This is a genomic window from Enterobacter cloacae complex sp. 370H10 (genome assembly GCF_050031535.1).
Classification (GTDB): domain Bacteria; phylum Pseudomonadota; class Gammaproteobacteria; order Enterobacterales; family Enterobacteriaceae; genus Enterobacter; species Enterobacter intestinihominis.
The window spans coordinates 1,484,730-1,538,987 of sequence record NZ_JBLGWG010000001.1; the positions used below are offsets into that span (position 1 = coordinate 1,484,730).

At 54.0% G+C, this 54,258-nt stretch carries 63 protein-coding genes (2 of these 63 running past the window's edge); 37 read left to right on the forward strand and 26 right to left on the reverse strand.

The window, feature by feature from the left end; all coding sequences use genetic code 11:
• The 5 genes in view from ACQG2Q_RS07215 to cecR are tightly spaced (at most 57 nt apart) and all read right to left on the reverse strand, a layout consistent with a single transcriptional unit that may run on beyond the window.
• Positions 1-474 carry the 5' end (the start) of an ABC transporter permease gene (locus ACQG2Q_RS07215; protein WP_022647506.1) on the reverse strand. The gene continues 633 nt to the left of window position 1, outside the view, so the window shows 474 of its 1,107 coding nt (coding positions 1-474); its start codon is at positions 472-474; its stop codon lies off the left edge, out of view.
• A gap of 57 nt (positions 475-531) precedes the next feature.
• Positions 532-1,665: an ABC transporter permease gene (locus ACQG2Q_RS07220; RefSeq protein WP_022647507.1), complete on the reverse strand. Its 1,134-nt coding sequence runs from the start codon at positions 1,663-1,665 to the stop codon at positions 532-534.
• Positions 1,655-3,394: an ATP-binding cassette domain-containing protein gene (locus ACQG2Q_RS07225; protein ID WP_022647508.1), complete on the reverse strand. Its 1,740-nt coding sequence runs from the start codon at positions 3,392-3,394 to the stop codon at positions 1,655-1,657. Before ACQG2Q_RS07225 ends, ACQG2Q_RS07220 begins: the two co-directional genes overlap by 11 nt.
• A complete protein-coding gene (hlyD, locus tag ACQG2Q_RS07230; protein ID WP_096216931.1) occupies positions 3,387-4,382 on the reverse strand; it encodes a secretion protein HlyD in 996 nt (331 codons plus the stop codon). The genes ACQG2Q_RS07225 and hlyD overlap by 8 nt, the downstream gene beginning before the upstream one ends.
• A complete protein-coding gene (cecR, locus tag ACQG2Q_RS07235) occupies positions 4,379-5,056 on the reverse strand; it encodes a transcriptional regulator CecR (protein WP_023299641.1) in 678 nt (225 codons plus the stop codon). Before cecR ends, hlyD begins: the two co-directional genes overlap by 4 nt.
• Positions 5,057-5,260: 204 nt before the next feature.
• On the opposite strand from cecR, the gene rhlE reads away from it, so the two are divergent.
• Together rhlE and dinG are read left to right on the forward strand one after the other, a co-directional pair.
• Positions 5,261-6,643 (forward strand): ATP-dependent RNA helicase RhlE, encoded by a 1,383-nt coding sequence (gene rhlE, locus ACQG2Q_RS07240; protein ID WP_017693771.1) that lies wholly within the window; start codon positions 5,261-5,263, stop codon positions 6,641-6,643.
• 96 nt (positions 6,644-6,739) lie between these two features.
• Positions 6,740-8,917, forward strand: coding sequence for an ATP-dependent DNA helicase DinG (dinG, locus tag ACQG2Q_RS07245; protein ID WP_063850231.1), 2,178 nt, complete (start codon positions 6,740-6,742; stop codon positions 8,915-8,917).
• Here dinG and ACQG2Q_RS07250 read toward each other — a convergent pair.
• From ACQG2Q_RS07250 to ACQG2Q_RS07270, 5 genes are all read right to left on the reverse strand, one after another.
• Entirely contained in the window at positions 8,904-9,407 is a 504-nt protein-coding gene (locus ACQG2Q_RS07250) for a fimbrial protein (protein ID WP_023299643.1), read from the reverse strand. The two genes, dinG and ACQG2Q_RS07250, sit on opposite strands and share 14 nt — an antisense overlap.
• A 5-nt stretch (positions 9,408-9,412) precedes the next feature.
• A complete protein-coding gene (locus ACQG2Q_RS07255; protein WP_022647513.1) occupies positions 9,413-10,402 on the reverse strand; it encodes a fimbrial protein in 990 nt (329 codons plus the stop codon).
• Positions 10,403-10,424: 22 nt separating this feature from the next.
• Positions 10,425-12,968 (reverse strand): fimbria/pilus outer membrane usher protein, encoded by a 2,544-nt coding sequence (locus ACQG2Q_RS07260; RefSeq protein WP_142977134.1) that lies wholly within the window; start codon positions 12,966-12,968, stop codon positions 10,425-10,427.
• A 22-nt stretch (positions 12,969-12,990) separates the two neighbouring features.
• Entirely contained in the window at positions 12,991-13,665 is a 675-nt protein-coding gene (locus ACQG2Q_RS07265) for a fimbrial biogenesis chaperone (protein WP_022647515.1), read from the reverse strand.
• A 69-nt stretch (positions 13,666-13,734) separates the two neighbouring features.
• Positions 13,735-14,271: a fimbrial protein gene (locus ACQG2Q_RS07270; RefSeq protein ID WP_022647516.1), complete on the reverse strand. Its 537-nt coding sequence runs from the start codon at positions 14,269-14,271 to the stop codon at positions 13,735-13,737.
• Between the two features lie 256 nt (positions 14,272-14,527).
• On the opposite strand from ACQG2Q_RS07270, the gene ybiB reads away from it, so the two are divergent.
• Positions 14,528-15,490, forward strand: a complete 963-nt coding sequence (ybiB, locus tag ACQG2Q_RS07275; RefSeq protein WP_022647517.1) for a DNA-binding protein YbiB — start codon at positions 14,528-14,530, stop codon at positions 15,488-15,490.
• A gap of 116 nt (positions 15,491-15,606) precedes the next feature.
• Here the strand turns inward: ybiB and ybiJ are convergent, their stop codons facing one another.
• The 3 genes from ybiJ to mcbA form a co-directional block, all read right to left on the reverse strand.
• Positions 15,607-15,867: a DUF1471 family protein YbiJ gene (ybiJ, locus tag ACQG2Q_RS07280; RefSeq protein WP_003858474.1), complete on the reverse strand. Its 261-nt coding sequence runs from the start codon at positions 15,865-15,867 to the stop codon at positions 15,607-15,609.
• A gap of 285 nt (positions 15,868-16,152) precedes the next feature.
• Positions 16,153-16,419 (reverse strand): DksA/TraR family C4-type zinc finger protein, encoded by a 267-nt coding sequence (locus tag ACQG2Q_RS07285; RefSeq protein WP_022647518.1) that lies wholly within the window; start codon positions 16,417-16,419, stop codon positions 16,153-16,155.
• A 118-nt stretch (positions 16,420-16,537) separates the two neighbouring features.
• Entirely contained in the window at positions 16,538-16,801 is a 264-nt protein-coding gene (mcbA, locus tag ACQG2Q_RS07290) for a DUF1471 family periplasmic protein McbA (RefSeq protein ID WP_022647519.1), read from the reverse strand.
• Between the two features lie 242 nt (positions 16,802-17,043).
• On the opposite strand from mcbA, the gene rlmF reads away from it, so the two are divergent.
• Complete coding sequence (rlmF, locus tag ACQG2Q_RS07295; protein WP_045308538.1) at positions 17,044-17,955, forward strand: 23S rRNA (adenine(1618)-N(6))-methyltransferase RlmF; 912 nt, start codon at positions 17,044-17,046, stop codon at positions 17,953-17,955.
• Between the two features lie 45 nt (positions 17,956-18,000).
• Here the strand turns inward: rlmF and ybiO are convergent, their stop codons facing one another.
• The 6 genes from ybiO to rhtA form a co-directional block, all read right to left on the reverse strand.
• Positions 18,001-20,211, reverse strand: coding sequence for a mechanosensitive channel protein (ybiO, locus tag ACQG2Q_RS07300; protein WP_063850233.1), 2,211 nt, complete (start codon positions 20,209-20,211; stop codon positions 18,001-18,003).
• A gap of 120 nt (positions 20,212-20,331) precedes the next feature.
• The gene (gene glnQ, locus ACQG2Q_RS07305; protein WP_022647522.1) at positions 20,332-21,054 is read right to left on the reverse strand and encodes a glutamine ABC transporter ATP-binding protein GlnQ; all 723 of its coding nucleotides are present in this window, start codon (positions 21,052-21,054) and stop codon (positions 20,332-20,334) included.
• Positions 21,051-21,710, reverse strand: a complete 660-nt coding sequence (gene glnP, locus ACQG2Q_RS07310; RefSeq protein WP_010428919.1) for a glutamine ABC transporter permease GlnP — start codon at positions 21,708-21,710, stop codon at positions 21,051-21,053. Before glnP ends, glnQ begins: the two co-directional genes overlap by 4 nt.
• 93 nt (positions 21,711-21,803) lie before the next feature.
• Entirely contained in the window at positions 21,804-22,547 is a 744-nt protein-coding gene (glnH, locus tag ACQG2Q_RS07315; protein WP_426759093.1) for a glutamine ABC transporter substrate-binding protein GlnH, read from the reverse strand.
• 361 nt (positions 22,548-22,908) lie between these two features.
• Positions 22,909-23,412, reverse strand: a complete 504-nt coding sequence (gene dps, locus ACQG2Q_RS07320) for a DNA starvation/stationary phase protection protein Dps (RefSeq protein WP_000100801.1) — start codon at positions 23,410-23,412, stop codon at positions 22,909-22,911.
• A gap of 298 nt (positions 23,413-23,710) precedes the next feature.
• On the reverse strand, positions 23,711-24,598 hold the full coding sequence (rhtA, locus tag ACQG2Q_RS07325) for a threonine/homoserine exporter RhtA (protein WP_023305742.1): 888 nt from the start codon (positions 24,596-24,598) through the stop codon (positions 23,711-23,713).
• A 354-nt stretch (positions 24,599-24,952) separates the two neighbouring features.
• Here rhtA and ompX point away from each other — a divergent pair, with 354 nt between their 5' ends.
• On the forward strand, positions 24,953-25,471 hold the full coding sequence (gene ompX / locus ACQG2Q_RS07330) for an outer membrane protein OmpX (RefSeq protein WP_003858450.1): 519 nt from the start codon (positions 24,953-24,955) through the stop codon (positions 25,469-25,471).
• A 116-nt stretch (positions 25,472-25,587) separates the two neighbouring features.
• On the opposite strand, the gene ACQG2Q_RS07335 is transcribed toward ompX, so the two are convergent.
• The 4 genes from ACQG2Q_RS07335 to ACQG2Q_RS07350 all read right to left on the reverse strand — a co-directional run bounded on the left by ACQG2Q_RS07335 (position 25,588) and on the right by ACQG2Q_RS07350 (position 29,354).
• On the reverse strand, positions 25,588-27,171 hold the full coding sequence (locus ACQG2Q_RS07335) for a phosphoethanolamine transferase (RefSeq protein ID WP_426759094.1): 1,584 nt from the start codon (positions 27,169-27,171) through the stop codon (positions 25,588-25,590).
• A gap of 268 nt (positions 27,172-27,439) precedes the next feature.
• Positions 27,440-27,568: a manganase accumulation protein MntS gene (mntS, locus tag ACQG2Q_RS07340; protein WP_022647525.1), complete on the reverse strand. Its 129-nt coding sequence runs from the start codon at positions 27,566-27,568 to the stop codon at positions 27,440-27,442.
• 166 nt (positions 27,569-27,734) lie between these two features.
• Complete coding sequence (locus ACQG2Q_RS07345; protein ID WP_096216627.1) at positions 27,735-28,775, reverse strand: phage integrase; 1,041 nt, start codon at positions 28,773-28,775, stop codon at positions 27,735-27,737.
• Positions 28,776-29,354: a phage repressor protein CI gene (locus tag ACQG2Q_RS07350; protein ID WP_096216626.1), complete on the reverse strand. Its 579-nt coding sequence runs from the start codon at positions 29,352-29,354 to the stop codon at positions 28,776-28,778.
• A 119-nt stretch (positions 29,355-29,473) separates the two neighbouring features.
• On the opposite strand from ACQG2Q_RS07350, the gene ACQG2Q_RS07355 reads away from it, so the two are divergent.
• The 11 genes from ACQG2Q_RS07355 (at position 29,474) to ACQG2Q_RS07405 (ending at position 35,255) form a co-directional block, all read left to right on the forward strand.
• Entirely contained in the window at positions 29,474-29,695 is a 222-nt protein-coding gene (locus tag ACQG2Q_RS07355) for a hypothetical protein (protein WP_001247709.1), read from the forward strand.
• Positions 29,696-29,725: 30 nt separating this feature from the next.
• Positions 29,726-30,229, forward strand: a complete 504-nt coding sequence (locus ACQG2Q_RS07360; protein ID WP_198091824.1) for a phage regulatory CII family protein — start codon at positions 29,726-29,728, stop codon at positions 30,227-30,229.
• A 9-nt stretch (positions 30,230-30,238) separates the two neighbouring features.
• A complete protein-coding gene (locus ACQG2Q_RS07365) occupies positions 30,239-30,433 on the forward strand; it encodes a phage filamentation protein Fil family protein (RefSeq protein ID WP_198091823.1) in 195 nt (64 codons plus the stop codon).
• Positions 30,423-30,851: a hypothetical protein gene (locus ACQG2Q_RS07370; RefSeq protein WP_198091822.1), complete on the forward strand. Its 429-nt coding sequence runs from the start codon at positions 30,423-30,425 to the stop codon at positions 30,849-30,851. Before ACQG2Q_RS07365 ends, ACQG2Q_RS07370 begins: the two co-directional genes overlap by 11 nt.
• Positions 30,851-31,252, forward strand: a complete 402-nt coding sequence (locus tag ACQG2Q_RS07375; protein ID WP_096216624.1) for a hypothetical protein — start codon at positions 30,851-30,853, stop codon at positions 31,250-31,252. The genes ACQG2Q_RS07370 and ACQG2Q_RS07375 overlap by 1 nt, the downstream gene beginning before the upstream one ends.
• Positions 31,253-31,318: 66 nt before the next feature.
• Positions 31,319-31,552, forward strand: coding sequence for a DUF2732 family protein (locus ACQG2Q_RS07380; RefSeq protein WP_096216623.1), 234 nt, complete (start codon positions 31,319-31,321; stop codon positions 31,550-31,552).
• Entirely contained in the window at positions 31,543-31,842 is a 300-nt protein-coding gene (locus ACQG2Q_RS07385) for a DUF3850 domain-containing protein (RefSeq protein ID WP_096216622.1), read from the forward strand. Before ACQG2Q_RS07380 ends, ACQG2Q_RS07385 begins: the two co-directional genes overlap by 10 nt.
• A complete protein-coding gene (locus ACQG2Q_RS07390) occupies positions 31,836-32,702 on the forward strand; it encodes a DNA adenine methylase (RefSeq protein WP_058700457.1) in 867 nt (288 codons plus the stop codon). The genes ACQG2Q_RS07385 and ACQG2Q_RS07390 overlap by 7 nt, the downstream gene beginning before the upstream one ends.
• Positions 32,699-32,911 carry a hypothetical protein gene (locus ACQG2Q_RS07395; RefSeq protein ID WP_063860661.1) on the forward strand — a complete coding sequence of 71 codons (213 nt, stop codon included), beginning with the start codon at positions 32,699-32,701 and terminating at the stop codon, positions 32,909-32,911. Before ACQG2Q_RS07390 ends, ACQG2Q_RS07395 begins: the two co-directional genes overlap by 4 nt.
• On the forward strand, positions 32,880-34,928 hold the full coding sequence (locus ACQG2Q_RS07400) for a replication endonuclease (protein ID WP_198091821.1): 2,049 nt from the start codon (positions 32,880-32,882) through the stop codon (positions 34,926-34,928). Before ACQG2Q_RS07395 ends, ACQG2Q_RS07400 begins: the two co-directional genes overlap by 32 nt.
• A gap of 24 nt (positions 34,929-34,952) precedes the next feature.
• Positions 34,953-35,255 carry a hypothetical protein gene (locus ACQG2Q_RS07405; protein ID WP_232350969.1) on the forward strand — a complete coding sequence of 101 codons (303 nt, stop codon included), beginning with the start codon at positions 34,953-34,955 and terminating at the stop codon, positions 35,253-35,255.
• On the opposite strand, the gene ACQG2Q_RS07410 is transcribed toward ACQG2Q_RS07405, so the two are convergent.
• From ACQG2Q_RS07410 to ACQG2Q_RS07420, 3 genes are read right to left on the reverse strand one after another with little or no spacing between them, the layout of a single operon-like run.
• Positions 35,229-35,552 carry an ogr/Delta-like zinc finger family protein gene (locus tag ACQG2Q_RS07410; RefSeq protein WP_096216900.1) on the reverse strand — a complete coding sequence of 108 codons (324 nt, stop codon included), beginning with the start codon at positions 35,550-35,552 and terminating at the stop codon, positions 35,229-35,231. The genes ACQG2Q_RS07405 and ACQG2Q_RS07410 overlap by 27 nt on opposite strands.
• The gene (locus ACQG2Q_RS07415; RefSeq protein WP_096216899.1) at positions 35,549-36,601 is read right to left on the reverse strand and encodes a phage portal protein; all 1,053 of its coding nucleotides are present in this window, start codon (positions 36,599-36,601) and stop codon (positions 35,549-35,551) included. The genes ACQG2Q_RS07410 and ACQG2Q_RS07415 overlap by 4 nt, the downstream gene beginning before the upstream one ends.
• Positions 36,598-38,373, reverse strand: coding sequence for a terminase large subunit domain-containing protein (locus tag ACQG2Q_RS07420; RefSeq protein WP_096216898.1), 1,776 nt, complete (start codon positions 38,371-38,373; stop codon positions 36,598-36,600). Before ACQG2Q_RS07420 ends, ACQG2Q_RS07415 begins: the two co-directional genes overlap by 4 nt.
• Positions 38,374-38,545: 172 nt before the next feature.
• Here ACQG2Q_RS07420 and ACQG2Q_RS07425 point away from each other — a divergent pair, with 172 nt between their 5' ends.
• The 21 genes from ACQG2Q_RS07425 to ACQG2Q_RS07525 all read left to right on the forward strand — a co-directional run.
• Positions 38,546-39,340, forward strand: coding sequence for a GPO family capsid scaffolding protein (locus tag ACQG2Q_RS07425; protein ID WP_198091820.1), 795 nt, complete (start codon positions 38,546-38,548; stop codon positions 39,338-39,340).
• Between the two features lie 58 nt (positions 39,341-39,398).
• The gene (locus tag ACQG2Q_RS07430; RefSeq protein WP_039268761.1) at positions 39,399-40,421 is read left to right on the forward strand and encodes a phage major capsid protein, P2 family; all 1,023 of its coding nucleotides are present in this window, start codon (positions 39,399-39,401) and stop codon (positions 40,419-40,421) included.
• A gap of 3 nt (positions 40,422-40,424) precedes the next feature.
• Positions 40,425-41,126 (forward strand): phage terminase small subunit, encoded by a 702-nt coding sequence (gene gpM, locus ACQG2Q_RS07435; RefSeq protein WP_096216978.1) that lies wholly within the window; start codon positions 40,425-40,427, stop codon positions 41,124-41,126.
• A 98-nt stretch (positions 41,127-41,224) separates the two neighbouring features.
• Complete coding sequence (locus tag ACQG2Q_RS07440; protein WP_070135118.1) at positions 41,225-41,677, forward strand: head completion/stabilization protein; 453 nt, start codon at positions 41,225-41,227, stop codon at positions 41,675-41,677.
• Positions 41,674-42,180, forward strand: coding sequence for a phage tail protein (locus ACQG2Q_RS07445; RefSeq protein ID WP_096216979.1), 507 nt, complete (start codon positions 41,674-41,676; stop codon positions 42,178-42,180). The genes ACQG2Q_RS07440 and ACQG2Q_RS07445 overlap by 4 nt, the downstream gene beginning before the upstream one ends.
• A complete protein-coding gene (locus tag ACQG2Q_RS07450; RefSeq protein ID WP_096216980.1) occupies positions 42,177-42,884 on the forward strand; it encodes a hypothetical protein in 708 nt (235 codons plus the stop codon). Before ACQG2Q_RS07445 ends, ACQG2Q_RS07450 begins: the two co-directional genes overlap by 4 nt.
• A complete protein-coding gene (locus ACQG2Q_RS07455) occupies positions 42,881-44,008 on the forward strand; it encodes a DUF2586 domain-containing protein (RefSeq protein WP_096216981.1) in 1,128 nt (375 codons plus the stop codon). The genes ACQG2Q_RS07450 and ACQG2Q_RS07455 overlap by 4 nt, the downstream gene beginning before the upstream one ends.
• Complete coding sequence (locus tag ACQG2Q_RS07460; RefSeq protein WP_032657750.1) at positions 44,005-44,460, forward strand: phage protein; 456 nt, start codon at positions 44,005-44,007, stop codon at positions 44,458-44,460. The genes ACQG2Q_RS07455 and ACQG2Q_RS07460 overlap by 4 nt, the downstream gene beginning before the upstream one ends.
• A 9-nt stretch (positions 44,461-44,469) precedes the next feature.
• Positions 44,470-44,757, forward strand: a complete 288-nt coding sequence (locus ACQG2Q_RS07465) for a phage holin family protein (protein WP_032657752.1) — start codon at positions 44,470-44,472, stop codon at positions 44,755-44,757.
• Positions 44,754-45,095: a M15 family metallopeptidase gene (locus ACQG2Q_RS07470; protein WP_039268768.1), complete on the forward strand. Its 342-nt coding sequence runs from the start codon at positions 44,754-44,756 to the stop codon at positions 45,093-45,095. Before ACQG2Q_RS07465 ends, ACQG2Q_RS07470 begins: the two co-directional genes overlap by 4 nt.
• Positions 45,095-45,463, forward strand: coding sequence for a hypothetical protein (locus tag ACQG2Q_RS07475; RefSeq protein WP_096216982.1), 369 nt, complete (start codon positions 45,095-45,097; stop codon positions 45,461-45,463). The genes ACQG2Q_RS07470 and ACQG2Q_RS07475 overlap by 1 nt, the downstream gene beginning before the upstream one ends.
• A gap of 119 nt (positions 45,464-45,582) precedes the next feature.
• A complete protein-coding gene (locus ACQG2Q_RS07480; protein WP_062939448.1) occupies positions 45,583-45,843 on the forward strand; it encodes a putative phage tail assembly chaperone in 261 nt (86 codons plus the stop codon).
• Positions 45,844-45,890: 47 nt separating this feature from the next.
• Positions 45,891-46,034, forward strand: coding sequence for a DUF6890 family protein (locus tag ACQG2Q_RS07485; protein WP_400165484.1), 144 nt, complete (start codon positions 45,891-45,893; stop codon positions 46,032-46,034).
• Positions 46,031-48,343, forward strand: coding sequence for a phage tail tape measure protein (locus tag ACQG2Q_RS07490; RefSeq protein WP_198091819.1), 2,313 nt, complete (start codon positions 46,031-46,033; stop codon positions 48,341-48,343). The genes ACQG2Q_RS07485 and ACQG2Q_RS07490 overlap by 4 nt, the downstream gene beginning before the upstream one ends.
• Positions 48,340-48,669 (forward strand): DUF2590 family protein, encoded by a 330-nt coding sequence (locus tag ACQG2Q_RS07495; protein ID WP_039268773.1) that lies wholly within the window; start codon positions 48,340-48,342, stop codon positions 48,667-48,669. Before ACQG2Q_RS07490 ends, ACQG2Q_RS07495 begins: the two co-directional genes overlap by 4 nt.
• On the forward strand, positions 48,666-49,850 hold the full coding sequence (locus ACQG2Q_RS07500; protein WP_198091818.1) for a baseplate J/gp47 family protein: 1,185 nt from the start codon (positions 48,666-48,668) through the stop codon (positions 49,848-49,850). Before ACQG2Q_RS07495 ends, ACQG2Q_RS07500 begins: the two co-directional genes overlap by 4 nt.
• Entirely contained in the window at positions 49,843-50,430 is a 588-nt protein-coding gene (locus tag ACQG2Q_RS07505) for a hypothetical protein (RefSeq protein ID WP_096216986.1), read from the forward strand. The genes ACQG2Q_RS07500 and ACQG2Q_RS07505 overlap by 8 nt, the downstream gene beginning before the upstream one ends.
• A 9-nt stretch (positions 50,431-50,439) precedes the next feature.
• Positions 50,440-52,731 carry a tail fiber protein gene (locus tag ACQG2Q_RS07510; RefSeq protein ID WP_096216987.1) on the forward strand — a complete coding sequence of 764 codons (2,292 nt, stop codon included), beginning with the start codon at positions 50,440-50,442 and terminating at the stop codon, positions 52,729-52,731.
• A complete protein-coding gene (locus ACQG2Q_RS07515) occupies positions 52,731-53,339 on the forward strand; it encodes a tail fiber assembly protein (RefSeq protein ID WP_096216988.1) in 609 nt (202 codons plus the stop codon). The genes ACQG2Q_RS07510 and ACQG2Q_RS07515 overlap by 1 nt, the downstream gene beginning before the upstream one ends.
• Positions 53,329-54,054 carry a hypothetical protein gene (locus ACQG2Q_RS07520; protein ID WP_096216989.1) on the forward strand — a complete coding sequence of 242 codons (726 nt, stop codon included), beginning with the start codon at positions 53,329-53,331 and terminating at the stop codon, positions 54,052-54,054. The genes ACQG2Q_RS07515 and ACQG2Q_RS07520 overlap by 11 nt, the downstream gene beginning before the upstream one ends.
• Positions 54,026-54,258, forward strand: partial view of a hypothetical protein gene (locus tag ACQG2Q_RS07525; protein WP_063412003.1) — the start only. 316 nt of this gene lie beyond the right edge of the window; the window shows 233 of its 549 coding nt (coding positions 1-233); it begins with the start codon at positions 54,026-54,028; its stop codon lies off the right edge, out of view. Before ACQG2Q_RS07520 ends, ACQG2Q_RS07525 begins: the two co-directional genes overlap by 29 nt.

The following is a 54,258-nucleotide window of genomic DNA, read 5'->3' on the forward strand; positions in this document are numbered from 1 at the left end:
CTCGCTGTTGTTGGGTTTGGGTTTGCCCGCCATCAGCTCCTGCTGGTAGTCCTTCACTACCTGCTGCAAATAGTTCGCCGCTATCTGGGCGCTGTTGGAGTTACGTCCGTCGAGGATCAGCTGCATCGGCGCGGTCTGGAAGGTGTCCAGATTGCGGGAGAAATCCGCCGGGAAGCGCACCAGCAATAATGCTTTCTGCGTGTCGATGGTGGGCTGGATCGCCTGCGGGCTTTGCAGCAGCAGGACATGGGTAAAGGCTTTGGCGCGGGCGAAACGCTGCGTCAGCTCGACGGAATGCTTGCCATTGTCTTCATTGTAAATGGCGATGGTAGCGTTGGTGACCTCCAGCGTGGCGGCAAACGGAAACAGTACAACCTGAAGCAGCACCGGCAGCACCAGAATGGCGCGGGTCTGCGGCTCGCGCAGCAAGGATTGCAGCTCTTTGCGGATCAATGTCCATAAACGGTGAAACATCGCGTCGTCCTCCTGTCGGGTGGCGCTTGCGCTTATCCGACCTACAAAATCCGATGGCTAATCTAATCTTCTTTTCGTTTTCATCCACGTCAGCCCGATAAACATCACCGCCGACGCCAGCAAAAACAGGGTGTTGATAATCAGCACTACCGGGATGTTCCCCGCCAGAAACAGGCTTTGCAGGGTGCTCACAAAGTAGCGTGCCGGAATGATGTAGGTCACGGCACGGATCACCGCTGGCATACTGTCAATCTGGAAGATAAAGCCGGAGAGCATGATCGACGGCAGGAAGGCGGCATTAAGCGCCACCTGCGCGGCGTTAAACTGGTTGCGGGTGATGGTGGAGATCAGCAGCCCCATTCCCAGCGTGCTGAGTAAAAACAGGCTGGTAATAAAGAACAGCACCACCAGCGAACCGCGGTACGGCACGCCAAGAATAAATACCGAGACCAGCATACAGAGCAGCATCGCCAGCATGCCGAGGAAGTAGTAGGGGATCAGCTTGCAGAGCAAAAGCTCGACGCGCGTCACTTCGGTGGAGAGCAGCGCCTCCATGGTGCCGCGCTCCCATTCGCGGGCGATCACCAGCGAGGTGAGGATCGCGCCAATCACCGTCATGATGATAGTGACTGCACCCGGGATAATAAAATGCTGGCTGATGGCGGCGGGGTTAAACCAGTAGCGCGTCTGCACGTCAATCAGCGGTTCAAACTTCTCCCCCCGGTCTTCGGCGCGCTGCATCTGCCAGAGCTGCCAGATCCCCTCCGCATAGCCCTGCACGAAGTTGGCGGTGTTCGGTTCGCTGCCGTCGGTGATCACCTGAATTGGCGCATCGGCGCCCGGGCGTGCCATGTTGGCGGCGAAATCGACCGGGATGACGATCAGACCGCGAATTTTACCGGCCTGCATTTTCTGGATCAGTTCCTGCCGGTTGTCGCTGATGGTGGCATCGATGTAGGGCGAGCCGGTCATGGCGTGGGTGAAGTCCAGCGCCTCTTCGCTCTGCTGCTCCAGCAGGATCCCAACCCGCAGCTTGCTGGAATCGAGGTTAATTCCGTAGCCAAAAATAAACAGCAGCAGCAGGGGGATCACCACCGCAATCAGCCAGCTGCTGGGGTCACGCACAATCTGCCGCGTCTCTTTGACGCACAGGGCGCGCACCCGGCGCCAGGAGAGGGCGTTACTGCGCATGAGGATTCTCCTTATCCCAGTCGTGGATGAGGGTGATAAACGCCTGCTCCATGGTTGGGTCCGGCTGTGCGTCGTCGGCGGCCTGCGCTTTCAGGTCGTCCGGCGTGCCGTGGGCAATCAGCTTGCCGCGATAGACCAGCCCGATGCGGTCGCAGTACTCTGCCTCGTCCATAAAGTGGGTGGTGACCATCACGGTCACGCCTTTTTCCACCATGCTATTGATATGCAACCAGAATTCACGGCGGGTGAGGGGGTCCACGCCTGACGTGGGTTCATCAAGAAAGAGGATATCGGGCTCGTGCATCAACGAACAGGCCAGCGCCAGCCGCTGTTTGAAGCCAAGCGGCAGCGCGTCGGTAGCGTGTGAGGCGATATCGGTCAGGCCAAAGGCGTCGCACATGCGGCCGATTTTCTCGTTCTGCGCCCGTCCCCGCAGGCCGTAGACGCCGGAGAAAAATCGCAGATTTTGCTCCACCGTCAGGTTGCCGTAGAGCGAAAACTTCTGCGCCATATAGCCCAGATGCTGGCGCGCCTTGCCGGAGCTGACTTTGAGATCCATGTTCAGCACCAGCGCTTTGCCGGAGGTCGGTACCAGCAGGCCGCACATCATTTTAAAGGTGGTGGATTTCCCTGCACCGTTCGGCCCGAGCAGACCAAATATCTCGCCGCGCTTCACGGCAAAATTGACGTTATCGGTGGCAGCGAAATCGCCGAATTTTTTGGTGAGCGATTTCGCTTCAATGACCGTTTCGCCCGGCGTGCCTTCCACCGTGTGCAGAATGGCGCCAAGCGGTGATTCTGAGGTTCCCGCCCCGCCCAGCAGATCGATAAACGCATCTTCAAAGCGCGGCGCGGTCTCTGTCATGTCGATTTCAGGCATCCCCTGCGCACGCCGGATATCGTCGGCGGTGGCCTCTTTTTTGAGGATCACGCGCACCGAACGGCCCTGAATCATCCCGTCGCTCACCTGGGGCAGCTTCAGCACCCGTTGCAGCAGCTTGCGGTTGGATTCCTGCGCGCTGTGTAGCAGAAAACTGCGCCCGGCCATGGTTTGCGTCAGCTCGGTGGGCTCGCCCTGATAGAGCAGTTCGCCTTCGTTCATCAGCAGCACGTCACGGCACTGCTCTGCTTCATCAAGGTAAGAGGTACTCCAGAGGATCAGCATGCCGTCACCCGCCAGCTCGTGCACCATCTGCCACAGCTCGCGGCGGGAAATCGGGTCCACGCCGACGCCGGGTTCATCCAGCAACAGCACCTTCGGTTCGCCCACCAGCGTGCAGGCCAGCCCCAGCTTCTGCTTCATCCCGCCGGAAAGTTTGCCCGCCAGCCGATCGGTGAACGGGCCGAGGGAGGTAAACGCCAGCAGACGCTCGAAGGTTTTCTGCCGGGTTTCGCCGGTAACGCTGCGCAGATCGGCATACAGGTTGAGGTTTTCCATTACCGTCAGATCTTCATACAGACCAAACTTCTGCGGCATATAGCCGAGTATGCCGTGGAGCGCCGCGTCGTCTTTGATGGGATCAAGGCCAAGCACGCTGGCGCTGCCTTCATCCGGCTTCAGCAATCCCGCCAGCATCCGCATCAGCGTGGTTTTACCCGCGCCGTCCGGCCCCACCAGCCCGGTCACATAGCCTTTCTGAATCGTACAGTTCAGCGGCGCGACCGCCGGTTTAGCCATTCCCGGGAAGCGTTTGACCAGATTATTGAGCTGGATAACCGCATCATTCATGTTGTTCCCCGTCGTTTAAGGTGACGGTAACAGGCATGCCCTGACGCAGCGCGTTGTCCGCATCGGTGACGATGATGCGCAGGCGATACACCAGGTCGGTACGCAGATCCGGGGTTTCAACGGTTTTTGGCGTGAACTCGGCCGTTGGGGAGATGAAGCCCACTTTGCCGTGATACGGCTTGTCCGGGCGACCATCGGTGTAGAGCAGCAGTTCGCGGCCCGGCTGCATCTGGCCAAGATTCGCCTCATCAATGTAAGCGCGCACCCACACCGGACGGGTTAAGGAGAGCGTTAACACGGTGCTGCCCGCGCTGAGCATGCTGCCCGGCTCCACGGCGCGGGTCATCAGCGTACCGTCAGACGGGGCGATTAACGTGGTGTCGTGCAGATCCAGCTCCGCCTGGGCTAACTGCGCCTGCGCCTGCTCAAGGCTGGCCTTCGCCTGGGCAATGTCCTGCGCGCGGTTACCGGTGCGGTACTGGCTTAACTTATCCTGGGCAGATTTCAGCGTCGCCTGCGCCTGGTCGCGGGATGAGCGCGCATTTTCCAGGTCGTTGGCGGAAATGGTGCGGCTTTTCCATAAGCCTTGCTGACGGTTATAGAAATTCTGCGCATAGTCATAGGCGGCTTTTGCCTGCTTAACGGCAGCGGCCGCCTGGGCGATCTCTTCATCACGATAGCCCGCCAGCATCAGGTCGTACTGCGCCTGTGCGACGGCGACGCCCGCTTTTGCCTGCATCAACGCGTTTTCAAACGGGGCTTTGTCCAGCATCCCCAGCGTCTGCCCGGTTTTGATGGCATCGCCTTCGTCAACGCTCAGCGAGGCCAGCCGTCCGCCGACGCGGAAGCTCATGTTCACGGTGCGGATATCCACGTTGCCGTACAGCGTCAGGCCACGATCCTGCTGGCTCTGATACCACAGCCAGCCGACTGTTCCCGCAGCAAGCAAGACAACAACCACCAGAATGATGGCGACAGGTTTTTTCATGACTTCTGGCTCCTTTGCGTTAAGCCTTGCAGGATCAGATCAACGTGACAGGTAATGACCTGGCTAATTTGCGCGGCTTTATCCTCATCGAATTGTGTCCAGCCCGTACGTAACAGGATGGTCTCACGCCCCAGACGGAAGGCGAGCACTTCGCCCAGCAGGGCGTGGGTATGCAAAATGGTGTCCGTATCGCTGGCGTCCCGTCCGGTATAGGCGGCGATCAGCCGGGTCAGATGGCTATGCATCGGGGCGATCACCTGATCGTGTACCAGCTGGTACGCGGCAGTGGGGGAGAGCTGCTCGCGGGAGATAAATTTGCTCAGGTTCAGCGTATCGTCGTGCGTCAGCAGGCGAATCATGTTGTGACAGGCGTTAAGGATCAGCTGGCGGATGGCAACCCGGTCCGGCTCTGGCTGGCTGAACAGCGCGGTGGCTTCTTCCACGTGTGGGCGAAAGCTGGTGCCGATAAAATCCGCGATCCACTGGGCGCAGGCGAGGTATAAATCCTCTTTTGAGCCAAAATAGTAGGTAATGGCCGCAATATTCTGCCCGGCCTGCGCGGCGATATCCCGCGTGGTGGCATGCAGACCATACTCGCCAAACTGCGCCAGCGCGGCGGCGATAAGCTGACTTTTCGCCTGTTCGCCTTTGGTTGTCGTTGGGGTTGTATTCATAGCAGCATTAAAAATTAATCAATCGATTGATTAAGATTATGCCTGATTTGCGCAAACGTCGAGTCATCGCCGGGGATATTTTATGCGCCACGTCACAAAAGCTGCTACACTCCGCTCCTTCGCGACATTGTGGTTTTTGTCCTTCTATTCGTTATATCTCCCTGAAAACTACACCTGTGATGGTCGGGGCGGTTCGGAGTTTTTATGTCTTTTGATTCCCTTGGTCTGAACCCGGAAATTCTGCGCGCCATCGCAGAGCAGGGCTACGTTGAGCCAACCCCTATTCAGCAGCAGGCTATCCCGGCCGTTTTGCAGGGCCGTGACCTGATGGCAAGCGCGCAGACCGGTACCGGTAAGACCGCGGGCTTTACCCTTCCGCTGCTTGAGCTGCTGGTAAAAAACCAGCCACACGCCAAAGGCCGTCGTCCGGTGCGTGCGCTGATCCTCACCCCAACCCGCGAGCTGGCGGCCCAGATTGGTGAGAACGTGCGTGAATACAGCCGCTATCTCAACATTCGTTCGCTGGTAGTTTTCGGCGGGGTAAGCATTAACCCGCAGATGATGAAGCTACGCGGCGGTGTGGACGTGCTGGTGGCAACCCCGGGGCGTCTGCTGGATCTCGAACACCAGAACGCGGTGAAGCTCGATAACATCGAAATTCTGGTGCTGGACGAAGCCGACCGTATGCTCGACATGGGCTTCATCCACGACATTCGTCGCGTGCTGGCGAAGCTGCCGACGCGTCGTCAGAACCTGCTCTTCTCCGCGACCTTCTCCGACGAGATCAAGGCGCTGGCGGAAAAGCTGCTGCATAACCCGCTGGAAGTGGAAGTCGCGCGCCGCAACACCGCCTCCGAGCAGGTGACGCAGCACGTGCACTTTGTAGATAAGAAGCGCAAGCGGGAACTGCTCTCCCAGATGATCGGCCAGGGCAACTGGCAGCAGGTGCTGGTCTTTACCCGCACCAAGCACGGCGCCAATCACCTGGCGGAACAGCTGAATAAAGATGGCATCCGCAGCGCGGCCATTCACGGCAACAAGAGCCAGGGCGCGCGTACCCGCGCGCTGGCAGACTTCAAGTCCGGCGACATACGCGTGCTGGTGGCAACCGACATCGCCGCACGCGGTCTGGATATCGAAGAGCTGCCGCACGTGGTGAACTACGAGCTGCCAAACGTGCCGGAAGATTACGTTCACCGTATCGGCCGTACCGGACGCGCGGCGGCAACCGGGGAAGCGCTCTCTCTGGTTTGCGTGGATGAGCACAAGCTGCTGCGCGACATCGAACGCCTGCTGAAGAAAGAGATCCCGCGCATTGAAACCCCGGGCTATGAAGTTGACCCGTCAATCAAAGCCGAGCCAATTCAGAACGGTCGTCAGGGTGGCGGGCGCGGTCAGGGCGGCGGTGGTCGCGGTCAGCAGCCGCGTCGTGCCGAAGGCGGCGCGCCGAAATCTTCGGGCAAACCGCCGCGTCGTAATAACGACAGCAAACCGGCCGGTGAAAACCCATGGCGTAGCGGCGAAGGGAAACCGGCAGGCGAGGGGCAGCGCCGACGCCGCCCGCGTAAGCCTGCTAACCCGCAGTAATCTGGAAGCCCGGTCGTAAAGCCGGGCTTTTCTTTTTGCGGCAGCGGAGAGAAAGTGCCACAATAGTGGCTGTTTATACAGTATTTCAGGTTTCCGATGGCTTTAACCGCTGCGCTCAAGGCGCAAATTGGCGCATGGTATAAGGCGCTACAACAGCAGATCCCCGATTTTATTCCCCGAGCCCCGCAGCGGCAGATGATTGCCGACGTGGCAAAAACGCTCGCCGGGGACGACGGGCGACATCTGGCGATTGAAGCCCCGACCGGCGTCGGGAAAACCCTGTCGTATCTTATTCCCGGCATTGCCATCGCGCGGGAAGAAGATAAAACGCTGGTGGTCAGTACCGCTAACGTGGCCTTGCAGGATCAGATCTTCAGCAAAGATTTGCCGCTGCTGCGCAAAATTATCCCCGATTTACGGTTTACCGCCGCCTTTGGTCGCGGGCGCTACGTCTGTCCGCGCAATCTGGCGGCACTGGCCAGCAGTGAACCCTCCCAACAGGATCTGCTCGCGTTTCTTGATGACGAGCTGACGCCAAACAACAAGGCGGAGCAGGAGCAGTGCGCAAAGCTGAAGGCCGATCTCGACGGTTACAAGTGGGACGGCCTGCGGGATCACACCAACCAGGCGATCGGCGACGACCTGTGGCGCAGGCTCAGCACCGATAAAGCAAGCTGCCTGAACCGTAACTGTCACTACTATCGCGAGTGCCCGTTCTTTGTCGCCCGGCGTGAGATTCAGGAAGCGGAGGTGGTTGTCGCCAACCACGCGCTGGTCATGGCTGCACTGGAGAGTGAAGCGGTCCTGCCGGAGCCAAAAAACCTGCTGCTGGTGCTCGATGAAGGTCATCATCTGCCCGACGTGGCGCGAGATGCGCTGGAGATGAGCGCGGAAATTACCGCCCCGTGGTTTCGCCTGCAACTGGATCTGTTCTGCAAACTGGTGGCAACCTGCATGGAGCAGTTCCGTCCGAAAACCACGCCGCCGCTGGCGGTTCCGGAGCGGTTGAGCGAGCACTGTGAAGAGGTGTACAGCCTCATCTCCTCGCTGAATAACATCCTTAACCTGTATCTCCCCGCCACCCAGGAGGCGGAACACCGCTTTGCGATGGGTGAGTTGCCGCAGGAAGTGATGGAGATTTGCCAGCAGCTGGCGAAGCACCTGGAAAAGCTGCGCGGGCTGGCGGAGATGTTCTTAAACGATCTCAGCGAGAAAACCGGTACCCACGACGTGGTGCGTTTGCACCGCATTCTGCTGCAAATGAATCGCGCGCTGGGGATGTTTGAAGCGCAGAGCAAACTCTGGCGGCTGGCTTCGATGGCGCAGGCGTCCGGCGCGCCGGTGACTAAGTGGGCCACCCGCGAAGTACGAGACGGGCAGGGACATCTCTTCTTCCACTGCGTGGGCATCCGCGTGGCCGATCAGCTGGAAAAGCTGATCTGGCGCAGCGTGCCGCACGTGGTAGTGACGTCAGCGACTCTGCGTTCCCTGAACAGCTTCTCAAGGTTGCAGGAGATGAGCGGCCTGAAAGAGAAAGCGGGCGACCGCTTTGTGGCCCTGGACTCGCCGTTCAACCACTGTGAGCAGGGAAAGCTGGTCATTCCGCGCATGAATTATGAGCCGCTTATCGATAACGAAGAGCAGCATATTGCGGAAATGGCGGCCTACTTCCGCGAGCAGGTTGAGAGTAAAAAATACCCCGGTATGCTGGTGCTGTTTGCCAGCGGTCGGGCGATGCAACGCTTCCTGGAGCACGTCACCGATCTGCGCTTACTCCTGCTGGTGCAGGGCGATCAGCCGCGCTATCGGCTGGTGGAAACCCACCGTAAACGCATTGATAACGGCGAGCGCAGCGTGCTGGTGGGGTTACAGTCCTTTGCGGAAGGGCTTGATTTGAAAGGCGACTACCTGACGCAGGTGCATATCCATAAAATTGCCTTCCCGCCCATCGACAGCCCGGTGGTGATCACCGAAGGCGAATGGCTGAAAAGCCTTAACCGTTATCCGTTTGAAGTGCAAAGCCTGCCTGCAGCGTCGTTTAACCTGATTCAGCAGGTCGGGCGCTTGATCCGTAGCCACGGCTGCTGGGGCGAGGTGGTGATTTATGACAAACGACTGCTCACCAAAAACTACGGCCAGCGGCTGCTGAATGCGCTGCCGATCTTCCCGATTGAGCAGCCGGACGTGCCGGAAGTAAAAAAACGCCCGACAAAACTGGCTGCCGGGCGTCGAAAAAGCTTCCGTGCTAAGGGGCGCGGTCCTACTGGTAAGTGAAGGTCACCTGGATCACGCTGCTGAACGTGCCGGCAGAGATGGGCATCGAGGTGGCGTAATAGCGTGCGGCCAGCGGGAACGTGGCCGTGTGGTCTGACGGGTTTATGGCAGCGTTAAAGGCGGCCTGCGGGGCAATCAGTATCTTGTCCTGACGATCTGCCAGCTCCAGTGCCAGCCCCTTTGCGCTACCGAGATTGGCAAATTTGGTGGGATGGGTGCTGTCGGCCTGACCGTAGAAAAAGGCGGTGGCAAGCGCCAGCGTGGCCGGGCAGTGCGACACCGAAAGGGAAAAGTCCTTCCACTCGCCGGTATCGCCCACGTCTTTAAAACTACCCGATGCCGCCTGGCCTAAGTCCACCGTCAGGTTGCGGCTGGCACTGTCAATGACGCACGTGTTGGCGTAAATGTTACCCGTCATCTGGATCTGTATATCATCGGCGTGGGCCTGGGCGATCAGCCCCAGCGCGAGTATCAATGCGGTTTTTTTCATGACGTTCACTTATAAGCGAGGGTGATGGTTGCCACAGTATTGGCTGGCCCGGGGGTGACTACATTGCTGACCTGCTCGTAGCGAACCTCAAACGGGATCACCAGCGTTTCGTTGGCTACGGCCTGATTTTGGGTACTTACATAGGTACCGAAGGTGGCGAGATGGTCATCAAATAGCATTCTTACTCCGACGCCTGTAGCCATGCCGGTCTGCTGCGTGAGTTTGATCACCCCCTCAAATGCTGTGTCATATCCATTCGCGCTGGTGATTTTTAGCTCAGGCTGTACGGTTGTGTCACAGTTGACGGTGATATTAAATTTTTGAGCAGGGCTGGATAAAAAACCTACGCTGATGAAATCACTGACGGGAAAATCGCCCAAATTAACGGTGAGATTTTTCGGTAAAACGGAGCAGGTGACCTGATGAAGAATAACATTACCTGCATAGGCGATGTGGTTAGGGTTGCCGATCCCTTCATGGCCGAAAACGCCAATGCCAAATTCGGTTTGAGACTGCACCAGCGTACCGGATGTCACGGTGTCACTCGTTTTAACCAGCTCAAGCGTTATTTCAAAGCTAAAAGTCTGTGTTCCATCGGTAGAGACGTAGCCAACAGGCGTTCCACGTGAATCGCACTGCACGCCGCCAGCGCCGCTAATTCGCTGCCCGTGATCATTCATCAATGCTACGCCAATCCCCGGCACACCGGATTCGTATACCCCCCTGAGCCCTGGCATTTCCGCTCCGGTGCCGTAGTAGCAGGAGACAATCTCCAGGCCGCTGTCGGTACTCTGATCGCAATGCCCGGCAACATGAACGCTCTGCTCTGTACCCGGGATAGTTGCGCCAACTGCCAGCGTCGTCGGGACAGAAATGGATGCCACGTTGATCATTTTGGGGAGATCCGGCGTGGTGCAGGTCGCCTTCGCATGCGGCATGAATAACGCAGCGGTTCCCAGAATCAGTAAGAAAAAGCACTGTTTAATCATTTGCATAATGTTTTGCCTTTAGGGGAGATCAGTGACACTGCGCGGCAGCGTTAATGATGCTGGTTTTCGCTTTCTCATCCGTGAGCACATAGTCAGCGACGCAATGCTCGTTTGCCTCCTGTCCCCAGGAAACGCGGAGATGCCCTTGCTGTGGCAGACCCGAGAGATAGGTCTGGCCGTCATTCCCGACGATAAATTCGCTGTCCTTGTCCTCGGTGGTAACCGTTGCGCCGAACGGCAGCGGTTTACCGTTTTGCGTGAGCGTCATCAGGACGCGATTGCCCACGCGCGTCGTGAAGCTGGCGCGCGCAATGGCTCCGCGGGTTGGCGTCACAATTTGTGCCGCATGGGTGACGTCGGCGTCCTCCGGCAGCGTTTCCGTATCCAGCGCAATAGTGTTGTGGCGATACGCGGTGACGAACGGTACGACGGTGTAGCCGCGGAAGTCGGTTTCAACGCCGGTCTGGTTAGTGATATGCGTGCCGTGCGTACCCGGGGCTTTCACGAGCGCAATGGTCTCACCGAGCGGCTGGCTCAGCGTGATGCCGTTTGCATGGGCAATCACGCCTCCCTGCAAGCCGACGTTCAGTGTTTGCTGATATTTATCCTGACTGACGCCACCGCTCACTTCACCGTATGTCGCTTTGTAGTCGGCGTTAACGCTGGTGGAGTTACCGCTGCCGGTGCTGCTCAGCCCCTCCTGGAGATTCCAGTTCAGGTTGTCTTCTTTCAGGGCCGTACCGTTCAGGCCGATGTTCTGCGTGGTGCCATCTTTCGTGTTGTTCAGGTTGTACGTGGCCCAGATGTTATGCATCCAGCGATCCAGCGGAACCGAAACGCTCAGCGAGAACTGGTTGTCGTTCGTCACCGCATTACCGTCCAGATCGCTGTCGTGAGTGTTTTTATTCATGCTGTAGCTAAGGCTGTAGCTAACGCCGTGCCAGCTGTTGTTGTAGCTGACGCTCATGGAGGTCATGTCCTGATTCTGGCTCCAGTAGGTTTCCTTCACCATGCTCAGCGTGACCGATCCCCAGCCTTCTGGTAGCGTCTGGTCGATGGTGGCTTCGGTACGGGCGCGGCGCTGCTGTGGCGCAGACCAGTTGTCGGCGCGGGTATACGACTCCATGGTGTCGTCCAGGGTGTAAAACCCCTTGCTGTTGTAGCGATAGCCCGCAAGCGAAAAGTTGGTGCCTGAACCGGCGAAATCTTTGCTGTAGCGTACGCGCCACGATTTGCCTGTGCTGGACTGCTGTTTTTTCAGCAGGGCTCTGGCGCGAGTCACGTCAATGGAGAACGCCCCTAAATCACCCATGTTTTTCCCGGCGCCTATCGCCTGCGACTGATAATGACTGCTCTGCTGTACGCCGCCGTAGGCCGTGAAGCCGTGGGGTAAACCATAGATGGCGCTCCCCTGAGCAAACGGGGTCTTTTCAACATCTTTGTCATAAGAACGATAACGCCCGGCAGTTACGCTGTAGCGCAGGTTTTTTTCACGCTGCAATACCGGAACGGAGGCAAACGGCACCACGAAATGGCTTTCGCTGCCGTCAGTTTCTTTCACCGTGACCTGGAGGTCGCCGCTGCTGCCGGTGGGGTAGAGATCGTTAATTTCGAAGGCCCCCGGCGCGACCGTGTTCTGATAAATCACGTACCCGTTCTGGCGCACCATCACCAGCGCGTTGCTGTGGGCGGTGCCACGAATAATAGGCGCATAGCCTTTTTCGCTGTCGGGAAGCATGTCGTTATCGGATTTCAGCTCCACGCCGGTGTAAGGGATACTGTCAAAAACATCAGCAGGTGATGAGCTCTGGCCAACGGTGATATCGCTTTTCATCGCCACAATATCGCGTTGCGCATAGGTATAAACGGAGGTGAATTTCTGTTCCTCCTCATTGCCTGTGGTGCTGCGATTCCAGGTGGAATAGTTGCGAAGGCGCCATGCGCCAACGTTTAAACCCGGACGCAGGTTCACGTACTGGCTACTGCTATCCTCTTCACCCTGCTGGCGCGCATGGCTCTGGCTGGCGTTGACGCTGTAATTAAGCAGGCCCGCGTTGATCCCTTCGTCAAACTCTTTCGGGTCGATGTAACCGCGTGGCACCTGTCCGAGCGCCTTTTGCGGTATGCTCAGCAGCAGCTGCTGGTTGCGAACGTGAAAGATTGCGGATGAAGCAGGGATGACACCTAGATCGGCACACTGGCCTTTGGCCATTAGCTGAGGAAACTTTTGGGTCTTGATACCGAGGCTTTTTAACTCACCCATGCTAAAGCAAGGTTGTAACGTGTCGTTGCCCTGCGAATCTTTCTCAAGCGTAAAGGTCACGTTGCGGGTATCAATTTTATTATTATTGATAAACACCGCGACCTCATATTTCCCCGGTGCCTGGCCGGGACCTTTTTCATAGACGGACAGATCGGTTTTACCCTGCTGGGGATTATCAATATCCAGCAAGGCGGGGTTAAAATAATCATCAGCCATAACCTGCTGCGCAAAGATGGCTATTGCCAGGCCACAGAGAATGACCAGCAATGAAGACATTCGGCAGGTGAACGGCTTTTTGTGGCTGTACATGATTATTTTATTACCGGAACAATTAATGAACGGATTTCGACCAGGAATGGCTGATGCTGCCGTAATCATTAATAATGGAATACGTCACGTTTGAGCCCCCGACATTACCCGGTATGGCAAAATGTGTTTCTGATTTCGGAACAGCCCAGGTCGCTTTTGTGACTTTCTGACCGTTAAGCGTGACGGTCTGGAAATTCATATAGAAAGGCGTAGGGTTATTCACCACCAGGTCGTTACCTTCGCGATGCCATTCAAGCTTATCCGCCACATCTTCTGGTCGGCCTTTTACCGCGGACGGGCGATACAGCAATTTAATGCGGGTATTAATGGCAATTTGCAGCGTATTTACTCCCTCAACGTGTTTTGAGGAAGGGATCGCTTTGATATTCAACCAGTACAGAGATTCCCTGTCTTCCGGTAAATTTCCGCCCGTGCGTACCACGCGCAGAACGTTATCTTCTTTTGCATCCAGACGGAAAAGCGGCGGGGTGATCAGGAATGGGGCTTTGGCCGGGTTTTTACCGCCAGAATCGACCCAGGACTGTACCAGATAATCCGTCGTATCTGGGTTTGACAGGCCAAGAGATGATTCCTTTTTATCTCCTTGATAGACCAGCCGGGTACCATTAATCACGACGCCCGCATGTGCAGAGGCTGCTATCAGTAAAAGAGTGCTCAGTAAATAACCGTGGCGCATAAAGATTTCTCAATAAATAGAAGAGATATTAATGCCCGCAAAAGCATTAATATCTCAGGATTGATAAGATCAGTTATAAATAACGGTGAAAGTCGATACAGAGTTGGCAGGGCCTGCGGTAATGGCGGCCTGAGTTTGAATATAACGCGCACCGAATTCCAGGTCGTTAACTGCCGTGCCGGAGGCTAAAGGATATTGCTGCGAAGGCGTATACAGAGTGACAGGCTGCCCGGAAGCATCCATCAACTGAATGGCTACACCGGTTGCCGCATCGGTATCTGGCGTTAATGCCAGCGCGGCATTATTATCCGCATCCGGCGTACCGCCGAAGTTAATCGCAGCCGAGGTCACTGTTTCCGGACAATTGGTTAACTTAATATCAAACTTCGTTGATGTGCTGGTAGAGCCTGCGCCGGTAAATACCGTTTTAGACACCTTACCCAACTGAACGTTTAATGGATTACTTAATCCATTCACGACCTGGCAAGCAGAATCGATAATTTCACCGGTGAAATTAATCTGACCTTCACCGTTAGTTGCCGCAAATGCGGATGCAGAACATCCCACCGTTGCGGCGATAAAAAAACCTAATGCAACCTTGTTCATAGTTAATCCTGATGTGATTCTGGTAAAAGCGTTGCCTGGACGTTTTTACCGTTGACCCTTAATGATTTTTCGATGTTTATTTAATCAAAAAAAGGGTCGCTGCGGATCTTTTGTCCCAATCACAAATAATGTAAATAGTACTTGAGTTTAATTTTTTTATATGAAAACAGCAGGTTGATAATGATCACAAAACACTATCGGGTCTGTGTTCATCGGGCTATATTGTTAACAAGATAATGCAGTCAGGAGAAATGTCGTGGATTACCGCAAAATTATCAAAGAGGTAGGGCGTGGGAAAAACCACGCTCGCGATCTGGACCAGGAAACAGCCCGCGCGTTGTACACGCATATGCTGAATGGCGACGTGCCGGAACTGGAAATGGGCGGCATTTTGATTGCGCTGCGTATTAAAGGGGAAGGTGAGGCGGAGATGCGCGGCTTTTATGAGGCCATGCAGTCGCAGACCATGCGCTTAACCCCGCCCGTCACTAAGCCGATGCCAATTGTGATCCCGACCTACAACGGCGCGCGTAAGCAGGCAAACCTCACGCCGCTGCTGGCTATTCTGTTGCAGAAACTCGGTTTCCCGGTAGTAGTGCATGGCGTGAGCGAAGATCCGACGCGCGTGCTGACAGAAACCATCCTGGCGTTGTTAGGTATTGAACCGACCCTCCATGCCGGTCAGGCACAGGCAAAGCTGGAGGGGAATCAGCCGGTCTATATCCCCGTTAGCGCGCTCTGCCCACCGCTGGAAAAGCAGCTGGACATGCGCTGGCGCATGGGCGTACGTAACAGCGCTCACACCCTGGCGAAGCTGGCGACGCCGTTTGCCGAAGACGCCGCGCTGCGTCTTTCCAGCGTCTCCCATCCGGAATACGTGACGCGAGTCGGGCAATTCTTTGCCGAAATCGGTGGACGCGCGCTGCTGATGCACGGGACAGAAGGCGAGGTTTACGCCAACCCGCAGCGTTGTCCACAGCTGATGCTGATTGAGCCCGCCGGGACGCGGGTCGTTGTCGAACGTGGGGAAGAGAACAGAGATGCGATCCTGCCTGAGTCGAAAGATCCGCAGGTCACCGCGCGCTGGATTGTGCAGTGTCTGGCCGGGAAGGTGCCGGTTCCGCAGTCAATCAAGCTGCAAATGGCCTGCTGCCTGCTGGCTGCAGGGGAAGTCGAGTCCGTGGAAGCCGGGTTGCAGCGCGTGGCGCAGTCATTTTAAGCAAAAAAAAGCCCGTCCAGTGGCGGACGGGCAAACAAGGGTAACAACAACAGGGTCAATGAGGGTTGGAGCATCTCACCAGAGGGTATGGCGAGGGTGGAGCATAATTTGTTCGATTACTTGTAGATAACCGCAGTACCGCTCAGTTTGTTATTACCGTTAGTGGAAGTGATGGTGTATCCACTTGCGCCCGCGGCGGCAGCTTTTTCAGCCAGTTTTGCTTCCAGACCGTCCAGCGTGGTCGCGCCTTCAGCACTCACCACACCGATTTTGTTCAGATCCTGTGCCTGAGTAGAGGAGACTGGCTCTACAGCGAAAGCGCCGAAAGACAGAGCGGACAGGGCAACAGCGGCAACAGCATATTTGATGGTTTTCATAGGTCAATTCTCGCAGGTTATTCTGTTAAGGGGACGATGTTCCGTCGATGTGATAAGTATCACGCTTTTTAGCGGAAGATAAAATCGAAGAGAATTGACGTGGTTTGTCAAAAAAATTGAATGACAAATAACTTATTGATTATTAATAAAATCAGAAGCGCAATTGACACTTCTTGCGGATACGCTTTACAGACACAATCAGAAGGGCACGTTTTGCTACGCGCTTCGCTGAAAGTCGTGAGCGTAAAGTAAAATGTTGGTGCGGTTAACTACGGTAAAGGAAAGTCAACGTAACTGGCTGTCTTTCGATCCTCTACGATTATATCCTGAATGTGAAGCATTTTTTGAATCTTTCTCCTGCTGACAGGTGATGCAAAGCCGTACTCCGGGAATGGCTTTACGTCGTGCCTCAGGAATGGGATCCCCGCACTCTTCGCATTCCGTCAAACTTTCGCCGCGCGGAATTTCACCGCGAGCACGCGCAACCGCATCTTCAATGGTACTGTTGATCTGTTCGTTAACGGCGTCGTCATTCGCCCAGCCGGAAGCCATGATGTTCTCCTGAAAGGATCAAGTCATGCATTTTAATATGGGGTGAAAAAACGCACAGTCAAGGCGCAGACAGAGAGAACTGCATCTGCCGTACAGATGCAGTTTGGAAGGCGGTAAGTTATTTATAGATAGTCGCTGTACCGTACATATGGTTATCGCCACCGGCGGCGTTCACCACGAAGCCTTTAGCGCCTTCCTGACGAGCTTTTTCGGCCAGCTTGTCCTGAAGGTCATCAAGGTTGCTTGCCCGGCTGACAGAGACCGTCCCAGCCGCGCGTAGCTGGCTGGTGTCGGTACTGTCGGTCAGAGGTTGAACGGACAAGGCAGAAAATGATGCGCCTGCCAGCGCACCCGCAATAATAAAGGTCAGATACTTTTTCATAATCACATCCTCAGGGGAAACAACAGGTGATTCCTGTTAAGTTTAGAAGCCTGATGCGTGTGATTTAGCGCAAAAATTTGATGATGATCTGCTTATTTTTTGAACGATAAATTCTGACAATTTGTTGACAGATCATAGACATACAGGTCGCTGATTTTTGTCGTTTTTTTGTGCGACTCAGACAGATATTTACCCCCGCGCCGTCACAGGGTATCTTACGCGGCTGTTTAAAGGAGAATGCCATGACTTCCCACAAGCCGGGATTGCACCCGCGTAACCGCCACCGTAGCCGCTACGATATGAAAGCCCTGTGTCTGAGCTGCCCTGAATTGCAGGGTTTTATCGTTCAGACACCAGCCGGTGAACCGTCGGTAAACTTTGCCGATCCGCTGGCGGTTAAAACGCTGAACAAAGCGCTGCTGGCCCATTTTTATGGTGTGACGCACTGGGACATCCCTGATGGCTTTCTCTGCCCGCCGGTCCCGGGCCGTGCGGATTACGTCCATCATCTTGCCGATCTGCTGGCGGATGACCACGATGGCGTAGTGCCGAAACAGGCTACCGTCCTTGATATCGGTACGGGCGCGAACCTGATCTACCCCCTGATAGGCGCACATGAGTACCAGTGGCGATTTACCGGCAGCGAGATCGGTGATGAGGCCTTCGCCAGCGCGCAGGCCATTATCAACGCTAACCCGGGGTTAAGCCGGGCCATACGTCTGCGTCGTCAGAAGGATGCCGCTGCAATTTTCACCGGCATTATTCATAAGAACGAACAATATGATGCCACCCTGTGCAACCCGCCATTCCACGACTCCGCCGCCTCCGCGCGTGCGGGAAGTGAACGCAAGCGGCGTAACCTGGGCCAGGCCGAAGATGGCGCGCTGAATTTTGGCGGCCAGCAGCAGGAGCTGTGGTGCGAGGGCGGGGAAGTGGCCTTTATTCTGCGCATGATTGCCGAGAGTAAAGGCTTCGGTCGTCAGGTGAAATGGTTTACCACGCTGGTCTCTCGTGGCGATAACCTGCCGCCGCTTTACCGCGCGCTGACCGAAGCCGGTGCGGTGAAGGTGGTCAAAAAAGAGATGGCGCAGGGTCAGAAGCAGAGCCGCTTTATTGCCTGGTCCTTTATGGACGATAACAAACGTCGCAAATAGCACCCCATCGTAGGCCGGGTAAGGCGAAGCCGCCACCCGGCTCGGTTACAGCGTCGGCTCCTGCGGAGGGAGCGGCGAAGCGGGCGGCGACAATACCTGATACGTCTGCACCGGCGCTCTCACGTTCGCCAGATCGAAGTGTTTTTTCACCATGCTGTCGAGAGCAAAGCGCACCGTCCACTGCTTAAGCGGCTGGGTGGTGAACGACACGCGCAGGGTAAAGGCAGTGTTCGTCAGCCCGACGATGCCCGCAAACGACGGCTCACCAATTACCAGCCCGCGAATATCCTCCATCTCCATCAGTTCGCTCACCGCATCCCGCAGCGCCTGTTTCGCCTTATCTGCTTCTTCGTGACGATCGACATCATAATTCGCCACCACCGAACCAATGCCGCGCACAAAGTTGGCAAAGGTGGTGATCGATGACCACGGAATAATGTGGTACGCCCCGGTATCCTGACGTACGCCGACGGAGCGAATGGACATCCTCTCCACCGTGCCGGTGAGCGGTCCAATGGTCACCAGATCCCCGGTGTTCATCCCGTTCTCAAACTGGATAAAAATGCCGGTGATAATATCCTTCACCAGCGTCTGTGAACCGAAGGAGATCGCCAGTCCCAGGGCACCGGCACCCGCCAGCAGTGGGGCGATATTTACGCCGATTTCCGACAACACAATCATGATGGTAATGGTGCTAATGATCACCGCCAGCGCGTTGCGGAACAGCGTCAGCAGTGTGCGGGCGCGGGCGCTTGGCAGGGGCCTGCCGTGGACATCCGACACCAGACGGTTTTCGATAAGGCTTGCCAGCAGCGTCCAGCCGACGGCGGAGAAGAACAGGATCAGCGCGATACGAATAAGAATATCGACGGTCTTTTCCCCGGCGCCGTTATGCAGCCAGTTCCAGAAATCAAACAGTCCCCACGCATTCAGCAGCAGCATAATTGCCACGCAGACCGTCAAAATACGCGCCACCTTCAGCGACACCGATGTCCAGCCATTTACCCGTTTTTGCAGCTCGGGGTAATTACGCTGAACCTGCGGCGACAGGGTGATCGTCTTCGACAGCCAGCGGGAGAGCAGGCCAGAAACAAAGGCCGCGATGCCGATAATCGCCAGGCTTTTGAACGTCGCCCCCATCATAAATTTCAGGCTGTTGCCCGGATCGAACAGCGAGAAGAAACACAGCACAATAAAATAGGCGCTGGCCAGCCAGTGCCACACCAGCGCAAAGGCGCGAATAAAGAGGCTGAAAAAGGAGAGGGAGCGATCGGCCAGGTGAAGCAGACTGTCGGTGATCGCTTTTTTATTGTGGAAGATGAGGTACAGCGCCCAGACGGTAATACAGAGCATGATCAGCACGTTCGCCAGGGCCCCGAACTGCACGTTAACCTGGTTGGAAATAATCGGGACGGCAACCAGCAGGCCATAGCCGATTAACCCACTCAGCACGCTGAGCCGAACCGCCCAGTATTTGGCGCTCCGATCCGAAATGGCGAACGGGCGAAGTTCCGGCACGCGCGGACAGAATATTAACCGCAGGAGCGCCTTAAAGAACTCGATCAGGGCAAAGGCGTTCAGGAACAGCCCCTGCTGAAAGGCGATGGTTTTGTTCCCGGTATTAAGACGGTCGGCCAGCATCTGGCCGACAAACAGCGTCAGCGCCAGCAGCAGCAAATCGATGATAAAGGCCCCGGTAATCATTGCCGGAAGATGCAGCCAGCTGCTTTTATGCTGATTCTTTTTACGTCCCCAGTGGCCCATCTTCCGGTAAAGCGGCCAGACAGACAGGCGCAACAGCCAGTAAAAAATGAATACCGCGGCGGCCAGAATAGAAAACTGGGTCGCGGCTGCAGAAAAGGTGTGGGGATTAAAAGGCTTATGCGAGGTGCCAACAAGGTTGCGATAGAGCTGGGCAAAACGCGACGACAGTGCTTCCCCGTAGCGGCGACTGATATCGGTGACGTTCTCCAGTACCGTCTTTTCGTCTTCGACTTCCGGCGGCGCGATAGTCGGAACCGGATCCTGAGGCGGTGTGGCGGCCACTTTCCTCAGCTGATCGATAAGCTCCTGACGGGACGTGTCGTTCTCAAGCACGTCGGCAAGTGCGCTGTAAGCGGCTTTTTTCTTTTCAGCGTCGGGTTCTGGCGCCGCATTTTGCTGGGTGGCGGTGGCTCCGGTGGTGACGCCGGGAATGGTTACAGCAAGTGATGGCGCGCTAAACAGGGTAAACAGTAGCAACAGGATCCACGGCACGGCGTCCTCCGACAAAAATATCGTGCAAAATGATAAGTATAGAGCGCGCGGAGCGGAGGGGAGTTTTTGGGAACAATCCGGCCTAAAAAAGCCGGGCATGCCCGGCTCTGTGTATGGCTATCAGGAGACGTGTTGCAGGAACTCCTGGAGGCGTTGGCTAGGTGGGTTCGCAATCAGCGCCTGCGGATTACCGTCTTCCGCGATGCGGCCCTTATCAATGAAGATCAGACGGGACGCCACTTTTTCGGCAAAGCCGATTTCGTGGGTAACGATCACCATCGTCATGCCTTCTTCTGCCAGATCCTGCATCACTTTCAGCACCTCGTGACGCAGCTCCGGGTCGAGTGCGGACGTTGGCTCATCAAACAGCATCATCTTTGGCTTCACCGCCAGCGCACGGGCAATGGCCACGCGCTGCTGCTGGCCACCGGACAGCTCGGAAGGATAGTGGTGGGCACGCTCCGCCAGACCCACTTTCGCCAGCAGATCTTTTGCCAGCGTTTCTGCCGCCGCTTTGCTGGCCCCACGCACGCGCAAAGGACCGAACATCACGTTTTCCAGCGCCGTCAGGTGCGGGAACAGGTAGAACTGCTGGAACACCATGCCCGCTTCCTGGCGGATCAGGCGCTCGTCCACTTTCGGATCGTTCACCTTCAGACCATCGACGATCAAATCGCCGCTGGTGATCTCCTCGAGCTTGTTAATACAGCGCAGCAGGGTGGATTTTCCGGAACCCGACGGCCCGATGATCACCACCACTTCACCCTGCCTGATGTTCAAATCGATATTGTGCAGCACCTGGGTTGGACCAAAGTGCTTGGAAACATTTTTAAATTCAATCACAGGATTTTCATCCTTCTTTCAAGACGACGCAGAACAAAGCTCAGGACAAGCGTGATAATCAGGTAGACAACGGCGACCGCACTCCAGATTTCCAGGGCGCGGAAGTTACCCGCGATGATCTCCTGGCCCTGACGGGTCAGCTCGGCCACGCCGATAACAATAAACAGCGAGGTGTCTTTAATGCTGATGATCCACTGGTTGCCCAGCGGCGGCAGCATGCGGCGCAGCGCCAGCGGCAGGATCACGTGACGGATCGTTTCGCGACGGGAAAGACCTAACGCCAGGCCAGCTTCGCTGAAGCCTTTATGAATCGACAGCACCGCACCGCGGGTGATTTCCGCAATGTAGGCGCCGGAGTTGATCATAATGGTGACGACAGCTGCGCTGAACGGGTCAATGCGCAGATCGTTGAAGGCCATCGGCAGGGCGAAGTAGATAAACATGACCTGCACCACAATGGGGGTGCCGCGGATCACTTCGATGAAAACCAGCGCGATGTGGTTTGCAATCCAGCCGCCGTAGGTGCGGGCGAAACCGGCCACCAGACCGATAATTAACCCGCCAACCAGACCGAGGACCGAAATCCACAAGGTCATTTTAGCGCCTTCAAGCAAGAGAGGAATGGCAGGCCAGATGGCGCTCCAGTCAAACTGCATGATGTATTCCTGTATACCGTGGTGAAAAACGAAAAACGTAGGCCCGGTAAGCGGTAGCGCCACCGGGCGTTACAAACCTGAAGTCAGGTGAAATTATTTAGGCTCGGTACCGAACCATTTTTTGTAGATTTCGTTATAGGTGCCGTTCTCTTTCAGGGTTTTCAGCGCGCCGTTAACTTTATTACGCAGGTCGTCGCTGCCTTTCGGGAACGCAATACCGTACTGCTGAGCTTCCAGGGAATCACCTACCGCTTTGAACTTGCCGTTACCGGCGGTTTTGATGAAGTAAAGGATGTTAGGCGTGTCGTGCAGCACCGCGTCTGCGCGGTTGGTGCCCAGTTCCATGTAAGCGTTGTCGATGTTCGGGAACTGACGCAGGTCTTTGGTTTTGATATTGGCTTTCGCGTAATCAACGGAACCGGTGCCGCTCTTCACGGCGACCACTTTACCGTCGAGATCTTTCACGCTTTTCACGTCGTTGTTATCCGCTTTCACCATCACCAGCAGGCCGCTTTTGTAGTAGCCATCAGAGAAATCGATAGCTTTTTTACGCTCTTCGGTAATGGTGATGCCCGCCAGCGCCAGGTCAACGTTTTTGGTTTGCAGTGCCGGGATAATGCCGCTGAAATCCATTGGCTTCAGGGTGTAATCCAGTTTGAGTTCTTTTGCGACAGCGGCCCACAGATCAACGTCAAAACCAACGTATTTATCACCCTGTTTGAATTCAAACGGTACGAACGCCGTGTCAGTCGCCACAACCAGTTTGTCGACAGCCTGCGAGGACACCGCAAACGCCAGGGTAAGTGCAGCCAGTGAAACTTTTAATACAGACTTCATAGCATTTCCTTTTATATCCACGGGGCGATCCCCTGCGAGAACCTCAGGCACAATGAAAAAATCGTGCCAGTTTTACAAGCTGTTGTTTTGCAAAGGGGATAATGTCACGCATTGCACAAAAAGCGTGGCAATTCTGTCAGGTTGCACCAGAATGGAGCACCGTTTTGGTGCGCTTCGTTAAGGTCTTCTGACAGGGGGATATTTAGCGCAGAATCTGACGAAAAAACAATCTTCCGTTAACGGTTGTGTGAGGTGATTATTACATTTTATTCACTTTTGCGGCCGTTGCGGACAAAAGTGCGCACCATAAATGTGCAAAACCCCCGCCAGGGGCGAGGGTTATTCAGACAATCAGCAGGGATTATTCGATGTTTGACTCAATGAACCACAGGAACTGATCCAGGTCGCGTGACGCGGCAGTGAAGATATCAGCGGTGTCTTCATCTTTTGCTTCGCCAATCGCTTTACGAACATCATTCGCGACAATCGCATAACGGTCCGCCAGCTCTTTCAGGTGATCCTGAACGGTATGGATATCCAGCGGATAGCTTTTCAGTGGCGTTTTGCTGTTGATCACCTGCGTGGTACCCAGAGCCACACCGCCCAGCTGTACGGCGCGTTCGGCCATGGTATCCAGATGAGTCACCAGTGCTGTGCGGAAGCCATCCAGCATTTCATGAACGGCAATAAAGTTTGCACCGCGCATATTCCAGTGGGCCTGTTTGGTGATCAGCGAAAGATCGATGAACTGGACCACCTGGCGATTCAGCAGCTCAATGGTCGCTTTTTTATCGCTATCCGATACATCGTTACGGGTATAAAGCAGATTAGACGCTTTCGTTTTCACCAGTTTAGCGGTACTCATAATCTCATATCCTCTTGATGTTTGTGTCCCAGGTAATTACGGAACTAAGTATAGCACCGGATTTTTTCTCTGCGGTTTGGCGCTGCCTATCGGTTTAATAGCGAAAGGATGGTTGAAGTTTTAACTTAATGATTTTAAAGTTTTTTATATAAATTGATGCAGATCAATCTTAATTCGTTAAGTGACAAGGCGGGCAGGTGAAATATTTTGGCAATATAAGAGAGTTTGTAAGAAATTATTTGAAGGGCTGACGAGACCTATATTCTGCATGGCCGGTAAGCCATGCAGAATTTAAGGGCTAGTTGAGGTCAATCTTATGTACTTTTGGTTCCGGGCGCATGGTCAATGTAGAGCCCATTGACGCCGCGATGATGGAACAGAGCGCCAGCGTCTGCACCAGTGTCAGGGTTTCGCCGAGGAACATCATTCCAGAGATGGCAGCCAGCGCGGGCTCCATGCTCATGAGCGTACCAAAAATACGCGTAGGCAGACGCGTCAGGGCGATCATCTCCAAAGAGTAGGGCAGCGCCGTGGAAAGAATGGCGACCGCCAGCCCAACCGGCAGGATTGACCACTGCCATATTGAGTCCGTTGCTTGTGCCATGCCGATCGGGACAAAGATAACCGCGGCAATCAGCGAGCCTAAGGCGACCGTCGCGGGGCCGTGCTCTTCGCCCGCACGCTGACCAGTGAGAATATACACCGCCCAGCACGCCCCTGCGCCCAGCGCCAGAGCGGCCCCTGTCAAATCTATTTGTGAAACGCTTTGGCCGAGCGGCAGCAGGAACCATAGCCCCAGCACGGCCAGTATGACCCAGATAAAGTCTACCGGGCGACGAGAAGAAAAGAGGGCAACCGCCAGCGGGCCGGTAAATTCAAGCGCGACCGCGATCCCCAGCGGGATAGTCTGAATAGAGAGGTAGAACATGTAGTTCATCCCTCCCAGCGCCAGCCCATAAAAAAGCAGAGGCAGTCGCTGCTCCTTTTTAAACCGTAGCCGCCAGGGTTTAAAGACAACCACGAGGATCAGGGTGCCTAATGCGATACGCAGCGCCGTGACGCCGGGCGCACCAATCAGCGGAAACAGCGATTTTGCCAGCGACGCGCCGCTTTGTATGGACATCATCGCGATAAGTATGACTGCCACCGGCATCCAGACCGACGATTTACGAGGTAAACCTGGCATCCTTTCTCCTGTCAATTTTTGTCAAAAGAGGTAAAAGTCGCAGTGTAATGGAAATAACCTGCAACGGTTGAGCTACTGTTGAAAAAAATCCAGGGAAAATCCGTAAAATGAGAAAACGTTGCTGATTTTATCGCCTGAAAGATTAGGAATAATCTGGATGAACTAAATGGCGATGACGCGCACTATTAGCATTTACAGGTGAAAATCTGGAGTTATTTGAACGAGATAGCTGGTGCTGGAAATGTTCTGTTACAGGAAAGGTCGCATTAGACATCGTGAATGACAAAGAGTTTCACAGATTTTTTTGATATATTTAAAACTTACGGACTTACTTGAAGCACATTTGAGGTGGTTATGAAAAAAATTGCATGTCTTTCAGCACTGGCAGCTGTTCTGGCTGTTTCCGCAGGTACCGCTGTAGCGGCAACTTCTACTGTAACTGGTGGTTACGCTCAGAGCGATATGCAGGGCGTGATGAACAAAACCAACGGTTTCAACCTGAAGTACCGTTACGAGCAAGACAACAACCCGCTGGGTGTGATCGGTTCTTTCACTTACACCGAGAAAGATCGTACTGAAAATGGCTCTTACAATAAAGGTCAGTACTACGGCATCACCGCGGGTCCTGCTTACCGCCTGAATGACTGGGCAAGCATCTACGGTGTTGTAGGTGTTGGCTACGGTAAATTCCAGCAGACCGAAAACCAGGGTCTGAACCGTACTGCAAGCAACAGCGACTACGGTTTCTCCTATGGCGCAGGTATGCAGTTCAACCCAATCGAAAACGTTGCTCTGGACTTCTCCTATGAGCAGAGCCGTATCCGCAACGTTGACGTTGGCACCTGGATCGCGGGCGTAGGTTACCGCTTCTAATCACTTCGGTGAGCCAGTAAAAAATCCGCCCAATGTGGCGGATTTTTTTTGTTTGTACCCTCTCCCCGTGGGAGAGGGCCAGGGTGAGGGCATCAGCCTGCACGAGACGGCAGAGATCACTTACTCTTAATATCGAAAATATCCGTCCCCAGATGGTTATAGTCAACTTTCTGTAACCTGAAGTTGGTAATGTAAACTGGCGGGCCCTTCTTCCCGGAGATAAACGGGTAATCATTTTTTATCTCTTTCGCCTTAATCCCCGTCCACTGTGAGAAGAATTTCAGGAAATCGTTCGCGGAACGGCGCGCTTTGATGATGCGATGCGTTTTGTCATCACTCGACAGCACCATAAACGGTACCTGGAAGTTCTGCTGAAACTTGTCATCGTGGGCCAGATACTGCACCTCTTTACCGCGCTCCTTAAACGCCAGACCGTGGTCAGAGAAATAGACCATCGAGAAGCTATCGCCGCTGTTGCGCAGCTGCGCGTACAGCTTGCTGAGCAGATCGTCGGTTTGCGTCATGGTGTACAGATAACACGAGGTCTCTTTGGATTGCACAAACTCCGCATATTTTCCCCCGGTACGATCGCATGCCTGCGGGTGTGACCCCATCAGGTGCAGGACGATCAGCTGCGGCTGGGTGCGCTGAGTGGCAAAGACCTGCGCGGTCATTTTTAGCAACGCTTCATCTTTTGTGTTTTTATCGGCTTCGAAATCACCGCTTTTCAGGAACTGTACCTCGTCGGCACGCTTCGCGATGCTGGCAATGGCGGTATCATACTCGCCGATCTGCCCCTGGTTGGAGAACCACCACGTCTGAAAACCTGCCCGGTTGGCCAGGGTGACAAAATTATCCTGAAACTGCGGTTTTCCATCCACGACACGGTTGAGCGTCAGACCGAGAGATTTCTGCGTCGAACCGCTGGCCGCCACGTAATCGGTAAACAGCGTACCGTTGACGGAGCTGGCAAACGGCGTGTTATCCCAGTGACCGCCAAACGCGCCGAGCGCATCGCGACGCGCGCTTTCACCGATCACCACCACATAGGTGTGATACTTCGGTTTCACTGCCAGCACGTTCCAGGTATCTTTCATGGTGGAAAGCTCGGCCATACGCGCCTGCTCGTCGAGCACTTCCTCGTTATTCACTACCACGTCTTTAACGAAGCGAAACACCGGATACCCGGTATCTTTAAGCTTAAACACGCCGCCCCAGGCCAGATTTTGTACCGGCGCAACAAAAAACGTCACTACGCTAAAGGCCAGGCACAGGCTTTCAATTTTACCCCATGTTTTTTTCCCGACCTGCTTACGGCGAACCGCAATCACGCCGAGAGCAAAAATGAAAAGGCCAACCACGTAGTTGTACCACGGGAAGATCGTCAGGATCTCTGTAGACTCTTCCATATTGGTGGAGTGGAGCGCCAGCAGGGTATTAAAGTTCGGCGCGCCATAGGCCTGGCCGAACGGGAAATAGGCGGCAGCCACCAGAGAACAGATCCCGATAAGCACTTTCTGCATGCGCGGTGCGCTTCGCCATAGCAGGTGAAGAATGCAGGTGAACCCGACGGCATAAAGCAGGCTAAAGGGGTAGCCAAGAGCAAAGTTAATTAACAGCGATTGCAAAAAATAAAATCCCGTCCACGGGCTTAGGGCCCGGTTGCGGGTAACAAGTGTATCAATCAGGGTTACGTTCATAGATCACTATCACGAAAACGCCATGTGCTCACCCTGGCGTCAAGGGTCAAAGCCTGCCGGACAGTGCGTGGAAAGGGAATGGAGGTCCGCTTCAGCGAGCCGCAAATTGTGCAGGGCTGCAAGAAGATAGTGCGAGCGTGAATCAAGGTCAACAGTTGCTAAACAGATGTTTTGCGAAGGGGGCTGCAAATCCGCAAAAATAATCAGGAAAAAGCGAGTTTACAACGAAAGTGTGACAGGAAAATGAAGCGGCGTGCCGCGACGCCGCTTAGTGAGAAGATTTGTCGTCCTGATGCGGTTTGGCGTTAAACATATCGCACAGCATGTTCAACAGCATTAGACGCACTTTAAAAGGAGAGTGGGTAAACACGTTCATACACCTCTTGAATTCATTCATAAGACCTCCTGATTCATGATCCCTTCGATCCGTGAAGGGTGACTGCATTACATACAGATATAGCACAGGCTATATTGTAAAGCATCAACTATCTACAAAAAACAATAAGTTAGATAGTTATCAATAAGTTAGGCTAGTCAATAAAGGTGAGTATTAGGCAGTATTTCTAAGCTGTCGCGACATTTTTGCGACATTTTAAGGGATTAAGACGCACGGCATCTTCAAGGTGGCTAGGGGCAAAATGCGCATAACGCATCGTCATGGTGATATCAGCATGACCAAGAATTTTTTGCAGAACAAGAATGTTGCCGCCGTTCATCATAAAGTGGCTGGCAAACGTATGGCGCAGCACATGGGTAAGCTGGCCGGAGGGGAGTTCTATCTTGGCACGCTCCAAAGCAGAGCGGAAAGCGTTGTAGCAGGGCTGCGGAAACAGAGCGCCTTTCGTATCAGGTAGTTCAGCCAAAAGTTCGTCATCAAGGGGAATGGTTCTGTTGCGCTTTCCTTTGGTTTTGACAAACGTGACTTTACCGCCAGCAATCTGAGAACCTTTAAGCGTTGCAGCTTCATTCCATCTTGCCCCTGTAGAAAGACAGATTTTCACGACTAGCACTAAGAACTTTACCTTGCTCCGTTTGCATTCCATCAAAAGCCGATCAATTTCATCAACAGAGAGAAAGGCCATTTCGGATTCATCAGTGCGATATTGTCTAACATTTTCCAAAGGGTTGGGAGCTGACCATTCCCCGATCCGCTTCAGTTCATTGAACATGGCCAGAAAGTAAGCATGCTCAAGATTCATTGTTTTCGGGGAAATCTTGGAGACTCTGTTGGTGCGGGCATAATGCCCTTCAAGCCTTTTAGCGCGGTAGGCAGTGAACAGCTGGGCATTGAACTCTGTAGCCAGCGGGAATCCCATGCATTCTGCCGCCCAGGTCATAGCATCTTTACGCTTTTGACCGTTGCGCAAAGCAACCCCATGGCGTTCATACCACATCGTAATAAGATCGATTAGGCTTCGTTTGTCTTTCCCTTCACCCAGCCATGGCGCACTGTCTACCTTCTGAAGCGTATGATTCTCAAATGCCAGGGCTTCACCTTTTGTGGCAAATTTTTTACGAATTCGCTTACCGTTCTTACCATTACTGCGGTTGACGGTGTAGAAGTCGGCGATCCATTCGCCTGTCGGAAGTTTACGAACGCTCATTTATTCAATCGTCAGAACAACGCGGCCAATGATTTTTATATCGTCAATCCCGCAGTCAAAAGCCATACCTACGCCGCTTACTCTAACCTTTCCCACAGGGATTCTTGTCAGTGTTCTAACGCTGGTTTTACCTTCAACTTCAACAAGCCAAACATCGTCATAAACTTCGGTAAAGTGCTGATCAATAATGTATTGCAGTGAGTTATCAATCACACAGACTGGATTCTGCGGTAAAGGCTTACCTGGTAAAAAAGTAACCTTATCGAGCATAAGAAAACCAGACTCATAGAGTTTGCCGTCCACGATCTTCTTGCGCGGCAGTTTCATGATATCTAAATCTTCATCGTTGAACTTTCTACCTTGCCCAGTCGCTAGCCATTCTAACGTTGCCCCTGTCTCAGCCATACATTTAACAACGATGTCAGCTGGGAAGAAATCCCTCTTATAGCGGTTAGCTAGGCTACTGCTTGCAATATCAAGATGCTCGGCTAGAGCTAATTTAGTGTTGAAACCATACGCCTGGATAACTCTATCCAACACCTCTGCTCCGCCTTGGGAAAACTCAATCTGTAGGTTCACGAAAATTTTACCTTGAAAATTATCACAAAGTGAGTTTAAACTTCGCTTTGTAGGTTTAAGTGAATATTGACAGTTACCGACCTGTATTGCCGTACAGGTTAACTAATGGAGTTTGCCTTATGCGTCCGAACATTACAATCATCATCCCGGAACCATACCTGCCTTTAGACGAGTATTGCCGCCGTACTGGTACCAACAAGGAAACCGCTAGAAACCTGATTGAATACGGAAAATTACCAATTAAGCCGAAGGGTAAGCAGAAGAAAGGCTTGGTCGAAGTCAACATGGCCGCGCTCACTATCCAGGCTTTAAGTGAATGTGACATTTCGCTTAACGCGTAATTCATCCTACAGATTAGAGCGGAGCTAACAATGTTTGATTATCAGACTTCTAAACATGCTCACTTTGATGCAGCTTGCCGAGCGTTTGCGCTGTCGCACAATCTGGAAGATGTGGCCGCTGCCGTTGGTATGCGTCCGCAGATCCTGCGCAATAAGTTGAACCCGATTCAACCACACCGCCTGACCTGTGACGAGCTGCTGGCTATCACCGATTACACGGAAGATGCCCGTTTGCTCGATGGGATGCTGGGGCAGATTAACTGCCTTCCGTCCGTTCCGGTCAATAACGCCACTGAAGCCAACATGCAATTTTGCGCGTTGATCGCCACTGCAAATGTAGGTGCGATCGCTGGGGAAGCTGTATCAACTGAGCACATGACCGCCGCACGCCGCACACAAATTCTTGATCGTGCCCGTGATGCCATCCGTTCCCTTTCCGTTCTGGCTTACACCGTTGAAAGCCGCCTCCAGTCTGCGCCGGTTCTTGCTGCTGCCGTCGATATCGTGACTTCCAGTGCCAGCAGCATGATGTGAGGGATAACCATGAAAGCGTTCGTTACCTATCTGAAAAAAGAATCTCCGGCCATGCAGCTGGCCAGCGGGACAACTGGCTGGCTTGAACTGCCAAACGGCCAACGCTGGAACCCTGGCCACCAGTACAAATTCAATACCCGTTCGTCTCGTCGTCCATGGTGGTTTCGTTTGTTCGGGATTATCAGGGGGCGTTATGGCCATTAGCGAAAAGCAGCAGGAAATTGGCCTGAAGTGGCTGGGGAATATTCGCCGTAAGCACTGGAGCGACAAAAGCGAAGCTGCGGACTGGTGGGACAAATTAACACCAGAATGGCGCGGGGTTGTTTTACATGCGGCGGCGGTTACTTCCGGAATGGACGTTTTCAAAGCCCATCTGAGCAAATGCTACTGGTCAGAGTTATTCGAACGCCTGGACTACCGGGCAATGATTCAGCTGCGCCAGGGCATATCCAGGGCGCGTCTGACGTTTGAAGGGTTCGGGAGTCTGAGCGACAGCGATTTTTCAAAGCGCAGCGCTAACCGCCAGGTGAAAAAGGCACATCCGATCCACAGCAGTAATGGCGTGCAAATGATTATCGCGCCTCATATCGTTCATAAGATGCAACAGCAGGAGAATCATTAATGTCCATTATCTCTGTAAACGCCAAAGAACTGGGACAGGAGCTGGCTGCGTGGGGTGTTCCACACAATTACGCCATTCTCTTTCTGGAGAAAAGCACCGTTAAAAATGGCCGTGTCGCCTTACATCCGTTTTTCTTTAACGAAACCGAGCATATGACAAACAAACGCCACTGGCTGGCCGTGAATGTTGCGTACTGGTGCTGTGTCTATCGTGAAGCGGAAAGCGAGTTCCAGCAGGTTGAAGCAATTGCCAGCATTCGTTCCATGTATTACATCGCCGGGTCATTAGGCGCTGGGGAAGTTAAGGCGCTGATCCAGGAATGGTGGCGCAACACCTACGAGCTGCACCAGATACCCGCGCCGAGCTACTCAGCCGCGCCCGTTACCGTCTCTTTCCACTAATTAACTGCCGGAATTTTTGGCCATCCCTGCGGTGGCCGGGGATTCTTTTGCCTTAAGGAAACCAAAATGCACATGAATCGTCAGAATTTACCAGCAACAGAATCAGGTATTGACCTGATGGCAATGCTCATAAAGGCCACGCAGGAGGGGAAGATTGCAGCGGCTGATTTGTGTTCAACCCGTTTGGATAAGCTGGCCACCTTTGCCGCCAATGAAGGGCTAAGCGCTGCCGAAATCGTAGAGCTGATTCGTGAAGAAGCTGCGGCCATTTGCAGCAAAGGCGGTGCAGCATGGCAGTAAAAATTCATAGTATGAAAATCGCTTCAAAGTATCTGGATGCTGTGTTTTCTGGCCAGAAAAAGGCGGAGCTGCGCAAAAATGACCGCGCCTACAGTGTGGGCGATGTCCTGTTATTACAGGAATGGAAGCATGGCTCATACACAGGGAGAGAGTGGGCGGCTGTAATTACCCACATCCTACCCGTTAACGAAGTTATGCCAGATTCATGCGGTTGGGTGATGCTTTCCATTCGTACCCTGTCGCCTTTGGACGCTCTCGCATATGTGATCTCTGGGGGTGTTCAATGGTAGTTAAAACACCTCTTAAGTGGGTTGGCAGCAAAGTCCGTCTTATGCCACAGCTGCGTAACCACTTGCCGGAAGGTAAGCGCCTGGTTGAACCGTTCGCTGGTTCGTGCGCCGTCATGATGAATACGGACTATGACGAATACCTGATCGCTGATCTGAACCCGGATTTAGTCAATCTGTATAAGGCGATGGCCTATCATACCGACGCGTTTCTTGTGGAGCTTGAAACCCTGTTTTCTGCCGGGGCGTTAGGTGAACAGGAGAGTCGCGCTATTTTTTACTATGCCGTCCGGGACGCGTTCAATTTGTCCGGAAAGGGGCGTGGGGCTGAAAGCGTTGAAGCCGCTGCCCGTTTCATGTACCTGAACCGTCACGGTTTTAACGGGCTTTGCCGTTACAACCGCCGTGGCCAGTTCAATGTCCCTTTCGGAAAGTACAAGAAAAACTATTTCCCGCTTAAAGAAGTCCGCGCATTTGCTGAAAAGGCGAAGCGCGCAACTTTCATCACCGCCCATTACTCCGAAACGCTTGCGCTGGTTCGTGCCGGGGATGTGGTCTATTGCGATCCGCCATACCTGACGGAATCAGGAAATTTCACCTCATACACCGAAAGCGGTTTTTCGCATCTTGATCAGGGGCGGCTGGCCAGAAAACTGCGCCGTCTCGCTGAAAAGGGCGTGAGTGTTGTTGCGTCAAACAGCGATCTGGAAATGGTGCATTACCTTTACGCCGGGTTTGAGGCGATGAAAGTCAAAGCGCCGCGCAGTGTTGGTGCCGCAGCTGCAAGCCAGAAATCTGCCGCAGAGCTGATCCTGAAATCACCAGTTTCCACAGCCTCCAGCGCTGGGGTGGTGGCGAAATGATGACTGAACCCATGACCGGGCTGTATGCGCTGACGGTATTTGCGGCTTTTATCTTCTTTTCCTGGGAAGAGCGCCGGGACGCGGAGACGTCAGATGATGTGGACTTTATTTTGGTCGCTATCTCTTCCCTCGTCTGGCCTGTACTGGTGGCGGTATGTGTCGCTGCTTACATGATTAATGCCTGGAAGAAGTGGGTTAATCGTGGCTGATCTGTCTCTTGCTGGCCAACATCATGCCGTCGATATCTGGCGGCGTGATACTTTTGCGCCAGGAACGCCAGCGGATGCAACAATCACAGAGCGCCGTTTGTGGGCAGTTAACCCACAGGACTACGAATGGCGCTCACAGTTCCTTCATGAAATACCCGACTGGCTAGCCGGGTATTTTGGCAACCGTTACGAAAAGCTGTTTGCTGGTCGTGACGGCCGCCGCCGTGCCAATACATTCCTGCGCAAAACAATCGGTGAGAATGTATTGCCACGTCTGCGGAAAGTGGCTGCGCGTTACCAGCTGGCCGCTGATGTAATCGATCTCCCATTTGGAAAATCATTGCAGCGGTTGCCGTCGCTTGACCGTACCGATCTCAAAAAGCTGTCTGGCCAGGTCTCTGGCTGGATGGCTCAGATGTTTTATGACTTCACCGACACGCTGAAGGGCAAACCAAAAGACGAACATGATATGCGCCAGCGCACGCTGGAGGCTTACCGCAACCTTTGTTCGCTTTCCCTCATGCTGAACAATCAGCCGCCTTACTGGGCAGAACATGAAGCCAATGATGGCCACCTGGAAAACCGAAAAGCGGAGTCCGGTATTTTGCGTCTCATGGCACCGGAATGGTGGTACCAGCGCCTGAAGCGTGCCCGTGATCTGCAACGTGAACATCTGGCCATCGCCGTTGGCCAGGTGCAGAAATCTGCCAGCGCCTACGTATCACGTAAAACCCTGGGCGAATGGATTGAACAGAAGAAACGTAATCTGGAGTTCTTCAAAAAGTTTGATCTGATAGACGAAGAGGGCAACCGCATTGCGCTGGACAGCATGGTACACCGCAGCGTTGCTAACCCGGCAATACGTCGCTGTGAACTGATGGTGCGTATGCGTGGGTTTGAAGATATCGCCAATGAACAGGGGCTGGCTGGCGAGTTTTACACAATCACTGCGCCTTCACGTTATCACGCTGTACACAGTAAGGGCGGCTTTGTGTCTCAGTGGAACGGATTAAGCCCACGGGATACGCAGCGTTATTTATGCAACGTCTGGGCAAAAGCACGCGCGGCGATCTCCCGTGCCGGTATTCATGTTTTTGGTTTTCGTGTGGTGGAACCACACCACGACGGGACACCGCACTGGCATATGCTGCTGTTTATGCAACCACATGACGTTGAGGCGGTACGCGATATCCTTTGCTATCACGCCAGGATTGCCGATTCAGAAGAGCTTCAGACACCCAACGCGCTTAAAGCGCGTTTTCACGTTGAGCCTATCGATCCCGCTAAAGGGTCGGCAACAGGCTATATCGCTAAATATATCTCAAAAAATATCGACGGCTTTGCGCTCGATGGCGAGCAGGATGAAGAAACCGGGGAAAACCTGCGAGATATGGCCAAATCCGTATCGGCCTGGGCATCCCGCTGGCGTATTCGTCAGTTTCAGCAAATTGGTGGTGCGCCTGTGACTGTATGGCGTGAGTTGCGCCGTCTGGGCGATCAGCGCCTGACTGATAGCCGCATGGATGCAGTGCTGGCGGCTGCTGATGTAGGGGACTGGGCGGCTTATACCCAGTTGCAGGGTGGCGCACTGGTTGCGCGTCGCGATCTGGTCGTTCGTCTGGCCTATGAAATCACTGAACAGGGTAACGAGTACGCAGAAGATGTTCAGCGTGTGCAGGGTATCTATTCGCCTTTGATCCCTGATTCCGAAGTTTGCACCCGTCTGGTTAAGTGGCAGAAGGTTGCGAAGTTGGCCGAAGCGCCAGCGGAGGCGGGTTTTTCTGGCGGCAGCGCCGCCCCTTGGAGTTCTGTCAATAACTGTACGGAGGGAGGAACCCGGAGACGGTTAAAACTGGAACTGAACCAGCGCGGGTTTGCCGGAACGGATGAAGAAATCGACATTCTGAAACGGGGAGGCGGCCTCAAATTTGGCCGTTCAGCCCTGATTTACCGTGAAGGGCGGTTGCAAGAGAAGCGGAACAGTCCGGAAAACGAACAATGGCCAGGCTGGCAGTAATGGTATGTAAGTACGTGATAAGTAATGCGTAAATTTTCATTTGCGCTAATTATCATTTCACATATTGTGCGTTTAGGTATACTGTATGCTTATACAGTGTTTTATTTGTGGGAGGGCTGCATGGATATCTTAGAGGCATCAGCAAAGCTGGAGCGCATCGAATTACTGGCGAAAATTGCCCATGTAAGTGAGATAAGCACGAAGGAAAAGACTATTGCCTTAACCTGGATCGGCGAGATTGCCGAAGAAATGCGTAGCGTTGTCAGGGGGGAAATAAAAAACCCCCAGAGCGGGGGTTTTTCAGGCGGCGGGCGCAGCCTTCAATAAATCAAGCGCCATTTGCTTTTGATCGGGTGACAGGTTTTTCAGCAAGGTTTGCACCAAAGTATCACCCGTTTTAGCACTGGGGCTGAGAGTGTGGGAAAACGTCAAATTCATAACAAAAGTGTGCCCACACTCCACATCAGCACAGGCACAGTAAATATCTGCAATCTGGCGGTGCTTTCGGTTAGTTTTGCGAATCACAGCCTTAGAGCCGCACTCCGGACATTCAATTTTCAGGACTCTCATATTCCATTCTCCGGCTGTCAAATAATGCCTGGATTTTAGCCTTTTTTGCATCATGCTGCACCCTTCACCGTTGTTTCTTCAGCAAAATTTAAATGCAGGTGGCGCGGAATTTCCGGATCGCTGTTGATGGCCATCGCCAGGCGGCGCTGAATGGGCAGCACTTCATTCTTTTTGTAGGTGCGTTCAACCTTTTCCGGGTCGCCCAGTCCGGCAGTGTTCTGCGGAACGATACCTGCAAGCCCGGCCGGGAAGCGGTGCGCGTTCAGAATGTCCTGTGCACTGATGTTTTTCACACTCGCAAATTCATCTTTGGCCGAAATATCCCCCATCTCAATAAACTTGATCGCGTCGCCGTCGCCGCCAGGGATGTTTACCAGGATGGTGGAGAAGTTGCCGATCCCCTTGCTGTCCCGCAGCTGCTGTTCAATCTCTTCCTCCATTTCGTCCGTCATGCTGGGGTCACGGGTATATAAAATGCCACCCGTGTGGGCGCCGTTGTGGTAGTAGCGACGGCGGAAGATAACCGCCTCACTGTTCAGCAGGGCAGAGTGAACGCCGCCGATGTAGTCCGGCAGACCATAGATGTGCTGCTGCGGGTCGTACATCTTGATGAAAATGATATCTTCAGGCGGGAACGCCAGCGGCTCGCCTTCCTGTAAAACCACATAATCCCCGGGCACAGTCTCCGCGTTTTCTCTCTCCTTTCGTCGGCGGAGGTAAAGCCCCGGCAACGGCTGAAGCCCGATCACATCTCCCCAGCCATTACGGATTTTGGCCACAGCGATATCACCAAACGTCAGGTAGTCAAAAACAGCGGCCTCCAGCTCGTCGAACGTCAGGCCGCCGCCCTGATAGTCCGCCGTCACCATGTTTTTACGGGCGTGAATAATTCCACCGTGCTGGCCGTTCAGGTTGATAAGCTGCGCCAGCGCCAGGCGGTCAATCGGCTGGGTGTAGTGATCGGCGGCGTTGTCGTACCAGATTTCCCGGTAATCGGTTCCGGTTGTCAGTACCGGTTCCGGTTTGCCGAAGCTGATAATGCTCATTTTTTTTGATTTGTCGCCGCGCTGATCGCGTTTCACAAAGCGTTTCTTTTTGTTCATGCTGCTTGTTTCCTTACACCCCAGCGGGATTTTGGTTTGTTTTCGTAGTTAAGTGGTTCGTTATGCAGGGCGTGGGTAATTGCCCAGAATGCCTCTGCGTGGCCAGTGTCCTGGCTGCGGTCTGCGACAAAGGTCATGGCGTTACCACTCTGTGTGGTGGTACGCCGCACAGACATAAAGCTGGCCGGGATTTCCTTCAGGTTTTTGTCCCATTCGATACGCTGGCTTTCCACCACATCGGCGGCCTTCAGAACCAGCTGGTTTTTGGTGTTCATGTCGTAGCGAATCGGAACAACAACCTTCATGGCAAAGTGCTGGATATTGTCAAACACCCCCTGGCCGATCCCGGTTACGTCCACGCCCAGATACGTGAAGTTGTACTGGTCAAACAGCTTTTCGATCTGCTTTGCCTGGTAGCGGAAGTTCATTCCCTTCCAGTAAATCACCTTCAGCACACGGAATTTTTCCACTGCAAACATCGGCGGGGCGACGATGACGAAACACGACAAATCGCCGCTGCGTGCCGGGTCAAAGCCGCCCCAGACTGGCCTGTCACCAAACGGCCGTTTTGCGTCCGGGTCGTGATCCTGCCAGGTGTCCACCTCCACGCCGCACGCTTCCAGATCGGAAAAGCTGAAAACGGAATCCTTGCTGTCCACAAACACGCACATATAAAGCATGTCGAATGTGGCGGTGTTGTAGCGGTTGCGCAGCTTCTCGATGTTGGCCAGATTGAAGCCACCCGCAATGGCATCTTCCATAGTGATGACATAGCGCCACTGGCCATCCGGGCAGAGCCGTCCACCGTTCCGCATTTCATCGAACAGCGGAAACGTAATGGCCGCACGTTTCTTGCTTCCCTGTTTCCACTCTTCACCCGTCCAGAACGGATACGCCTGGTGCGTTTTGGCCGATGGTGTGGAAAAGTAGGTGGTGCGCCATTTGTCATGGGTGGCCATCGCACTGGCCACTTCATTGAGTTTTGCGAAGTTGGGTACCCAAAAATATTCATCACAGTAAAGATGGCCACTGTATGACTGGGCGGTGTTTTTGTTGGTCGACAGAAAACGCAGCTCTGCGCCGTTGCTTAAGCGGATCGGGTTCCCGGTCAGCGTGATACCGAAATACTGTTCGGCTATGTTGACGATGTAAGACCGGAACACCTCCGCCTGGGCTTTGGACGCGGACAGGAAGATTTGCGGATCGCCCGTCATTACTGCGTTTTCGAACGCCTCAAACGCAAAGTACCAGGTTGCACCGATCTGGCGGCTTTTCAGGATGTTCCTGACCAGCTGGCCGATGTTGCGGCGCAGGTGTTTCTGATATTCGAAAAGATGTTCGTCCGCCCAGGTGTCAAAATCCTCCTGAGTGAGTGATGAAATATCGTTTTTCTTGTACTTGCGTTTGCTGCGTGGCTCGTCCTCGCTATCTCCTCGCGCAGCTGCTTGCCGTTCCCCCTGGCTGTAGGCCAGCTTTTCTTTATGCTTATTGCTCTGGGCGCGCAGCTTTGTGGCGTGAGCAATAAGCAAATCCATTTCTTTTAAATCCAGATCCGTTTTATTGTCACGCCCGGCTAACAGCTGGTAACGGCGTTCAATTGCCTCCTCTGTGCTTTCGAAACTGAGCAGGTCAGCCCATTTATATTTTTCCGCCCAGTAGTAAACGATCCGCGCATTCGGCAGATTTAATTCTGATGCAATTTCTTTCGGCGTGTAGCGGCGCAGGTAAAGAGCGCGGACAACGCCTTTTAATTCTTCTGAGTATTTAGCCATAGATTTAATTATGCCGTGGTGCTGATGAAAAAACGGCGGGGTTAATTCGGGGCTGTTCGGTAATGACTTATAACCGAACTGTTCAGAATAAAGCGTAATGCGGGGATGTGTTTAATTAGCAATAATCAAATCCACAGCAAGGGAAACAGTTAATCGACAGAGGGGGAAATATGTGTCGCATTTAAAAACTGGCTGGCTGTGTGTTGCTACTGAAGGCGATACGGTTGATGGACGCGTGCTGGAACGGCAATGGATTATCGACATGGCGGAAACCTATGATCCTAACCATTACGCCGCATTGATATGGCCAGAGCATGACGATTCATGTGGCAATTTCGGCGAAGTGCTGGAGGCGATGTGGCAGGACGGGGATGACGGGCTGGCGCGGCTGTATGTCAGCCTGTGCCCGAATAAGCGCCTGATTTACGCAAACGACGAAGGCCAGCTGCTGTATTTCTCCGTAGAGCCGGAGCTGAACTGGCGTGGAGGGGAGCGTACATATTTGATGGGGCTGGCAGTAACAGACCATCCGGCCAGTGTAGGTACAACACGATTGCGTTTTAGTCGGCGCAAATTAAACAAACAGGGATATTACAGTTGTGTGATTTCCCGTAACGGTAAAATTACGCAGGAAGGGAAGATGAAAAACTGGCAGAAATTGTTTGGTATTAAGCCGAAGTTTGAAGATGAAAATTCGCAGGACGATCCACCTGCTGATGATAAATTGCAGGCGCTGGCGAGCGCTCTGAACGATCTGGAAGCGCGTGTGGGTAAAATTGAAACCCAGCTTAATTCCGTGCAGGACGATGTTGACACTATTACCGAAGTCGTGGACACGGAAGAGTTTTCCGTTATCCGTGATAACGCCAAAGAAATTGTTACCCGATTTAACGAGCTGGGTAATAAAGGTGGTCAGCGTAAACAGCGTCAGGTTCCGTCTAAATCCGGAAAATTTAGTTACCTGTAATTAACCGCAACGCGAATAAGCAAAACTTTTTATTATCGCTTAATTGCGAGGGAGTCTTATGTTACTGAATAACCGTGCGCGGGATTTACTGGACAATTATACGGCGGGTATGGCGCAGCATTTTGGCACGCAAAACCCTGGCCGTTATTTTTCGCTAAATGACCCGCAGGAAACAGCGCTGCGTCTGGCCATGCTGGAGTCCGTGGAGTTCCTGAACTGGATCACCACGCTGGACGTTGACCAGCTGAGTGGCCAGGTCGTCAACGTGGGCGCGTCTGTTCTCCATACCGGGCGCAGCGAAACTGGCCGTTTTGTCCGCCAGGTGGGGGTTGACGGCAATACCTACTCACTGGTTGAGACAGACAGCTGCGCGGCGCTGCGCTGGGATCTGCTCTCCGTCTGGGCGAACGCCGGGAAGGAAGAAAACGAGTTTTACAACCTGGTGCAGACCTTCAGCACCCAGGCGTTTGCGATGGATATGCTGCGTATCGGCTTTAACGGTACACACCGCGCCAAAACCACAGACCCTAAAGCCAACCCAAATGGTGAAGATGTCAACATTGGCTGGCATGAAATCATGAAAACGATGCTGGACGGCAAGCAAATCATGACCGATCCGGTGGTGCTCGATCAGGCGGGTGATTACAAATCGCTGGATGCGATGGCCTCCGATCTGATTAACGCCAAAATCCCGGCACAGTTCCGTAATGACCCGCGCCTGGTGGTGCTGGTAGGTGCTGACCTGGTGGCCGCTGAACAGTACCGACTGTTCCAGGCTGCTGACCGCCCAACGGAAAAAATCGCGGCGCAGCTGCTGGGCAACACCATTGCTGGCCGTCAGGCGATTATCCCGCCGTTCATGCCGGGCAAACGCATGGTGGTTACGCCGCTTTCTAACCTGCACATCTATACCCAGCGCAACACGCGCCAGCGTAAAGCTCGCTTTGAAGATGATCGCAAACAGTTCGAAAACAGCTATCTGCGTAATGAAGGCTACGCGATTGAAGAGCCGGAGCTGTACGCGGCGATTGATGAAAATGCCGTGACCATCGGCAAGCCGTCTGAGCCAGTGGAGGGTTAATCAATGTCTCTTTCACCCGCGCAGCGTCATAACCAGCGCATTGCGATGGAACAAAAGCTCAAGCAAAGCCTGGCCGTTGGCACCACGGAAAGCATGCACCTGCTGATTAAGGCGCTGGAAACAGACGTGGAACAGGTGCGAAGCCTGCCGCTGATTGCTGATCGCGTTGAGCATAAGCGCAACGTGCTGCTGCCGAAATGGGTTCCGACTGTGGAAGCGTATCTGGCCAGCGGCCAGGTGTATGCCAATCCGGTTCTGGCGTGGTGCGTGATCTGGCTGTTTGACGTGGGCGATCTGGATAAGGCGCTGGAGTGGGCTGATATCGCCATTGCCCAGCAACAGGCCACGCCGGAACGGCTGCGCAGCAATTTTCCTACGTTCGTGGCCGATACGATGCTGGCCTGGGCGGAGGAGTCTGCGGGACGCGGGGAAAGCATTGAACCGTATTTTTCACGCACGTTTGAGAATGTGGCCACCAGGTGGCGGCTGCATGAGCAGGTGACAGCGAAATGGTACAAGTTCGCCGGGTTGCAGCTGCTGCGCGGTGAGGATGGCCAGAAAACAGCGGCGGGTGTGGACGATGTGGAAACACTTCAGAAAGCCGATCAGCTGCTGGCCTCCGCCGAACAGTATTACTCAAAAATCGGCGTTAGAACGCAGCGGCAGACCATTGCCGCGCGCATCCGAAAACTGACGCAGGGTTAAAGACTACCGCAAGCCAGGCGGGCGCGGTGGAGGGCAGAAACACGATGTGAAGCTGCGCCGTGGAAACCGGACAGCCCGCCTATTTTTTCGGGGGAGCCATGTTTAGTGGAAAGCCGCTTGATTATCAGGACGAGCCGCTAAAAAACGAAGGATTCTGGCCAGACCTGAACCTGAAGGACTTTCAGGCACAGCGAGCGATCCCGGCTGATGTTGAGGCGGACACCGCTGCCCAGGCGCTGCTTGCGGCCGTGGCGGAGGTGAATGCGGAGCTGGAAAAAGTGGAAGCCAGCTGGAAGGCAAAAGGGGTTCTGAGCGCAGGGGACGCGCCGGGGGCACGGATGGGGGAGTTAAACGCCCTCTGTGCGCAGTACATGAAGGCGGTTTTTGCCAGGGCAAAAGCTGACCTGTTGGGGGAGTTTGCCACCGTTGGGCGGCGTGATTCTCACCCTGGCCAGGAAAGCACGGAAACCCGCGCCGGGTTACTGGCAGAGGCATCTGTTGTGATCCGTCGCATGAAGGGACTGAAAAGGGCAACGGTGAAGAAAGTATGAGCCAGACACAGCTTGAAAACCTGACGGCATTTTTTACCAGCAACGTGCCAGCCCGTGCGATGCAGTCATTTGACAGCGTAGTGGATGAAATGGAGTTCGTACCGGCTGCAAAGGATATGGGGCTGGGGCAGTACCGCCAGGCGGTGATCCGCTATGACGCGGTACTGAGCTGGGAGCGTTTCCCGTATCGCCTGTGTCCGCCGCAGCTGCTTATGTCGCTGATGGCTGCCTGGCTCGATGAGGCAGACCGGGAATTACTGGACGAAATCGGGGTAACTGAGGCCGATCCGCAGTGGGATGTGTCGGTGGCCGATGAAGAAACCGCCGATATTGTCCTGACGGTTCCCATGGCGGAAGAGCTGGTGATCCGTGAGGACGAAAAGGGATTAATCCCCTGGCAGGGAAAGCGCTGGTCGCTGGTTGAGCCGGAGATCTGGACGGCGCTGACGGCAACGGTTTACGGCGTGGATGAATCCGGTGCGCCTGTGGGCGATGCGTCGTGATTGCCGGAGGGGAGCTTAACAAGCGCCAGCTGGCGGAGCTGAAAAAGGCGCTGGCCAGCATGGAGCTGCCGCCAAAAAAACGGCAGCGGCTGCTGTGGCGAATGGCGAAATATGGCGTTATTGCCGCCGCCAAACGCAACGTGCGGAATCAGGAAACACCGGACGGGGAAAGCTGGGAAGGGCGCAAAACAAAGCGCAAAGGGAAGATGCTGCGCAACATGCCGAAACTGCTGCATATCCGGGAAATGCCTGAGATTCAGGCTGTGCGGATTTACTTGCAGGGTGGCGGCTACCGGAACGGGGAAGCGCCTGTACCCGCTGGCACGGTGGGCTATTCGCAGCAAAACGGCATGCGCGTCCGGGTGAGTCGTGCAAGCCAGCCAGGGAAGGCACAGCCAGGCAAGATGGCCACCGCTGCACAGGGAAAAAAACTGCGTGCGCTGGGCTACCGGGTGCGCCGGGGGAAGCGCTGGAAAAAGCCCACTATCCGGGAAATAACCAGTGAAATGCCATACGCACAGGCGGGGTTGCTTATCCGGAAGTTAAGCGGCAAGGCCGTAAAAACGAGCTGGACTATCGATCTCCCTTCCCGCGTATTTCTGGGAATGGGTGATGAAGACTTTAACAAGGCGCTGGCACGCCAGCTTCAGGCCATTGGCTTTGGCTGGGATGTAAATGCGCAGGATATCAGGGGGAGAACATGACCTGGCCAAATGTGACCGTTAACCAGGTAAACCAGCTACTGGGTGAAACCAATGAGGTGGAACGCACGGTGCTGTTTATCGGTACGGGAACCAAAAATACAGGCAAGACCCTGGCTGTAAACACACAGAGCGATTTTGATGCGCTTCTGGGTGAGGCTGACAGCCAGTTAAAAAGTGACGTGCTGGCGGCAGTGTCGAATGCTGGCCAGAACTGGTGGGGGTTCGTCCATGTGCTGGCTGCTGACAGCGAGCCGGACGCATGGGTTAAAGCGGTGCTGGCCGCGCAGGTGTCGTGCTCGGTTGAAGGCGTGGTGCTGAGTAATGACATTTCAACGAAAGCGGAAATTAATCAGGCCATTAAGCTGCGTGCGGATCTGATTGCTAAGTATGGCCGCTGGGTATGGTTCATTCTGGCCACGCAGGGAATGCAGGACGAAGAGGGACAGGCGGATTACCTTGCGCGTATGTCCACCCTTCAGGATGGCATTGCGGAAAAAGCGGTGCAGCTGGTTCCCCGCCTCTGGGGGAACGAGCCGGGCGTGCTGGCTGGCCGCCTGTGCAGCCGTGCCGTCACCGTGGCGGACAGCCCGGCACGCGTGAAAACGGGGGCGCTGGTCAGCCTGGGCAGCGATGAATTGCCGCTGGATGGCACAGGGGCAGTGCTGGAACTGGCAACGCTTCAGGCGCTGGAGGCGCAGCGCTTCAGCGTGCCGATGTGGTATCCGGACTATGACGGGTTCTACTGGTCAGACGGCCGCACGCTGGACGTGGAAGGGGGCGATTATCAGTCCATCGAAACGCTGCGCGTGGCCGATAAAGCCGCACGCCGGGTGCGTCTGCTGGCCATCGGCAAAATTGCAGACCGTTCGCTTAACAGCACGCCGGGCAGCATTGCCGCACACCAGACGCTGTTTGCGAAGCCACTGCGCGAAATGTCCACGGCAGCAAACATCAACGGGGTTTCATTCCCCGGCGAAGTGAAGCCGCCGCAGGATGGTGATGTGACCATTGTCTGGAAAAACAAAAAGGCGGTGGAGATTTACATTGTGGTGCGCACCTGGGAAGTGCCGCTGCAAATCACCATTAGTCTGTTACTGGATGCCAGCCTGGAGGCCGCCGCATGAGTAAGCGTATTTCGGGAATGTCGTTTGATTCATACGTTGACGGCGATCTGATCCACATCGAGAAAATTTCTCTCGATATCACGGACAACAGCGCCGCCGCGCAGACCCGTGGCGTGCCGGATGGACACGTAGATGGTGATGTGGCCGCTGAGGGTGAAATTGAAGTCAGTTCCAAAGTGCTGAGTGTGCTGACAGCCAAAGCACGATCAGCGGGTTCCTGGCGCGGTATTGAACCCGTGGATTTCCTCTTCTATGCCAAAGCCGGTAATGAGGAAGTCAAGGTGGAGACGTTCGGCTGCAAACTTCAGCTGAGTAACCTCCTGGATATCGATCCGAAGGGTGGCAGCGTGGCCACGCACAAAATCAAATATTTTGTGACCAGTCCAAAGTTCGTAAACATCAACGGCGTTCCGTATCTGGAAGCGGAAGCCACGGAAAACCTGATCGGGTAAGGGGCAGGGATGCAGGAGTATGAAAAAGGCGCACTGACGCTGGCGGTTATGGGGGCGCTTATCGCGCTGGGTAAGTTACTGTCCAGCAATGAGCCTGTTACGGCACGGCTGGCCATCGGGCGCGTAATTGTCGGGAGTGCGCTTTCTGTGGCGGCGGGTTCGGCGCTGTATCTGGTTCCGGAATTACACCCGCTGGCGCTGCTGGGGATTGGTTCAGCGCTGGGGCTGGCCGGGCTTCAGGGGGTTGAGCTTTGGCTCAAACGTAAAGGGATTAACGCAGGGGCGGGTAAATTATGACGTTAAGTGAAAAGCAGCAGCTGTTTACCGTGATGGTGGCCAGTCTGATCCACTGGGCTGAAGAGCACGGCTATCGCCTGACCTTTGGCGAGGCGTACCGCACGCCGGAACAGGCGGCACTGAACGCTAAAAAGGGCAGCGGTATCACCAACAGTCTGCATACCCAGCGCCTGGCCGTGGACTTTAATCTGTTCGTGAATGGCCAGTACAAAACAGACACCGCCGATTATCTCCCGCTGGGTGAATACTGGGAATCGCTGGGCGGTACGTGGGGTGGCCGCTTTAAATCCCGTCCGGACGGTAATCACTTCAGTCTGGAACACAACGGGGTGCGGTGATGACAAACGGCCAGTGGCTGGTAGTGGTTGCGCTGGCGTTTGTCTGGGGCTGGCTGACCGCTGACTGGCGGCGTGACAGCCTGGAGCTGGCGATCAACTCCGCCGCGCAGGTTGCGGGTAACAAGTCCCAAAAGGCGATGCTGGAGATTGCCAGCGAATCCGCCAGGGGGCTGGAAGATAAGCTGGAGGCGCTGGAGAGTGGCAGACCGAAGGAAATCAGGACGGAAATCCTTAAGCCGGTATTCACTAATGTTTGCGTGTCTGATGAATTTATCAGGATGTATAACGCAACCGTCGAAAATACCGAACGTACCTTATCAGGAAAACCTGAAGCGAAAATGCCCAACGGAAAATCTTCCGCGCATTAAAGGTAATACCGGGGCGGATATTGCTGCCCCTGCTGTTGAATATCAGGATTTATATTCTGTGTGTGCGGCGCGTCATAACGCGCTGATTGACGAAATAAATAAACGAGAGAGCTTATTAAATGGAACAGAAAATTGCACTGGTTGTATGTGGTAAAGAAATTGTTTTCGCACCGAACCAGACCGCCTACAACAAATTCATTAATGAAATGGCGATGGATAATAAAGTTGCCCCGGCGCATAACTACCTGACCCGCATCGTGGAGCCGGAGAGTAAAGACGCACTGGCCGAGCTTTTAAAACGTCCGGGGGCAGCGTTGCAGCTGGCTGGCAAGGTAAATGAAATTTACGCGCCTGAGCTGGAAATTGAAGTAAAAAACTGACAAAGCGAGTCCGGGCTATTGAAAGAAACGGACTCGATCAGTATTTAATTTTACGCCGCCACTATTTACCCCACGGGGAAGATTCCATTGACGATATCGCCGCCGCTGTCTGGCTGGATAATCGTCAGTGGGAAAATATGCGTATTGCTGTTGCAAACGGAATAAGCACTGCTTTTAAAGGCGCTGAATGAAACAGTTAGATTTTACATTAAGCCTGATCGATAAATTGTCGCGCCCGTTAAAACAGGTGCAGAACAATGTGACCGGCTTTGCGGATAAATCAAAAGCAGCGTTTATGCAGATTGGCGGCGGCGCACTGGCGCTGGCCGGAACGGGGATGGCCATCAAAGGCGCATTGTCTCCGGCCATTGAAATGTATGACGCGCTGAATGAGGCGGCAGCAAAAGGTATCGACGATTCAGCGCTGAAAACTGTCCAGCGTGACGCGCTGACGTTCAGCACGACATACGGCGCCAGCGCGGTGGAGTTTGTTCAGTCCACTGAATCAATCAATGCGGCCATCGCCGGACTGACCGGGAATGAACTGCCGAAAGTGACCAAAGTCGCCAACGTCCTGGCGTTTGCTCTGAAATCCACCGCCGCTGATACGTCAGAGTTTATGGGGCAGATGTTCGGTAACTTTGCGTCTGATGCCGCACGCCTGGGCAAAGTGCAGTTCGCTGAACAGCTGGCCGGAAAGATGGTTTATATGCGCAAGACGTTCGGCGCGGAAATGGCCACGATCAAAGACCTGATGGAAGGCGCGCGTGGCGTGGGGACAAACTACGGTGTCGGGCTGGATGAACAGCTGGCCGTGCTGGGGCAACTGAGCCGTACGCTGGGAACGGAAGCGAGCAGCGCCTACGAAGGATTTATGACGGGCGCGATCGATGGCGCTAAAAAGCTGGGGCTGTCCTTCACTGACGCTACCGGAAAAATGCTCTCCATGCCTGAAATGCTGGCGAAGCTACAGGGCAAATATGGCAAGAGCCTGGAAGGGAACCTGAAGGCACAGGCGGAGCTGGATGAAGCCTTTGGGGACAGTTCGGCGGTGGTTAAGCAGCTGTATGGCAACGTGGCGCTACTTCAGCGGAATATTACCGAACTGGGGGGCGCTGACGGGCTGAAGCGTACCCAGGAAATGGCGGCCAGAATGGTGAAACCGTGGGATCGCTTCATTGCCATCCTGACGGCCATTAAAACCGTCATTGGCCTGACGCTGATCCCGGTGCTGTATCCGCTGCTGAATCGCCTGGCAGATATGGGGCAGACCTTTTCCCGGTGGATGCAGCTGTTTCCCAACATCGCGCGGGTGGTGGGTTATGCCGCGCTGGCGCTGCTGAGTTTTGCCGCCGTGGGAGCCATCGCCAATATCGTGATGGGTGTCAGTACGTTTGTGATGATGGGCATGACGAAGGTGCTGGCACCCGTGGCCAGACTGCTGGGACTCAATCGCCTGGCAATGCTCGCCAGTAACGCCGCGACACAGCTGTTTACTGCCGGATTACGGGGTTTGCGTGCCGCACTGCTGGCCGCCAGCATTGCCGCCCGTATGGGTTCTGCCTCGTTTTTACTGATGATTGCCCCGATTGCGGCCGTTGCCCTGGCCATTGCTGGCGTGGTGCTGGCGGTCATTAAGTTCTGGCAACCGATCAAGGCGTTCGTCAGCGGTTTTATCAGTGGTTTCAGCCAGGCCAGTGGCGCACTGACTCCGTTTAAAGGGCTGTTCAGTGGCATCGCCACGGCGGTGGGCTGGGTCTGGAATGGTGTGAAAACGCTGTTTGGCTGGTTTGGCAGCCTGCTTTCCCCGGTACAAATGACCGGGGAAAAACTGGCTGGTGTGACCAGCGCGGGGGAAACCTTTGGCCGTGTGGTGGCGGGGGCGGTTGGTCTGGTTCTGACTCCATTTGAGCTGGTTTATCGTTCCATCCAGACGGTCATCGAGATGTTCGGGATCGTTATTGAGGGATGGGGTGATGTGGTTAACGCCTTTGATATTAATTCCCCTGTCGCATCATTTGAAAAAATGGCCAGCGTGATCGGTGGTGTGTTCGGGAAATTGTGGGACACCCTGAAAGGTTCATTTACCGGAACGTACAACTGGATTATTGAAAAGCTGAATAAAATTCCGGGCGTGGATATTTCCCTGGCTGCTGATTCAGGTTCGGGAGCAAATAAGGGAATCCCTTTCAACCCTAAACAGGTTGAACAGTCTGCGATTGCTTCACCTGAAATAAAACAGGTTAAGTATGGCGGGAATATCACGCAGCAGTTAACGCAAAACACGTTATTACCGGAGCCGCCGCCAGTAACCGCCCCCAATGTGCTTTTAACAGGCGGCGAGCTTAAAGGCGTTGAGCGCGGCGGGATCAGTAAAACCATAAACAGCAATTCTAAATCTGTTACGGACAACAGCCGCAAAATTGACACGGTGAATATCTATCCGAAAGAAACACTTTCACCGGGACAGTTGCAGGAGTGGCAGGAGCTAAACCCATGAGTGATTTGCTTTACATCGATCTGCTGATTGAAAACGGTAACTTTGTTCTGAATACCGGGAAAGAGCCTGAGCTGTGTAATAACCGCAAAAGTATCGGGCAGGACATTATTCACAGCATTCTGGAAAGCGGTCTGGCCACGCAGCTGGTTGGCGAACGCAGCCCGACTTTACGCGCGGATATCTTCACGCAGCTGGAGCTGCTGATTGAAGAGGATGAACGCATTGTGCCAGGTACGGTGGATGTGAGTGAGGAAAGCCAGAAGCGGTTATGGGTGACGGCGAGCACGTATGACTTTGGCGGAATATCAGCACAGGTGGAGCTATGACGGAAAAGCCGCAGGTTGATTTTGAAGAGGTGGTGAAGTCCAGCGGGATGCCCGTTACGGAAGAGGCGGTACGCACCCGTTTCAACGCTATCGCCGCAGAGGAAGGGCTTATTACCAACACGTCGCGCATGTCTCCGTTCTGGCGGCTCATTACCGCCATTGTGACCGCGCCAGTGATGTGGCTGAAGGATGCGCTGGTTTCGGTGGTCATGACCAATATGTTTGTGGCCACAGCGGGTGGGCAGATGCTGCGTCTGCTGGCCTGGGCGGTGAATGTCACGGCTAAACCTGCCAGCGCTGCGGAAGGTGTGATCCGCTTTTACAAGGAAGATTCAAAACAAGCCGTCACCGTGGCGGCGGGAACGGTAGTCCAGACCGAAAGGATTAACGGCAAGGTTTACGCCATGGCCACGGTCGCTGACGTGGTGATCCCGTCCGGCATGGCAAGTGCTTTGCTGGCCGTCAAAGCCACCGGAACGGGCGGGGCGTATAACCTTGCGCCGGGCTATTACCGCATTTTGCCCGTGGCCGTGGACGGTATCAGCCATGTAGCCAGCGAAGAGGACTGGCTGACCGTGCCGGGCGCGGATGAAGAAAGTGATGACGAGCTGCGCGAGCGCTGCCGGAACCAGTTCAACCTGGTGGGGAACTACCACACGGACGCGGTTTACCGTTCGATGATTGCGAGCGTGGCCGGACTGAGTATTGACCGGATTTTCTTTCTGCATGATGCGCCCCGTGGTCCGGGTACAGCGAACGCGTATCTGTTGCTGGATAGCGGGGTAGCGTCTGAGCCGTTTATTGAAGCAGTTAATGACTACATCAATACGCAAGGGCACCACGGCCACGGGGACGATATGCAGTGTTTTGCCATGCCGGAAACCCGCCACGATCTGAGCGTGACGGTTTACGTCAGGAGCCTGGGCAACCTTGAACCGGAACAGCAGGACACGCTGAAAAAAGGGATTGAAAACCTGATCCGCTGTGCTTTCAGGGAAAACACGGATTATGACGTGAAAAAGACGTGGCCTTATTCCCGGTTTTCATTCTCCCAGCTGGGGCGGGAGATTCATAAAACCTTCTCTGATGCGGATTCGGTTGAGTTTTCACTGAAAGATATTACGAGCGATCTGGATGTACCGCGCCTCAACTCTTTAACGGTGGTTTTGCAAGATGACTGATTTTCTGAAAAAGCTGGCCAGCATGGCGCTGCCGTCCTGGATGAATAAGGGCGAGCCGCTGAAATTGCTAAAGACCGCGCGAATATTCTGGGCGGAAGTGTACGACTGGATAACATGGCCGCTGCGGCAGTTTGATCCGCTGACCTGTATTGAGCCGGTTCTGAATTTAATTGCTTATGACAGGGACATTACCCGCTTTAGCGGTGAACCGTTAAGCCTCTTTCGCAAGCGTGTGGCCTATGCCTTCATCAATGCGCGTGATGCAGGTTCGGTTGAGGGATTTATTAACATTTTCGAGCGGCTGGGGATTGGTTACGTGGAGCTGGTTGAACGCCAGCCGGACATTGACTGGGACGTGATCATGGTACGTGTCACGGACAGCCAGATTGCAGACAACACGCAGCTGATGATTCAGATAATTCGGCAGTACGGGCGAACCTGCCGCCGTTATCAGTTTGAAGTGATCACGTCTGAAAGCCTGGCTATCCGGGCGGGATGGGATCAGGGGGAATATGTGGTTTATCCGGCACTTCTGAACAGCACGGAAGCCAGCGGCGCAACGTTTAGCGCGAGTTTATAGGGAGAATTTATGTCACAGACAGCTATCACACTGGCCTTTGAGCAGTGGAAAGCAAGCCAGGCGGTAACGGGTGAGCCCGTTCTGCTGGATGAATTTGTTTTTGCCAACGTGCCGGGGCTGGATACCAGTAAGCCGATTGATCGCAATGAAACGTTGCCGCCAGATGCGCAAATTGTCCACCGTCAGGCTGTAAACCGTAAGGGCGTAGTAAACGAAAATGCCGTGGTGCATTCTGCTGTGCTGGGTGCAGATGTGGGTGATTTTTCATTTAACTGGATTGGGCTGATTAATAAAGCAAGCAACACGCTGGCCATGATTGTGCATGCGCCTGTTCAGCAAAAGCTGAAAACAAAGGATGGCCAGCAGGGAAATGTGCTTACCCGTTCTTTTTTGATGGAGTTTAACGGCGCACAGACTGAAACCGGAATCAACACGCCAGCAGAAACCTGGCAGATTGACTTCACTGCCCGTATGGCCGGGATGGACGAGCGCCAGCGCCTGGAAAATATTGACCTGTACGGCGCTGCGGCATTCTTTGGTGATGGCTATCTGGTTGGTAAAAATGGGGCGCAGTATTTCATAACGCCAGGGGTGGGGTATGTGCGCGGTCTGCGTTCACAGCTGGCGGCCGTTCAAAACATTACAGTGACAACTAAGCCGGTTAAGGTCTGGCTGGACGTGGCCTGGACGGGAACGCTAACAAGTGCCTGGGCGGTGGAAAGCAAAATCACGGTTGCGGACGCTCTGGCAGACTATGTGCAGGGCGGAGTACAGCATTATGTGTTTGCGGTGGCCAGCATTGATGCAAACGGCAACGTTACCGATCTGCGTCCGAAAGGAACGCTTGATGATCAGGCCGCCAGTGATGCACTGAAAAAACACGAGCAGTCCCGTAACCATCCTGACGCAACTACGGCGGCCAAAGGGTTTACCCAATTAAGCAGTGCCACGAACAGCGATTCAGAAGCGCTCGCAGCAACGCCGAAAGCGGTCAAGGCGGCGTATGACCTTGCAGACGGTAAATACACGGCTCAGGACGCCACCACGGCGCAAAAGGGTATCGTTCAGCTCAGTAGCGCGACCGACAGCACGTCTGAGAGCGTCGCAGCGACGCCAAAAGCGGTTAAGGCGGCGTATGACCTTGCTAAAGGGAAATATACTGCACAGGACGCGACCACGGCGCAGAAGGGTATCGTCCAGCTCAGTAGCGCCACCGACAGCGCATCTGAGACGCTCGCAGCCACGCCAAAGGCCATTAAGGCGGTTAGCGATGATGTTAAAACTCTGAAAGGCAGTCTGGGCGATGCCGCTTTTAGAGATGTAGCGGATGATGCTTCCGGTGAATTAATCCCAGTAGGATATAAAGGCAATTTTAAATCCGAATGTAATCACGGGGCGATTGATTTTGCGACTTATCCGTTTGTAGTTGGGGAATCATTATTCGTTGATTCACGTGGCTGTACGAATACCCCCTCTTTTTTGACGCAAGATTTTTATTATATAAATGTTGTGTGTGCCACTAGCCCAGCTCAGGGAGGGAGAGTTAACAGGCCGTTAATCCAATTTGTAAGTTATACAAATTCAACAATGATTTTTGCCATTCGGGAAGATGATGGTTCTACCATAGGCTGGCGTTATTTCCGTGCAGTGCAATTTGATGCAGACAACCAGAATGTTACCTTTCCTGGTGATGTAAGGGCGCGTAACGGTGCAATTGAATTAAGTCAAAGCGCAATAATCATTCGGGGTTCTGGCAATAAACATCTTTGGTTTTTCAATGCTTCAGGCGATGAAATGGGACTTGTTTACGCTTCTGACGATAAAGTACTCCACTTGCGGGCTGGTGAGGGGCCGTCAGTTAATATTCAGTCGAACGGTAATGTTGTTGCCCCAAATTATCTTGAGGCTAAGGATGATATTCACTCAGGGAGGAATATCAGTAGTGTTGGGTTAATCCAGGCAGGACGGGGTTTATACGACACTCCCGGCGTGCGGACTTACTCTCCAAACAATGAGCCTCCTTATCCGGTCACCAGTGTAAATGGTATGCAAGGGGCGGTAAGTATTGATTTAAGCCCTTATGCTCAGTCGGCATGGGTTGCAGCCAATTTCTTGCAAGGAGGGATCCGGCTGGCTTCAGCAGGAACGGCCGATAACGGAAACAATGATAGTAATTATGCCTATGCCCCGAATGGAGCTTTCGTAACTGCGGTAATGCAGAAGACAAACTATACAGCCGTCCAATATCGTTATGTTCAGTACAACATCAACGGCAACTGGTATACAGCGCAGGTGATTTAATGACAATGCTATCAGGTGTATTTAAGAAATATGACCCGTTAGAAAAATGGGGTAAATATACTGCTGCGAAAGTGGCTAAGCTCCCACCCGAAGAACTCGAATTATATTACATTGCCAAATCACCGGGGATGAATATTGTTTTTCTGAAAGATGATAATGGCAATGACTGGTATCAGTGGCTTAAGACGCTTTCACAAGAAACGTTGAAAGTCTCTTTTAATCCGGAAACGAAAGAAATTATCCATTTCTCTTATGATGCAAGCGCGATTTTCCCGATTAATCAGATTGTTGTTGAAGTCGCGCCGGAGAATGTACCGGAGGAATTTACCGCTGCGGGAGAAAAAGCATTAGGCGGCGCGTTTCTTTTTGTTGATGGTGAAATTACTGCCGCACCAGTTGATTATGAGGCAGAAGCACAACGTAAAAAACTGGAGTTATTAAACCAGGCGAATAACGTGATTGCCACGCTTCAGGATGCGATTGACCTTGATATGGCTACTGATGAAGAGGCCGAAGGACTTACACAGTGGAGAAAATACCGTGTGTTATTGAGTCGGGTTGATGCTACTGCACCTGTCTGGCCGGAGGTGCCGGGAAATGTGGCGTGAGGCGCGGATTGCATTCAGTGATTCAGTAGCCGCGCTGAATTGTTCCGTTATCCCCGTACACCCCTGGGTGTACGGGGTAGGGCAACAAACAGAAAACGGTGCCTATCTCAGCCCGGTAAACGCGATCAATTACCTGGCTGAGAAACTGGCAGGAACGGGTGGAGCGGCGGATATCGTGATCATGATGGTTTCCGGCCAGACGCATGACAGCTTTATGGCCAGCCTGAACAAGCTTGTGGATGTATTCCCCAGCCCGGCATTTACTCAGGTGCGGAGGCTGGCGCAGTCCGCCGCGCAGCTGGCTGCGGAAAAGATGCAAATTCCGGCGAAATACAGTCAGAGTTTGCCCGCGGCGATCCCGCTTTCTGTGCCTACAAGCCGCACTGCTCTGGCGGCCGCAGCGGTGAAAAAAGCCCAGCAGGAGGCCGCAGCCGTCGCGGATTTGACTGGCGTAAAAAAGCTGATGGGGGATTTTAAACAGCAGCGCGAAAGCCTGATTTCTGGCATTGCCAGCGGATTAGCGGATTTGCAGGGAAAAAGCGCCAGGGCATGGGTGTTTACCGCCAGCGGCGATCTGCCGTCCACGCTTCTGGAGCTGGTAAAAGGGATTCCGCTTCAGTCCTCCGTGTACACCGCCGCCATGATGCTGGTCGGCGACAATCTCGACGGCATAAAAGGAATGATACATGACCTCGAACCCGACACTGGCGCTTAACGGTGAAGCAATTCTGCTGAAGAACATGCGCGTTACCGTATCGCAGCAATTCCAGGACAAAGACCAGTCCGGCCAGACGAGTGCAACCACGAAATCCGAGCAGGGCATCAAAGGCAAGGAGCTGCGCGTGTCCGGCGAAATTCCGTATAAAAATCCGGAGATCCTGCGCCGTATCTTTGAGCTGGCCAGCGCGACAGATACCAG

Excerpts from the sequence above, each read along its gene's own strand:
- ACQG2Q_RS07260 (WP_142977134.1), bottom strand. The coding sequence starts at position 12,968 with ATGTACAGCCACAAAAAGCCGTTCACCTGCCGAATGTCTTCATTGCTG.
- ACQG2Q_RS07335 (WP_426759094.1), bottom strand. The coding sequence starts at position 27,171 with ATGAACGTAACCCTGATTGATACACTTGTTACCCGCAACCGGGCCCTA.
- ACQG2Q_RS07430 (WP_039268761.1), top strand. The coding sequence starts at position 39,399 with ATGTTACTGAATAACCGTGCGCGGGATTTACTGGACAATTATACGGCG.
- hlyD (WP_096216931.1), bottom strand. The coding sequence starts at position 4,382 with ATGAAAAAACCTGTCGCCATCATTCTGGTGGTTGTTGTCTTGCTTGCT.
- ACQG2Q_RS07225 (WP_022647508.1), bottom strand. The coding sequence starts at position 3,394 with ATGAATGATGCGGTTATCCAGCTCAATAATCTGGTCAAACGCTTCCCG.
- ACQG2Q_RS07445 (WP_096216979.1), top strand. The coding sequence starts at position 41,674 with ATGAGCCAGACACAGCTTGAAAACCTGACGGCATTTTTTACCAGCAAC.
- ACQG2Q_RS07420 (WP_096216898.1), bottom strand. The coding sequence starts at position 38,373 with ATGGCTAAATACTCAGAAGAATTAAAAGGCGTTGTCCGCGCTCTTTAC.
- ACQG2Q_RS07495 (WP_039268773.1), top strand. The coding sequence starts at position 48,340 with ATGAGTGATTTGCTTTACATCGATCTGCTGATTGAAAACGGTAACTTT.
- ACQG2Q_RS07370 (WP_198091822.1), top strand. The coding sequence starts at position 30,423 with ATGGCCATTAGCGAAAAGCAGCAGGAAATTGGCCTGAAGTGGCTGGGG.
- dps (WP_000100801.1), bottom strand. The coding sequence starts at position 23,412 with ATGAGTACCGCTAAACTGGTGAAAACGAAAGCGTCTAATCTGCTTTAT.
- ACQG2Q_RS07475 (WP_096216982.1), top strand. The coding sequence starts at position 45,095 with ATGACAAACGGCCAGTGGCTGGTAGTGGTTGCGCTGGCGTTTGTCTGG.
- rhlE (WP_017693771.1), top strand. The coding sequence starts at position 5,261 with ATGTCTTTTGATTCCCTTGGTCTGAACCCGGAAATTCTGCGCGCCATC.
- ACQG2Q_RS07375 (WP_096216624.1), top strand. The coding sequence starts at position 30,851 with ATGTCCATTATCTCTGTAAACGCCAAAGAACTGGGACAGGAGCTGGCT.
- ACQG2Q_RS07250 (WP_023299643.1), bottom strand. The coding sequence starts at position 9,407 with ATGAAAAAAACCGCATTGATACTCGCGCTGGGGCTGATCGCCCAGGCC.
- mcbA (WP_022647519.1), bottom strand. The coding sequence starts at position 16,801 with ATGAAAAAGTATCTGACCTTTATTATTGCGGGTGCGCTGGCAGGCGCA.
- ACQG2Q_RS07455 (WP_096216981.1), top strand. The coding sequence starts at position 42,881 with ATGACCTGGCCAAATGTGACCGTTAACCAGGTAAACCAGCTACTGGGT.
- ACQG2Q_RS07415 (WP_096216899.1), bottom strand. The coding sequence starts at position 36,601 with ATGAACAAAAAGAAACGCTTTGTGAAACGCGATCAGCGCGGCGACAAA.
- ACQG2Q_RS07505 (WP_096216986.1), top strand. The coding sequence starts at position 49,843 with ATGACTGATTTTCTGAAAAAGCTGGCCAGCATGGCGCTGCCGTCCTGG.
- ACQG2Q_RS07380 (WP_096216623.1), top strand. The coding sequence starts at position 31,319 with ATGCACATGAATCGTCAGAATTTACCAGCAACAGAATCAGGTATTGAC.
- dinG (WP_063850231.1), top strand. The coding sequence starts at position 6,740 with ATGGCTTTAACCGCTGCGCTCAAGGCGCAAATTGGCGCATGGTATAAG.
- ACQG2Q_RS07480 (WP_062939448.1), top strand. The coding sequence starts at position 45,583 with ATGGAACAGAAAATTGCACTGGTTGTATGTGGTAAAGAAATTGTTTTC.
- glnP (WP_010428919.1), bottom strand. The coding sequence starts at position 21,710 with ATGCAGTTTGACTGGAGCGCCATCTGGCCTGCCATTCCTCTCTTGCTT.
- ACQG2Q_RS07395 (WP_063860661.1), top strand. The coding sequence starts at position 32,699 with ATGATGACTGAACCCATGACCGGGCTGTATGCGCTGACGGTATTTGCG.
- ACQG2Q_RS07410 (WP_096216900.1), bottom strand. The coding sequence starts at position 35,552 with ATGATGCAAAAAAGGCTAAAATCCAGGCATTATTTGACAGCCGGAGAA.
- ACQG2Q_RS07400 (WP_198091821.1), top strand. The coding sequence starts at position 32,880 with ATGCCTGGAAGAAGTGGGTTAATCGTGGCTGATCTGTCTCTTGCTGGC.
- ACQG2Q_RS07270 (WP_022647516.1), bottom strand. The coding sequence starts at position 14,271 with ATGAACAAGGTTGCATTAGGTTTTTTTATCGCCGCAACGGTGGGATGT.
- rlmF (WP_045308538.1), top strand. The coding sequence starts at position 17,044 with ATGACTTCCCACAAGCCGGGATTGCACCCGCGTAACCGCCACCGTAGC.
- ACQG2Q_RS07285 (WP_022647518.1), bottom strand. The coding sequence starts at position 16,419 with ATGGCTTCCGGCTGGGCGAATGACGACGCCGTTAACGAACAGATCAAC.
- ACQG2Q_RS07515 (WP_096216988.1), top strand. The coding sequence starts at position 52,731 with ATGACAATGCTATCAGGTGTATTTAAGAAATATGACCCGTTAGAAAAA.
- ybiJ (WP_003858474.1), bottom strand. The coding sequence starts at position 15,867 with ATGAAAACCATCAAATATGCTGTTGCCGCTGTTGCCCTGTCCGCTCTG.
- ACQG2Q_RS07345 (WP_096216627.1), bottom strand. The coding sequence starts at position 28,775 with ATGAGCGTTCGTAAACTTCCGACAGGCGAATGGATCGCCGACTTCTAC.
- gpM (WP_096216978.1), top strand. The coding sequence starts at position 40,425 with ATGTCTCTTTCACCCGCGCAGCGTCATAACCAGCGCATTGCGATGGAA.
- ACQG2Q_RS07265 (WP_022647515.1), bottom strand. The coding sequence starts at position 13,665 with ATGCGCCACGGTTATTTACTGAGCACTCTTTTACTGATAGCAGCCTCT.
- ACQG2Q_RS07255 (WP_022647513.1), bottom strand. The coding sequence starts at position 10,402 with ATGCAAATGATTAAACAGTGCTTTTTCTTACTGATTCTGGGAACCGCT.
- ACQG2Q_RS07500 (WP_198091818.1), top strand. The coding sequence starts at position 48,666 with ATGACGGAAAAGCCGCAGGTTGATTTTGAAGAGGTGGTGAAGTCCAGC.
- ACQG2Q_RS07385 (WP_096216622.1), top strand. The coding sequence starts at position 31,543 with ATGGCAGTAAAAATTCATAGTATGAAAATCGCTTCAAAGTATCTGGAT.
- ACQG2Q_RS07470 (WP_039268768.1), top strand. The coding sequence starts at position 44,754 with ATGACGTTAAGTGAAAAGCAGCAGCTGTTTACCGTGATGGTGGCCAGT.
- ACQG2Q_RS07405 (WP_232350969.1), top strand. The coding sequence starts at position 34,953 with ATGCGTAAATTTTCATTTGCGCTAATTATCATTTCACATATTGTGCGT.
- glnH (WP_426759093.1), bottom strand. The coding sequence starts at position 22,547 with ATGAAGTCTGTATTAAAAGTTTCACTGGCTGCACTTACCCTGGCGTTT.
- ACQG2Q_RS07220 (WP_022647507.1), bottom strand. The coding sequence starts at position 1,665 with ATGCGCAGTAACGCCCTCTCCTGGCGCCGGGTGCGCGCCCTGTGCGTC.
- mntS (WP_022647525.1), bottom strand. The coding sequence starts at position 27,568 with ATGAATGAATTCAAGAGGTGTATGAACGTGTTTACCCACTCTCCTTTT.
- ACQG2Q_RS07440 (WP_070135118.1), top strand. The coding sequence starts at position 41,225 with ATGTTTAGTGGAAAGCCGCTTGATTATCAGGACGAGCCGCTAAAAAAC.
- ACQG2Q_RS07390 (WP_058700457.1), top strand. The coding sequence starts at position 31,836 with ATGGTAGTTAAAACACCTCTTAAGTGGGTTGGCAGCAAAGTCCGTCTT.
- ACQG2Q_RS07365 (WP_198091823.1), top strand. The coding sequence starts at position 30,239 with ATGAAAGCGTTCGTTACCTATCTGAAAAAAGAATCTCCGGCCATGCAG.
- ACQG2Q_RS07460 (WP_032657750.1), top strand. The coding sequence starts at position 44,005 with ATGAGTAAGCGTATTTCGGGAATGTCGTTTGATTCATACGTTGACGGC.
- ompX (WP_003858450.1), top strand. The coding sequence starts at position 24,953 with ATGAAAAAAATTGCATGTCTTTCAGCACTGGCAGCTGTTCTGGCTGTT.
- rhtA (WP_023305742.1), bottom strand. The coding sequence starts at position 24,598 with ATGCCAGGTTTACCTCGTAAATCGTCGGTCTGGATGCCGGTGGCAGTC.
- ACQG2Q_RS07355 (WP_001247709.1), top strand. The coding sequence starts at position 29,474 with ATGCGTCCGAACATTACAATCATCATCCCGGAACCATACCTGCCTTTA.
- ACQG2Q_RS07490 (WP_198091819.1), top strand. The coding sequence starts at position 46,031 with ATGAAACAGTTAGATTTTACATTAAGCCTGATCGATAAATTGTCGCGC.
- ACQG2Q_RS07520 (WP_096216989.1), top strand. The coding sequence starts at position 53,329 with ATGTGGCGTGAGGCGCGGATTGCATTCAGTGATTCAGTAGCCGCGCTG.
- ACQG2Q_RS07360 (WP_198091824.1), top strand. The coding sequence starts at position 29,726 with ATGTTTGATTATCAGACTTCTAAACATGCTCACTTTGATGCAGCTTGC.
- ACQG2Q_RS07465 (WP_032657752.1), top strand. The coding sequence starts at position 44,470 with ATGCAGGAGTATGAAAAAGGCGCACTGACGCTGGCGGTTATGGGGGCG.
- ACQG2Q_RS07510 (WP_096216987.1), top strand. The coding sequence starts at position 50,440 with ATGTCACAGACAGCTATCACACTGGCCTTTGAGCAGTGGAAAGCAAGC.
- cecR (WP_023299641.1), bottom strand. The coding sequence starts at position 5,056 with ATGAATACAACCCCAACGACAACCAAAGGCGAACAGGCGAAAAGTCAG.